This window comes from Streptomyces sp. NBC_01298, assembly GCF_035978755.1.
Lineage (GTDB): Bacteria > Actinomycetota > Actinomycetes > Streptomycetales > Streptomycetaceae > Streptomyces.
Map to the genome: position 1 here is coordinate 1760401 of NZ_CP108414.1, position 56899 is coordinate 1817299.

The window sequence follows — 56899 nt, forward strand, 5'->3', positions numbered from 1 at the left end:
GACGACGTGGTGTTCCCAGCGGTGACCGTCCGGGGTTTCGATGTCGGTGAGCCACAGGTTCACCCACTTGTTTTCGTAGATCGGACGTTCCCCGTGGATCTTCCACTGCATCGCTGCGGCCCCTCTCGATCGACCTCCAGCATCGCAGAGCCAGGATGAACTATGGTCGGGTACAGGCAAATTCACGTCATAATGACGAATAAGGGCGCGGCCCTTCGGAGCTGCCGGCATTGGCACGGCTCGTCGTCAGCGCGGCGATGCCCTCCAGAACCCGTGCCACGTCTGCGAGGGAGTCGAATACAAGGTCGGCGCCGGCCTCGGTAAGTTCGGCCTTGCCCGATGCGATACCAATGATGGGGGCACCGCCCTCAAGGCCCGTTCAAAGATCCTCCAACGAGTCCCCGACGATCACAGCATCCGAGCATGTGAAGACCATGCCGTACTTGGCCTGGGCGCGGTTCTGAGCGGACGAACGCTAGCCGGTGGTGGTCGCCGGAGGCGAATCCGCCGATCTCGAAGTCGAGGAGGCCGTCGAGCTAGAAGGCGGGCTTGAGTAAGACGGTCGTCACGGACGTCGGGCCGGTCGAGATCGAGGTGCCGCGAGGGAGCGTTCGAGCCGCAGATCGTCAAGAAGCGTCAGCGCCCGCTGACCGGCGTGGACGAGATGGTCCTGTCGCTGTCGGCGAAGGGTCTGACCCACGGCGAGATCTCCGCTCATCTGGCCGAGGTCTACGGAGCCGAGGCCGCCAAGCAGGCCATCTCCACGATCACCGATTCGGTGATGGAGGGCATGGCCGAATGGCAGGCCCGCCCGCTCGACCACGTCTATCCGGTCGTGTTCATCGACTGCATCAACGTGAAGATCCGCGACGGCCAGGTTGGCTGCATAGGTGAGAGGTGGGCCAAGGCGCTGGGCCGGGTCCCGATCGCCGGCGCCTCGGCGGTGGTGGACCTGCCCGACGGGCGGCCGCTGCGGCCCGGCGGGACGGCGGAACAAGATCGTGACCGTGCTGGTGGAGCCGGTGGCTCCCGCGGAGGACTCGGACGGGGAGACGGAATTTGGGGGTAGTTGGGCAACTATCCGATGTGATGAACGGGGTTCAGGTCGCGGATCTTCTACTGCCGGGTGTCGCGGTGGAGGTCGACCAGTTGGTACTGACAGATGCAGAGGTCCGGGTCGCCGTGCGGTCAGGGTCCGTGGCGGCGGCCTGTCCTGGATGCAGGCGGAGATCTTCGAGAGTGCACTGCTACTACCAGCGGACTCTGGCAGATCGTCCGGTCGCTGGCCGGCGTGTGCGGATCGAGCTACGGGCGCGTCGCCTCGTGTGCGGGAACGGGCAGTGTGACCGTCGGACGTTCGCCGAACAGATACCTGGCCTGACGCATCGCCACGCACGCCGCACCGACGCACCCACCGCCCAGCTCACCGACGTGGCCCTGTTCCTGGGCGGCCGACCAGGCGCTCGGGAAATCCAGCGCCTGGGCTACCGCGGCGACGTCAACACCGTCCGCCAGCACCTGAAGCCCTATCGCAACGGCGCGATCCCGGTCTCCGCTCCCTTGCCACACCTGACCGTCCGCGGGGCACCGACTGGATCATGCGCCGACCCGAGCGCCTCACCGATGTTGAGCAAAAGGAACTCGCCGAGTTGTGCGAGCGGAACCCCGCGCTGGCCACGACCGTCGAGTGCGCACGCCGCCTGGCACTCATGATCCGCGACCGCCGCAGTGAACACCTCGCTCTCGACGTCTGGATGGCCGACGTCCGCCTCGACGGACAACGCGAACTGCGCACCCTGGCCAATGGCATGCGACGCGACCACGCGGCCATCCAGGCCGCCCTCACCACGACCTACACGTCCGGGGCAGTCGAGGGCAACGTCACCAGGATCAAGCTCCTGAAGAGACAAATGTGCGGTCGCGCAAACTTCGATCTCCTACGACGCCGCATCCTGCTCTCACCATGATCAAGAGACCCCTACCCCCAAATCAGCGACAGAGCCCAAGTTCTGTGCCAGAACCCACAAACCATGAACAAAGCCACTGAGCCTACAAACCAGCCCAGTTACACCGAAAACTTGGCTCTTACAGCATTTTCGTAGGCGTTGATCGCTGTAGATGCTGGGGTCAGCTGAGCAGGAGGCGTTGGCGTAGAAGGGGGTGTCCGGCGCGGCCTGAGGTCTGACGTTTAATCAGTTTGATCTTGTTGTTGACGCCTTCGGTGCGGCCGTTGTGCCAGGGAAAGGTCAGGGTGGCGTCGACGGCCGCGCGGTCGCGTTCGAGTCTGGTGGTGTAGGGATGGAGGAAGGGCAGGTTCTCTGCCCGGACTCGGGCGATCCAGCCGGTCAGCGCCGCGGCGCTGTCGGGCGCCGGGGTGAGCATCGTGGCGAAGTCGATCGCGATGCCGTTCTCCGAGTGCATCATGATCAGCCCGCCGTTACCCGACGCCCGCTGCATCACCAGCAGGATCTGGCCGTCGTCGCCGTAGAAGATCCCCGGGTAGACCATGAACAGCTTCACTCGACGAAGAATCCTCTTGAATCAATCAAGGACCCTCAACTGCCAAGTCGAGCAGTCAGCGGCACCCGAAACCGGCGCAGCTGCCTGGCCGCGCACCTGGGGCTTCAGGAGTCCAGTCGGCGTGCGGATTGTAGAGGACGATGTCGACATCGGAACCTGGCGCGATCATGCCCTTCTGCGGATCGAGACCGAGCATCTGGGCCTTGCTCGCGCAGGCATTGCAGGCCCACCAGCGCTGGCCGATGCGCCCGTCCACGACGGCCTGATACAAGAGATCGATGCGGTTCTCCACCCCTGGCAACTCGTTCACGAATGGCCAGGTCACGCGAGGCACGAAGAGGGCGCCCATTTGCCTGGCTCCCGAGGTGAGGATGGTCGACTGTGGCCGGGGGCCGCGGAGGGAACCTCCCCACGACCGACCGGCCACGGCTGTCACACCCCGGGCAGGATGTTCCGGTCGGGAGAGCCCAGCGCACGGATGCGCTCCTTGGCCACCTCAATGACATCACCGGACAGGTCGTTGCACGACCACCGGCGCCCCGACAACTCCGCGGCCACTGCCGTGGAGCCGATGCCGACAAACGGGTCGACGACGTGCTCCCCCTCCCTGGTGAGCAGTTCCATGAAGTAGGTAGGGAGCGCGACGGGGTAGCGATCGATGTGGGGTTCGGTGCCCTCGGCGGCACAGTGGTCCAGATACTGGAGATCAGTGTACGAATCACCCATCGTCAGAAGGTTCCCGAAGGGATGGGTCAGGCTGCTCTGGAACATGCGCACCTTTGTGGTGTCCACAGGGACGTCCTTGGCCCGAGAGAACCAGTACCAAGTGCTCACGGAGTCGTGCATTCGGATGCGCTGCTCATCCACCCACTCCTCGCGCGCGTACAGGAGCTGCGGGTTGTACCAGTAGAACTCCTGCAGCAGGTGCCACTCTCCCTCTTCCAGAAGATCGGCCAGCGCGGCGTAGTTCTGGATGGTCCTGACAGGACCGTCGCTCGCCCAGGTGCACCCCATCTCCAGGACGACGCTCCCGTCGGGCAGTAGCACGCGCTCGAACTCCTTCATGAAGCGGCGGAACCACTCGCTGAAGGGCCGACAGGTCGGGTCGTCGGACGTGATGTCGTACGGTCCTGTGAACCACACGGACGAGACGATAAGGCGGACGCTGGCGTCAGGCAGGGTCCGCAGGAAGTCGACGGCGTCTCCCCTCGTCAGTCGTCCGTGGTCGGTGCTGATGACGCAAGTCACGTCCGATTCCTTCGTCTCCTGGCTCATATGCGTTCCTTTCCTGCCGGGGAATCAAGGGTGGGGAGGGTGGTCGCGGCGTCCAGCAAGGTATCGATCACGGCAGCGAGGTCCCCCAGACGGCTGTTGACCAAGACGTCGTCCAGCAGGACGTTGGCGCCGAGGTCTCTCTCGATGCCGCGCTGTACCCGGAAGGCCAACAAGGAGTGCCCGCCGAGTTCGAAGAAGTCGTCGTCGGCCCCAATTCGGTCCATCAACAGCAGTTCCTCCCACAGCCGGGCCAGGTACTTCTCGGCGTCCCCCGCCGGCTCGACGTACCGGTCGCGGCGTTGCGTGTCCCGCTCGACCAGGCGGTTCACGGCTGCGAGATCCCGCTTGCCGTTGTGGTTCTCCGGTATCCGCTCGCTGACGAGGATCTCGCTGGGCACCATGTAGTCGGGCAGCCGGAGCCGCAGATGGGTGCGGAGTTCCCTCGGGGCTATCGGTTCGCGCACCACCACGACGGCGACGAGCCGACGGTCCTCGCCGGGACCGGACGGGACCACGACGGCATCACGGACGAGAGGATGCTCAACGAGCAAACCCTCCACCTCGCCGGGCTCGACGCGGTATCCGCGGATCTTGACCTGGCGGTCCACCCGTCCGACGAAGTCCACCAGCCCGTCGGCGCGACGGCGCACCAAATCACCCGTGGCGTACATACGTCCGGTTCCCGTGAACGGATCCGGCAGGAAGCGCTCCCGGGTCAGCTCAGGAAGCCCCAGGTAGCCGCGAGCCACTCCCGCGCCGCTCACGTTCAGCTCGCCCACGGTCCCGTCGGGCACGGGCGCACCGCTGCCGTCGAGGATGTACGCGGTCACACCAGACAGCGGTCGGCCGATGGGCACATGACCTGCGCCCAGGCTGGTCTCAGTGACCTGATATCCGAAGCACATGGCGGTGGTTTCCGTGGGCCCGTACCCGTTCACCAGGTGGCCCTGGAAACCACTGCTCAGCACATCGGCGCAGGCAGCCGGTGAGAGCACGTCCCCACCGACGAGCAGCACCCGGATCGTGTTGAACGCTTCTGCATCCTCCCGAACAACTTGGTTGAAGGCCATGGTCGGGAAGAACATCACCGTGATGCGGTGACGGCGCAGTTCTTGGGCGAGGTCCAAACCCAGCAGTTCCCGGACGGAGGGCAGGACGACTAGTTCGGCGCCGGCGTCGAAGCAGCACCAGACCTCGAAGATGAAGGCGTCGAAGGCGATGCTCGACGACTGGGACACACGGTCGTCGGTCTCAATGTCGGGCAACCCAGTGTTGCGCACGAAGGCGAGCACGTTCCTGTGCTCGATCAGGATGGGCTTGGGGCGGCCCGTGGAGCCGGAGGTGAAGTACACGCATGCGGCGTCGCCAGACGCAGGGAAGGCCGTGGGACTCCCGTCGAAATCCGGGAGCCCGATGATGCCACCCCAGACCGTGACCCCGCATCCTTCGGGCGGATCGAAATCCTCTGCCCGTTCCGCGTCCGTGACCAAGAGCTGGGCTCCGGTGCTACGAATCATCAGGTCAGCCCGGTCGGCTGGATGGCGGGTGTCGATAGGGATATAGGCCGCACCCGCCTTCAGGATCCCAAGGAGTACGGCGAGCAGTTCTGCCGTGCGCGGCAACCGAACCGCGATCAGGTCCTCCGGCCCGATGCCGCGTGCCGTCAGCTGCCCCGCAAAGGCGTCGGAGTAGCGGTCCAGTTCGTCGTACGTGATCCGCGCACGACCGTCACTGACCGCGGGCCGCGACCCGTGCCGGCGAGCAGTCTGGGTGAACAACTCCACGAGAGAAATCGTGTGCGGGCGGGTCGACGCATGTTCCATAAATTCCTCCAGGCGCGACGTGCCATAACAGGGCGACCCTACGCGGCCGCCGACGCGAACCGAAACACCAAACCGTGAACTTGAACACTTCTCCAGAGCACTGGACAGGCAGCCCACCGTCGGGTAAACCGTTTTCGCGCGCCACTAAACGATGGCGCATGCCGGATTCGGCATTAATATTTCAACGTGAGGTGTGATTGATGCCCACACGAGGGCTCGCTGTGGTGATCGGCCAAGGATCAGCCACTCCCCTGGAGGTGCTCTCCAGCCTTTATCCGAGCATTCCGGTGACATTTATCGCCGATGCGGCCATCCCCCGCGGAGGCGTCGTCCCCGAACTCTCCGGGATGGCATCGCTGCTGGTGAACAGCACTGGGTACCAAGCTCTACTGAGAGAAGTGAGATCGACCCGGCCCGCAGGTATCACGACGTTCAGCGACGCCATGCTGCCCGTCACCGCACGCCTTGCCCATGACCTCGGGCTGCCCTACCACAGCAGGAAATCCGCCGAGTTGCTAACCGACAAGCACGCCCAGCGGCGACGCCTGGCGTCCGCCGGGCTCGACTCCGTCCGGTGCTGTACATTCTCCAATTTCAATCAGTGGCGGCAGGCCGCCACCGAGGTCGGATTCCCGATGGTGGTCAAACCCGTCCGGGGAATGGGCAGCAAGCACACGCATCCGGTGGCCGACGAGCGGAGCGGTGAGCGTCTCGTCTCGCTTCTTTTCGCGGACACGAGCCACCCGACGAACGAACTCACCTTCATCGCCGAGGAGTTCCTGCAGGGCCGTAATACGCACCCGTTCGGGGATTACGTGTCGGTCGAGAGCCTGGTACAGGACGGCCGGGTGACGCACATAGCGGTGACCGGAAAGTTTCCACAGCGCCCCCCTTTCAGAGAAGTGGGAGACTTCTGGCCGGCGTACGGCACGGAGACCGAGCTCGCCGCAATTCGCGAACTTGCCGAAAGCGCGATCCGGGCGCTGGGGGTCTCCGTCGGGATCTGCCACACAGAGATCAAGCTGACGACCGCCGGCCCCCGCATCATCGAGGTGAATGGGCGGCTGGGCGGCTACATCTCGATCATGGCGCGTCAGGCACTCGGCGTCGACATGGTGGACCTGGCCGCCACGCTGGCCTTGGGGGGGCCCGTTCCAGACACGTTCCCCGAACCATCGTCAGTGCACTTCCAGTACTCGAACGTGGCCCCAGTCCATGCCTTCCGACTCGAGGCCGTCAACAGCACCAGGTCGGTACGCGAGCACCCGAACGTACGGGCCTACCGTCAGTACATCCGGGTCGGCTCCTCGCTACCGGACGGTGTCGAGACACGGCGCTTCGACCTCGTCAGCGGTGTAGCGGACGACCACACGGACATGATCCGCGTACTACGGGGCGCGCTCGCGGAGCTGAGTTTCAGCCTCGACACCGCCCAAGGGCTTACCGAGCTTGAGGCGCTGTCCCTCCTCGACGGCTGAGCTGTGCCCGCATCGCGGGAGGAGCCGCGGTCCGGCTGTCCGGGCCGCGGCCTTCCACGTCTTCCGACCACGTCACCTGGCCCAGCGAACCTTCGCCGGCATACTCACGATCGTCCGCTCGCTCGGCGTGACCCGGCGTTCCACCGGTCCAGTGATCTCGTACTCCACCATGCGTTCCGCCAAGGCCCGGAACAGGGCCTGAAGTTCCATCCGTGCCACACCGGCGCCGAGGCAGTGATGGATGCCAATGTTGAAGGAGAGATGACGCTGCACCGGGCGGTCCAGAACCAGTCGGTCGGCGTTTTCCCACCTCCGCTCGTCGCGGTTCGCCGACGCCCAGATGAGGATCACCCGTTCACCAGCGGGAATCCGCGTCCCGTGCAGTTCCACTTCGCGCGTGGTCACCCGCTTGAACCAGTGGAACGGTGCATCGAAACGCAGGAACTCCTCCACAGCCGAGGGGGCGACGTCAGGGTTCCGCCGAAGCAGTCGCCACTGGTCCGGTGCGTCGCGCAGGTGAAACAGCGCGCTCGCGATGATCGCGTTGGTGCTGACGATTCCGGCGTCGAAGAGAAACAGGACATTGGCCAGCGCCTCGTCCTGGGTGAGCTCGCCGGCGAGCTGTGCCCGTGCCATCACGGACAACAGGTCGTCGCGCGGACGGGCGCGGCGATCGGCCAGCTCCCTGTCCAGGAACTCCCACATCTCGTCTCGGGCGGCCGTGGCCCGCTCCGGGAGCTCCATCATCCCGGGGCTGCGTTCCAGCATGACCGAGTGCCAGCGTCTGAGCTGGTCGTGATCATCCTCAGGGAAGCCCAGCCAGTCGCAGATCAGTCCGGCCGGCAGCGGGTAGGCCAACTCGTCCGCGAAGTCCACGACCTCCTGCCCGGCCAGCCGGTCCACTGCCGCTTGGACCTTTCGCTGGATGACCGGGCCGAGCCGGGCACGTATCACCGCAGGACTGAACTCCTTGCGCAACGCGCCTCTCATCCGAGTGTGCCGCGGCGGGTCGGCGCAGTCCATCGCCGGGGCTGGGCCGAACAGCAGACCGGTGTCGTCCAAGTCGTTGCCCTCAGCGGAGGAGTACGTCTCCCAGTCGAGAGCAGCCGCCTCAACGTCGTCGTATCGCGACAGAGCCCAGAACGTCACGCCTTCTGCGGTCTGCCCATGATAGACGGGGGCCTCGGCCCGCAGGTTTCGGTACACCGGATAGGGATCGTCGGCCAACTGCAAAGGGTCATAAGAAAGGTTCAAGAAGAACTCCTTGGCGCGTCAACTGGGGAAGATCTCTGGTTGCACATCATTCGGACGGGGCCATCGAACCCTTCGGTTCCAGTTCCATGTCGTTGACATGGCGCCGAACCCAAGAGGGGGCTGTACCTTCTCCGTTCACTCCCTTATCGATGAAGACGATGTTGTGGTAGAGGTGAATCCCGATGACTGACCTGTCGATTTCTGATGCAGCACGGGCCTCCACATCGACTTGGTCCTGATGATGCAGTCCGTCGATGAGTCGCTTCACGAACCCGATCCAGGTGGCCTGGTCCGTGAAGTCCTGCCGGTTCCCGTTCCAACCGGGCCAGTACGAGGTCTGCACATCCTCGACCACATAGACACCGCCGGGCTTGAGCAGCGGGAAAAGTGTCCTGAACGACGTGATGGTGTCCTCGCTGACGTGGCTGCCGTCGTCGATAATCACATCGAGTTCGCCAATTCCCCTCGCCACCTCGGTGAGCGATGCATGGTCGGACTGGTCGCACTGTACGGTCCGCATCCGCGGGCGTGTGAGTGGGGACTTGTCGAATATGTCCATCCCGAAGATCAACCCCCTGCGGAAATACGACTTCCACAGCCGCAGGGATTCACCGCCCGCATCCGGCGCCTCGAATCCGCCGACACCGATCTCGAGGACCTTTACGCGCCGGTCGCGGTACTTCTCGAAGTGCTTCTCGTAGTGCGCGGCGAACCAGTTCTCCCCCCACTTGTCGGACGTTGCCCGCATGGCGAGTTCGCGCACCCTGGGCCGGTACGGGGAGCACGCACCCGCCGCCTGGCCGGCCGCCCGCGTGGCCGCCTGCCACCGTACGAGCCATGGGTCGTCAGGGGCGTCGGACGCCGGGCCGGGCTCACCGTTGACGGAGATGATCCGGGTGGCGTCGTAGTCCGGACCGGGCGGGCCGTACAGAGCCCGCACCAGCTCGTCGAGGTCCTGGCGGATCGTCACCTGTGGCTCCAGAACCCGTCCCGGGCGCGCGACACCTTCACCGGAAGTGACCTCGACCACGAACTCCAGCACGATGCCGTCGGCGGACAGCTCGAATTGCACGTCCACGGGCAGGGCGGGGCCGTCGAAGAGACCCAGCCGAAAGGCGACTTCCTCCAGGGCGACCGCCGCCACCTGGTGCGGGTTCTCCTTTCTCAAAAGTTCACGGCTCTCGCCGCCGGTGCCGTCTACTATCGCCAGGAGGCGTTCTGGCAGGTCTAGTTCAAGGTTACGCATACCTCTGTAGCCTTTCTTGACGTGAGCGAGCCGGATTCTCAATCATCTGACATGACGAACGGAAGGAGCAGGAGATGGTTTTCCCCACGACAGCCGAACTGGTGAAGGAAATATGGCAAGAAGTCCTGGGCATCGAGGTAGATAGGGAAACGGACTTCTTCGAGACGAGTGGCGATTCCCTGTCTGCTATGCGCATCTACGCAAAGCTTGCCGAAACCCTCGAAGTTTCCCTTCCGCTGGCGGCCCTCTTCGATAACCCCCGCTTCGGGGATTTCACAGCGGTGGTCAGGAACGAAATTTCGACTATGAACCGCAACGCCGAGTGATCTTACCTGCCTGTGTATGATCTGGGCAGTCATTGACGTCAACTCGCACGCCGACGCCTTGCACTGTGCAAGTGCGGGGATTCCCCGGTTGCACAGTCGGCACCTCAGGATAGGCGACAGACAGGTGAAATCGTTGTTTTTCTTATCGAACAAGGTCGTCCTCCTGCGGGTTCTCCGCGGGGTCGGCGGGCCCACAGTCGGCCTTCTCCTCGTGGCCCTGGTCATAGAGAGTCTGACTCCCGCGGCCACGGCTCTCGTACTCGCTGAACTCGTCGACGCGCTCACCGCCGGCACAGCCCAGCCCGACTTCTTCCGCGCCGCGATACCTGGCTTACTAGCCTTCGCCGGCATCCTCCTGGCGAACAGCCTCGCCGAGGCCTCCGATGGCCCTCTGGTGTTCCGGGTCACAGCACGTGTCGACGGCGCGCATCGTGCGGAGGTCGCCCGGCTGGCCGCTGGTAGCCGCAGTCTCGCGGTTCTGGAGAGCCCGGCGGTCCAGCAGCTGCTCAGGGAGGTGACGCTGGATCCGGCCCGGGGCTACGACACCACTCCCGCCGAGGGCGCCCTCGCTCAACTCCGCTGGGCCGCCGGGCTCCTAGGCATCGCAGCCTCATGTGCCGTGCTCACTTGGTACACCTGGTGGCTGGTCCCTCTGGTGCTCCTGCCTGCCCTGCTCAACTGGCGTATCAGCAACCGGCAGAGCGCGCGGCTCGCCGGCCTGTGGCGCGGCGCAATCAAAGGGGAGTTGCACGCGGACGTGTGGCGGCAGGCAGCCGTCTCCCCCGGCGAGGGCAAGGACATCCGGATCTTCGGATTCGCCCCGTGGATGATCCGCCGGATGCAGCACCACGTGGAAACGGCCAACGAGGCTTTCTGGGCGTACGTTGCGCACATCGTACGCAGTCAGTGGGGCCAGTTCTCGCTGGCGGCAGTGGGGCTGGTCCCCGCCTACGTCAGCGTCGCGGTCAGCGCGGCTGACGGCCGGACCAGGGTGGCCGTCGAAGCCGCGGTGCTGGCGGCGGGCTGGTCGGTCTTCCAGGCTCTAGGGCGCAGCATGGAGCAGTACAAGATGGTCTCGGCGCTCCGCGTAATCGAAGCGACGCGGAACCTCCGCGCAGCCCTAGATCCGGTGGATGGGCCCGTCGCTCCGCCTGCCTGGGCCGCCACGGCACACTCCGTCAAGCATGACTCCACGTCAGGCCAGGTGTCGGCAACCGCGGGACTCCCGGCGACCGTCCGGTTCGAGGGTGTCACCTTCACCTACCCGGGCGGCTCCCGTCCCGTACTCCACGGCCTCGACCTGGAGATCCGGCCCGGGGAGCTACTGGCGATCGTCGGGCTCAACGGAGCGGGGAAGTCGACCCTGATCAAGTTGCTCGCGGGTCTCTACACGCCGTCCGGCGGCCGGATCACCGCCGACGGACGGAACATCGAGGAGCTGGGCATCGACGACTGGCGCTCGCGCTTGTCGATCGTCTTCCAGGACTTCGTCCGATACCACCTCAGCGCCGCCGACAACGTATCCCTCGGGCAGGCCCGTAAGGCGCCGGACCCCGTGGCCCTGGAGGGGGCGGCACGGGAGGCCGGGCTTGACGCCGTGCTGAGCAGATTGCCGAACGGCTGGGATACACCGCTCGCGCGGGTGCGCACTGGAGGCGTCGACCTCTCGGGCGGCCAGTGGCAACAGGTCGTCCTCGCCCGCGCGCTGTACGCGGTATGGAGCGGCGCCCGGCTGCTGGTGCTCGACGAGCCGACCGCCCACCTCGACGTACGGACAGAGTTTGACGTCTTCAACCGGCTCGCCGAACGCAGAGGCAGCACGAGCGTCGTACTGATCTCCCACCGGTTGTCCACGGTGCGCATGGCGGACCGCATCGTCCTGCTCGACGGCGGGCGGATAACCGAGTCCGGCACCCATGACGACCTCATGGCGCTGGACGGCAAGTACGCCGAGATGTTCGCCATCCAGGCCGAGCGCTTCAACCGCGGCTACCAGGATCGCGTCGAGGAAGGGGAACTACAATGAGGCGCTATCTCACCCTATGGCTTGAACTGTTCGGCGTCTCCTGGCGGGGGGCGCGTTCTCTGACGGCCGCCTCACTGGCCGCCGTCGTGGGTACGACCGTGGTGTCAGCGGGCGCAGCGCTGGCGCTGCGCGCCGCAGTGGATGCCTCAGCCTCGGGAACCGTGCGGACCGCCGCCCTGGGCGCAGCAGGGGCAGCGCTGGCCTACGCCCTCACGATGGTCCTCCAGGACGTGACGAGCACGCTGACGAACACCGCGGCAGACCAAGTGGGCCGGCTGCACCTGAACCCCCGCATCCATGAGGACATCGCGGAGCTGGAGGGACTTGAACACCTGGAGCGCTCCGACTTCCTGGACCGCGTCACCGTGGTCCAAGGTGCGGCGGGCAAACTGCTGTCCGTCTTCTGGAAAGCCGTCGTGGCTACCGGAAGCATTCTTCGGATCCTCATTGCCATGCTCATCCTGGGCGCGCTGAGTCCGTGGCTGCTGCTGCTCATCGCTTTCGCGGTGGTACCGGTCTGGTGCAACAGCCGCGGCCAGCGCCGCCTCAAGGAGGCCGAACTGGCAACTGCCGAGGCATTCCGACTGCAGCAGCACCTGTTCGACCTGGCGGTGGACCCGGCCGGCGCCAAGGAACTCCAAATTTCGGGTGCCTCCGCGACCGTGGCGCGCCGACAGGCCGAGGTGTGGGACGAGTTGATGGCACACCGTGGCCACGCTCAGCTCCTCGCAGCCGCCTGGCGGCTGGCCGGGTGGGCGACCTTCGCCGTGGCCTTCGTGGGCGGTCTCGCGCTGCTGGTACAGAGCAGCGCACCAGGCCACGGCACGGCCGGCGACCTCGTGCTGCTGGTGACCACCGCGGCAGGACTGCGCCAGAGCGTCCAGACGGCCGTGACGAGTACCTCCGACACTGCCGGGGCAGCCCGGATCGTGGAGCCCTACCTTTGGCTGAGGGAATACGCCGCCGCTCACCGGAAGGCCGACGCAGGCTCGCTGGAGACACCGAAGCGGCTGCGTGAGGGCCTCATCCTGCAGGACGTGAGCTATCTCTACCCCGGCACGGAGCAGCCCGCGCTCGACCGGTTGAGCCTGAGTGTTCCGGCCGGTTCGGTGGTGGCGGTGGTCGGCGAGTACGGCTCCGGGAAGACGACACTGGTCAAGCTGCTCTGCAAGTTCTACCGTCCCGACGCAGGGCGGATCCTCGTCGACGGGAAAGACCTCAACGATCTGGAGACATCCGGCTGGCGGGCGCGTTCCAGTGCGGCGTTCCAGGACTTCGGCCGGTTCCGTACGACGTTCTCGGAGACGGTCGGGCTAGGCGACCTCACCCACATCAGTGACCGCGAGCGCATTGAGGAGGCGCTGCACGCGGCCGACGCCATGGATCTCGTGTCCCGGCTCCCCCATGGGCTCGACACACAGTTGGGCGTCGAGCTCGGCGGGGTCAACCTCTCGGAGGGCCAGTGGCAGCGCACGGCTCTGGCCCGGGCCTCGATGCGCAGGGACCCCCTGCTGTTCGTGCTGGACGAGCCGACTGCGTCGCTTGACGCACCCAGCGAGCAGTCGATCTTCGAACGCTACATGACGCGGGCTCGCGCTCTGGCCTCGACGACTGGTGCCATCACGATCATCGTGTCCCACCGTTTCTCGACGGTCACCGACGCCGACCTCATCCTGGTCCTCGACAAGGGGCGCCTCGTGGAAAGCGGCACACATGACGAGCTCATGCGGGTCGGCGGCCGCTACGCGGATCTCTACGGCATCCAGTCCACCGCGTACTCCACTGCGGGTAAGCGCCCGGCATGAGAAAGGGAACGTCATGACAGACACAGGGCCGGAACCCGCCCCGGACGTCTCCTATCACGCGTACGACGAGGGCCAGTTGAAGAAGGGAGGGGCGCACCCAGGCCCCGCCGACCCAGTCGCCCTCCTGGTGCACAGCCAGTTCCGGGCGATGATGCTCAGCGAGGCATACACCTGCATAGGCGGGGCCTCGGCCGTCCGGCGAGGCACGTACCGGTTCGGGGTGTTCCCCGAGCTGGCCACGCCGGCGGCGGTGGAACAGTCCCGAGCGGCGCTCGGCGAGTTCCTCCACGAGTTCCCGGAGGAGGAGAACGCCGTAGCGGTGTTCGTGGCCTCCTTCGAGGGGCCCGTGATCGACAGCGAGGCCAGCTTCGAGCAACTGCTATGGCAGCAGTTGCAGGGTCTGCACGATCTCGACACCCAGCCCGTGTGGTGGGATCCCACCGGTCTCGAGGAGTGGAACGACGAGCTCGGCTTCGTCTTCGGCGGCCGGAACTTCTTCGTCGTGGGTCTGCACCCCGCCGCTTCGCGGTGGTCACGCCGGTTCGGCTGGCCCACTCTGGTCTTCAACGCCCTTTCCCATGTACGGCCCCTGGAGCGGGCTGACCAGTTCGCGCGGATGCAGAGCAAAATCAGGGCACGAGACCACCGGCTGCAGGGCTCGAACAATCCGAGCCTGGACCAGTCCCAGGTGGCACAGTTCTCAGGGCGTGACGTGGAAGCCGACTGGGAGTTTCCGCTGCGGCCCCGGGGGCACGAGACCGGCTGCCCTCGTTCACGACCCTGAGAGCGGGAGCGTGCAGCAGCCCGTTCGACGTCAGGACCGCCTCTCCGGCGCGGTTCGGGTGGCCGTCCATCGAGGTCAGGCGGCCACCCGCCTCCGTGACGATCAGTTCCAGCGCCATGACGTCCCACGGTTCGCCACCGTCGCCGGACGAAGCAAGCTCGTAGGTACCCTCCGCAACCAGCATGTGCGGCAGGAAGTTCCCGAAGCCGCGGGCCCTGCGACAGGCTCGGATCAGCCGGACGAAGCCCTCGGTCCGCAGCCCGTAGTCCCGAAGCCCTCCGTAGCCGATCCGTGCCTCCGCCAACCGCGACACGTCCGAGACGCTGAGCCGCCGGCCGCCTTCGAAGGCCCCCTGCCCGGCCGCCGCCCACCATCGTCGGCCGAGCAAGGGCGCGCTGACCGCCGCGAAGAGCGGCCGGCCGCTCCGCACATAACAAATCATGTGGGCATATATAGGCACACCCTCGATGAAGTTTGCAGTCCCGTCGACCGGATCGACAACCCAGAGGGAATCGGCTTCCGCACTCCCGCCCAGCTCCTCTCCGAGCATGCCGTCGCTGGGGAACGCCGCCCGGATCCGGCGACCCATCTCCCGCTCGATGGCGACTTCCATGTCGACCATGGGTGAGCCGTCCGCCTTGTACGAGACCGTGTATGCCCGGTTCCGGAAGGCCTGCGCCGAGAGGGCGTCCGCGACGTCCAAGCACTCCCACGCCACCCGGAACCGGGTGGGTTCCGTGCCCGAGTCAGGTGCGGCGCCGCCCACGGGCCCCGTCATCGGTACTCACCGGCCAGGACCGCCGCGAGCCGGTGGGCGAGGGCCAAGGTGGTCAGCGACGGGTTGGCAGCCCCCATGCGTGGGAAAGTAGCCGGCCCGGCTGCATAGAGCCTGGCCACGTCACGGAACTCGTGCCGTTCCGTGAGGACGCGGCCGAGGGGCAGGGTGCCGCCCTCGTGGTCCTCGGTGCCAATGAACCCGGACCACGTCATCGGGATTCCCGCCGGGACGTCGTTCATGGACTCCGGCAGGACGAAGCTGTTGGTACGAGCCGGACTGTCGAAGTCACCGAACGTGAGAGCGCTCGGCATAAGCCCGGCGTCACGGGCAAACCCGTCCCAGAGGGCCTTGAGACGCGCCTGCTGTGCGCGGAGAACCTCTTGATCCGCGTCCGTGACGCGGCTGTGCACGACGAGAGCCCAGCGGCCTGCGGCGTCCCGTGTGCACTCGACCCGGTTGCCGTCCGAGGGCAGCTGCTCCCCCGTCAGCTGGACGTCGACGAGGACGGAACCGTCCAGCAGGTGCTGCACGTGGACGAACACGTTGGACCGACAGGAGGGCTCATACGAGGCGTAATACGAGCCCGGCGGAAACGCCTCCAGCGTCCGGGCGGCCACAGCACCCTCGAGCCGGACGAAGAAGCCCTGCACCATGTGGTCGTACAGCCCACCCAGTTGGTTCACCGGCTGTGGGCCAGCCTCTGACATGGCCTCGATCGCCAGTGCCGTGCCGGCTATCGTCCCGGCGGCCAGCACGACCGCTTCGGCCCCAACCTCCCGCTCGACGCCGTTCGCCGTATCTCGGACAACAACCCCGCTGGCCCGGCCCGCACGCACCGCCACGCGGACGACCTCCGCACTGGTACGGATCCGCACGCCCACCGGGGTGCGCAGCGCTGTTCCGGTTCGTGGGTCACGCCAGTCGTCCAGAGGCGTGTATGCCGACCAGCGGCCGCGGCCGCCAGCACCGGGTCGAACAGCGAGCGGAACCGGGGCCAAGGTCACGCCGCCCATCGGCCGGGACGGCGCTCGGCCCACCAAGCCTGTGCCGGTCCATGCCTCCAGTCGGGCTAGCGTCCGTTCGTACAAGGAGGCTCCGCCACACCAGGTCTCCCGCAGGTCCTTGATGACCGAGGCCGGCCACCACGGCTCGGCCAATGCCCACGGCTCCATCGGGAGTACCACCCCGTACCAGTACAAGGACCGACCCCCGAGCCGCCGCCGGATTCCCGAACCACCAGTGAAATGAGGAGGGTTCGCAGAGCTCCAAGGTCGGCGGAAGTACGGATCGGTGTCGGGCAGGAGCCACTGACGCAGGGCGAGGTCAGGGCCGTAGGCCTGGTTCACGTGCCGCAAGTCGTCCGCCGGACCGGCCTCCAGGACGAGTACATCGTCGACACCCAGCGCCTCCAGCCCCCGGGCCGTCTCGAGACCTGCGAGCCCACCGCCCACCACGATCACAGTGCTATGCCGCGGCAGGGGTCCTTCGTCAGTGATCACAGCTGTCATGTGTCCGCCTCATATCCGGTCGAGCAGATCGCCCAGCTCTCGCGTCCAAGACGTGATGGCGTTCGGGTCGATGCGGGAACGCTGGTAGGTGATGTGCAGCCGGTACTCACCGGGCGCCAGCCGCCATTCGGTGTACACCGGCCGCCAATAGAGGGACGACATAGGCAGGTCCACGGGGGTGGCGTCGACGCCGGGCAGGTCCAGGGTGGTCGTGTCGAGGGCCTCGGACAGCATGTTGATCTTCAGGACCTCGGGGCGCCCCAGTTCACGCAGAATCTGGTCAACGTAGGCTTCCTGGAACTGGTCCGCCTCCAGCCAGCTCGTTCGGACCGACCGGACGAGTTCCGCGAAGGGACGCCGGGCCGGCCACGCAAGCGGGATCAGCCGGGTGTTCAGGCAGAATCCGGCCAGATTGTGCACTGCGGGATCGACGCGGTTGGCCGTGTCGACACCCAGCAGCAGGTGGTCCTGCTCCGTGACTGCGGCCAGGGTGGCGGCCGTGGCCGGCAGGAGCACCATGAAGGGGGACACCTGGGCGGACCGTGACATCTCGCGGATCCGGGCGACCTGCTTCCTGGACGCGTCGTAGGTCACGGTGGTCGTGGTGAACGGCGCTGCTGCGGCGTCGCCGGGGCCGGGCCAGGCCACGTCGCTCGGACACGAGGCGGTTGCCTCGCGCCAGTAGCGCATCACATCGTCCCGGTTCCGGTCCCAGAACTCCCTTTGTCTACAGGTGTACTCGACATAGTCGATCGCCTGCTCAGGCAACTCGGGGCGCCGCTTCTCGCACCTTGCCGTGTAGATCTCGGACAGGTCGCGCCACAGCACGGAGATCGCCCAGCCGTCGTACAGGACATGATGCAGCGTCAGGACTAGCAGTACGGAGTCGTCCGTGAGGAGGTGAATCTCCGGCCGAAACAGCGGTTCACCGTCACAGAGTTCCTCGATACCGTAACGTCTGCGCACCAGTCCTGCGGCAATGTCCACCACAGTCTCGTCCGGCGCCGCCCGCCTGATATCCACGAACTCGGGCCCGGCGGAACCCGCTACGTGCTGCCAGTCCGCACCGTCGCGCACCGCCAGGGTCGTGCCCAGGACCCGGTGGTGCGCGACGAGGTCGCCGATGGAGTGAGCAAGCCGGTCAACGTCCACGTCGCCGGTCAGCCGGAAGAGGAACGAGTTGTGGTATCGCTGCGCGCAGTCGGGGAAGGCCCTGATGTTGTGGAGCATCTCCTCCTGCTGGAACGAGACCGCGGTCAATTCGTCGGTGCGGGGCATCGTGCTCTCTGCCTCCTGGTACGGGCTCACGGACTCGCCATGTACTGGCACAGCCGGCGCCATCGGCCCTGCTGGTCAGGCGTGTCCTCGTGCTCCGCGGTGAATGTGATCGTGTACTCGGCAATCTCGGCCAGCCGCCACTGCAGGTCGTAAAAGCGGTGCACCAGTGGATCGCCGCCCACGGCAGCCCCCAGTTCACGGGTGAGGAAGTATCCGTCCCGCTCGGCAGGGCCGGTCATAGCGCACTGCCAGTCGACGAAGACGAATTCGTCGGCGACACGCAGCACGTTCTCGTCGTTGAGGTCACCGTGAGAGGTCCCGAAGGTGTGCCTGGCGGCCGCGCATTCCTTGCCGACTGCGGCGATCTCCTGCAGAAGTGCGTCGACGAAGTGGCTACGGATCGTGATCATGTCCCGTAGGCGCTCGCTGTACGGACCTACGTCCCGCGCGGGCTCGACCGCCAAGGAGAGTGCCCGTATCAGGCGTTCCTCGAAGGGCAGACGAAAGTCCTCCACAGGCAGGCCGCTCGGCACCTCGCAGGCGTGCACCCGTTCGGCCAGCTCCACGATGCGGGCTACTTCGCGGCGGGTTAGAGGTGGGCCCGCGGCGACCTGCTCTCCCTCCAGATAGGGGAACACGGCTACCGGTCGTCCCTGGACCGTGCGCAGGATCCGACCGTCCCGGCCGGCCAGCGGCGCGAGGACGAAGTCGAGTCCTGCCCGGTTCAGTGCGTGCGCGGTCGCGTACGCCTCGGGGACGTGCCCCAGCAGGTCGCGACGGACGCTGATCCAGAGGCTTCCACAGCGGTAGGACCAACTGTCCTCGCCCACCGGCTGGAAGACGAGGTCTGGTCCGGCACCCTCGTACTGCTCTCGCACGATGCGCTCCAGTACACGCTCGTCCAGGTCGCTTTTGCGTTCCAGCACGCGGGCTCAGTCCGGGATCCGGGAAGCGAGGGTGCGGACCTTGGCGACCGCGTGCGCCACGTCCGCCACCACTTCCTCGTCCGCGAGGAGGAATGGATGGTGCAGCGTGAGGACTTCTTCGTGCGCACGCTGCGCCTCGGGCAGCTTGTACGAGCCGGGGTCGATACGCTTCATGTGCTCGTCGCTCAGGTGGTAGCGGCGCTTGGTGTGCGGTCGGTAGAGAGGGTTGTGGTTGAGCGGGGCATAGCTCGGCTGAACCGGGTAGCCGAGCTCGGCACGCAGGGCCCGGCACACCGCAAGGAGCGGCTTACCCGCGAACTCCTCCAGGTCGAGGCGGATTGCGTAGTGGTAGTACGTGGGCTGGGTTACCGCCGCTGCCGGGCGGATCGGCCTGACCCCGGGGATCTCTTCCAGATTGCGGGTCAGCAGGGCGGCGTTGCCCGCCCGCCGCTCGTGTTCGGCATCCAATGTCCCGAGTTGATCGATCAGGAGTGCGGCGCCGAACTCGGAGAGGCAGTAGTTGTTGCCCATCACACTGGAGTTGTCCACGAGTTCCATGTCACGCGGTGCCAGCGGTCCGGTGGCCAGGCGTCGGCCGTCGGCCCTGAGCTGGAACAGTCGGTCGGCCAGCTCGGGGTCGTCGGTGATCGCGGCACCGCCTTCGCCGGCCGTCAGCAGTTTGGTCTGTTGCATGCTGAAAGTGCCGATGCTGCCGAGGGTGCCCGCGCGCCTGCCGTTCCAGCGGGCACCGTGCGCCTGTGCGCAGTCCTCCAGGATCGGCAGGCCGTGCCGGCGGCCGATGGCGGTGATGCGGTCCATGTCCGCCATAGAGCAGTACAGGTGCACGACCGAGATGGCACGCGTGCGGGGCGTGATGGCCGCCTCGATCGCCGTGGGGTCGATGCAGAGCGTTTCGGGATCGATGTCGACGAGCACGGGAACCGCGTTCACGTTGAGCACCGCGGAGGCCGAGGCGACCCAGGTCAGTCCGGGTATTAGCACCTCGTCGCCGGCCCCGACGCCCAATGCCTCCAGGGCGATGACGAGGGCGCTGGTGCCGTTGGCCGTGGGGACGCAGTGCCGAGCGTCGTTGTACTGGGCGAACTGCTCGGCAAAATCCTGCTCATTGGAACGTGCACCCTTCCACTCGCCGGACAGGGCCCAGCGACCCGATGCGAGGGTGCGGGCGAGCCGCTCGTCCGCCTCCTGCTGCGGGCGCGGCCATTGGGGCCACGCGCGGTGGGTGACCGGATGCCCGCCCGTGAGTGCGAGTGTCTCCGTCATCGTGCTTCCTCCTCAGTTTTCGGTCGCGGCCGCTTTCAGGCCATGCGGAATACGGAACGGACGTTGCCCTCGGTACGGTTCAGGGCCACGTCCAGCGCGTGCTCGAACTCCGTGAGCGCGAATTCATGGGTCAGGAGGAACTCCACGTCGACCTCCTTGCCGTCCAGCAGGTCGATGGCCTCTTGAAAGCGGCCACCCGGGCCGAGGATTCCACGCAGGGTCAGCGCCTTGACGGTGGCGACGTTCGGCGACATCGGGCCGGTCTCCTCTACTCGGTAGCCGACCAGGCAGACCCGGCCTCCGGGGCGCACGATCTCCATCGCCTCCTGGACAGCCGAGGGGTACCCGGATGCCTCGAACACCACATCGGGGCGCAGACGTTCGTTCTGCTCCACGAGCCGGACGAGTTCGCCCACGCCCGCCGCGGCCACCGTGCGCGCACCGCGCTCCGCGGCCACTATGCGCCGCTCTGCCACCGGCTCCGAGACGACCGTCACCTCGGCGCCCCGGTGCCGAGCAGCAGTCATGAGCATCAGACCGATGCCGCCCGCGCCGAGGACGGCCGCGCGTTCACCGGGTTGGAGGCCGATCGCATGGATCGCGTGCAGCGCCACCGCCAGTGGTTCCACCTGGCTGGCCAGGCGCAGAGGCAGTGTCTGGGGCAGCCGGAAGAGGTTGCCCACGGGGATGGTCATGTAGTCGGAGCACGCGCCGTCGCGGGTGAAGCCGAGCTCCTGAAGGTTCTCGCACAGCACCGGCGTTCCCCGCTCGCAGGGCGGGCACGTGCCACAGCTACAGGTCAGGTCCCCGGTGACGTTCGCCCCCACGAGGGCCGAATCCTCCGAGCGGCCGACGCCGACCACGGTCCCCGCCCACTCGTGGCCGGGGACCACGGGGTACTGGAATCCGTGCCATACGCCGCGGAACAGTGACAGGTCACTGCCGCAGACGGAGTTGTAAGAAATCCGAACGAGAGCTTCTCCGGACTGTGGGTCGGGGATGTCCCTCTGCTCCACATGCGCTTTCCCCGGGGAAGAGAATACCAATGCCTGCATTTCAAGAGCCCCTTGTCGCCTGCACTCCGGGAAGTGCACCAAATGATGCGCGTGACGATAGTCAGAGCTACGCAACAACGTCAAGAAATGTTCATTGACCACCCCGACTCAGAAAATCATCACTTGACGACAGCCAATAGGGAGTACTTACATACGCAGCATGACCTCCATTCAACTCATAGTTCTGGATGCCACCGGAAGCCGTCGACTGGAGTTTTCCAGCGGGCTTCCGATCGTCGAGGTGAAGGATGGTGTCAGCGCGGCACCCGAGGTTCTCGCAGAGGCGATGGGGCAGGAGCTGGGCATTACCGGCACGATCCTGCGAGTTCTGGGACGGAATCTTCTGGAAGTCCAGCTGACCGGCTCGGATCGTGTCGACAAGGCCACCCTCGACTGGCGGCCGGTGGCAGACGATCCTGGTCACCGCCTGTGGTGGCAGCGGCCGGGGTGGATGGAGCTGCTGTCCGGCCCCCTCGACTCCGCACTCGCGGACCGCGGGATCCGGCGCACCGGCCCGCCGGTCCAGGTGCGGTACACCAGTGTGACGGGTCTGTTCCAGCTCCCAACAAACCAGGGGACGCTGTGGCTCAAGACCGGGCCGCTTCTCTTCGCGCATGAGCCGGCGGTCATCTCCTGGGTGGCGGACACCGGGGTCGCGGCCGTTCCGGAGGTCGTTGTCCAGGGGCCGGGCTGGTGGGTGGCGCGGACCTTTCTCGAACCCCTGTCAACACCCGTAGGTGATCCCCTGCGGAGCATGGCCAAGGTCCAGCTCGCCTCGGTCGACCGCACCGCCGAACTTATCCAGCGCGGCTGTCCCGACCTCCCCCTGGAGCGCCTCCCGGACGACGTGGCCGACCTGGCCGCGCGGCGAAACCTGCTGACGGCCGACGAGAGCGCACGGCTCCGGGCCGTACTGCCGGCCTTGCGGAGCCTGTGCGCGCAGGTCGGTGCACTCGGCTTTCCACCGGCCCTGGTGCACGCGGACCTTCACCCTCAGAACGTGCAGTGGACGCGGGACGGCTGGCTGCTGTTCGACTGGACGGACTCGTGTGTGACCCACCCGTTCGTCGAACTGGCGATGCCGCTGAGCTACGACACCCCGGCCGTCCGCCGCACCCGGGCCGCAGCCTACGCCGCGGACTGGCGCCGCATCATGCCGGCCGACGCCGTGGCAAGCGCGCTGCGGGCCGCACCCGTCATCGGGGCCGCCCATCTGGCGGTCAGCTATCGTCGCATTCTGGAGAGCATTCAGCACCGCCCCGGCGACCTGCCGAGCAGCGACGACATGGTTCCTTGGTTCAAGGACTGGGTCCACACACTCGCCCGGTCGCTGTGACCGGGGGGGCTCCGAACGCTCAGTCAATGCGCGGGACGCTGACCAGCTCCTCGCTCGTCTCCCACAGCCATGCCGCGAGCCCCTGGTCACGCGCCGCGTCCGACGTCCCGGCCGGCCTGCGATCGGCGTAGTACGGGGCGACGGGTGCCCCGCCTTCGGCGTCGGTGGCCAGCCACACCAGGGTGTCGGCGCCCTTCTCCGGCGTCGTCAGCAGAAACCGTTCGAACGGCTTTGTCCAGCGCACGAACGGCGAGTCCCGGTTCAGGTCCGTCCGGACAGAACCCGGGTGGACAGCCGTGGCGGGCAGTCCGGTGCGCCGCGTCAGCTCGGTGGTGAAGAGGATGTTCGCCAGCTTCGAGTTGCCGTAGGCGAGCCGCCCGCTCCACCGGCGGGCCATCTGGAGGTCCTCCCGGTCGATCCGTCCGGCCGTGTGGGTGGACGACGAGGTGGTTACGACCCGGCCACCGCTCTCGCGCAGTCGCTCTACGAGCAGTTTCGTCAGCAGGAACGGAGCCAGGTGATTCACGGCGAGGGTCAGCTCGTGCCCGTCGTCCGAGACCCTCCGCCGGCTCGGCTGCACTCCGGCGTTGTTGATGAGGACATCCACATGCGAATGCCGGTCTAGCACGATCTCCGCAAGCAGTTCCACTTCCTTCATCCTCGACAGGTCAGCCGGTATCGGCGCGGGTACGGAAACACTCTCCGGAGCCACCGCCAGCATCTTCTGGCGCACCCCCTGGAGTTTTGCCTCCGAGTGACCCGTCGCCAGTACCTGATGCCCCAGCCTCGTGAGTTCCACCGCCGCAGCGGCACCGATTCCCGAACTGGCCCCTGTCAGGATCACAAAACTCATCGCATTGCCTCTCTCATTGCGGGCCCCCATAATCAACAGGGCACCAAAAACATCGGAAGGGACTCCATGACATACCGACAGAGCTTTGCCTGGTGGTCTTTCACCACGGATGCGGAGAATCCGGCACTTCTGGATTCTGCTGCCGAAATCGGCTACCAGGGAGTTGATTTCCTGCCCCAGGACCATTGGAACCGGGCGCGGGACGTGGGCCTCGAACTGACGATCATCGACGGCCACATCTCCTTGGAGGTCGGCTTTAACGACCGCGCCAATCACACCGACCTCGCCGACGAAGTTCGGCGAAATCTCGAACTGGCCGTGAAGGCGGGTGTTCCCGGGCTCGCGGTCAACGCCGGCAATCGGGGAGCCGCCTCGGACGCTGATGCTGTGGGCATCTGCGCCGAGGGGCTCGCACCGCTGGCGGCCGAGGCAGCTGCGGCTGGCGTGACGCTGCTGTTGGAACCACTGAACAGCAAGGTCGACCACGTGGGGAACCAGTGCGATCACACCGCCTGGGCGGCCTCGGTGGTCGACGCGGTAGCTTCCCCCGGCCTCCGGCTCTTGTTTGACGCGTACCACATGCAACTCATGGAGGGTGACCTCCTGCGCACCATGGAGACCCATCTGGACCGCATCGCTCACGTCCACACGGCGGGCGTGCCGGGCCGGCACGACCTCGACGATAGGCAGGAGGTCAACTGGCGGTCCATCGCCCACCTGTTGCACGATCGCGGCTACGGAGGTTACGTCGCCCACGAATTCATTCCGCGCGCCGACCCGGTGGCGGCGTTGCGCACCGCGTACGCGATCTTCGACGAGCCGATGTCGGCTCAGCTGTAGGTTTCCAGCGTTCCCGTCCTGCGGACGTCGAGTGTCACACAGTGGAAGCCACCACCAAGGGTTCTGGCGTGCGTCAGCCGAAGCGGCACCACGTCCACGCCGTGACGCTCCAGCATGCGGATGAGCTCGGGCTGGCGGTCGTCGACGACCGCCAGCCCGGGACGGACCACCAGCAGGTTCATACCGATCCATACCGAGGCCCTCGGGTGAGAACCCACGTACCCGACATCGGCCAGTTCGGGGCTGCGCAGCCGTTCCCAGCCCTTGAGGAACTCCGGCATGTTGGAGTCGTTGACCCGCGCAGGGTTGACCAGGACGAGCCCCGGGCGCAGCGGCACGATGGTCGAGTCGACATGCGTGGAGGCGTACAGGCCCCGGCAGGGGTGCACCTTGTAAGTGTCCCCCAGCGTGGACTGCAGCCACTGCCAGCCCAGTTCGTTGCCGCTATCCGAGACCAGATACAGGATGTCGGTCCCGAATCTCAGGATGTTCGCCGCATCGAATGCCGGTTCGAGGTTGCCCAGGCGCTGCCCCGTGGGTGCCGACACGTCGTACATGTCGTCCAGCAGCCTCGGGCGGGGTGCCGCGATCCAACGAGCCCCGCTGGTGAAGTACTCCGTGAACATCTTCTTGTAGGCGAGCGATTCGAGGAGCCGGGCGCGCAGCACCATCGGCGTCTCGATAATGGTGTTGCCGACCGTCAGCAGGCCATCGCGCGGGCAGTAATCGTAGAACCCCTCGGTCTCCCAGTCAGGTGTGCTGATCCGCGCCGAGAGGTCCCGGGGCTCGGGGCGCCTCACGGCCACCCCAAGTTTACCCAACTCTTGTGCAAGCAGGTCGAGTTCGATTTCGGTCTCCTCGACCACCTGCTGCGAGTAGGGGCCGGAGGGGATGTCCGCAGCGGAAGCCAGCGTGGAGAACTCCACCCCGTACAGGCTGGTGTCCGGAGCGGGGACTCGCGCGCCGCGCATCGTGCCGACGACGACTTCCTCCAGCGGGTCCCACTCGTTGTGTACATCGACCAAGCTCATGGTGAACCTTTCTGTGGTCGTTCTGGTGACGGACTGGCCAGTTCGGGTCAGGAGGCGACGAGAGTGTCGATGGCCCGATTCACCGTCTGCCGGGGCACAGCTATCAGAGGCCGGCCGTGGGCCTGGGCAGGGCGCCCAAGAGACTCCAACAGCACCATTGCCGCTTCGTCCTGTTCTAGCGGCAGGTAGCCCCTCTTGTTATCCGTGGTCAGGAGGTTCTTGACCGTCGCCACTGCCACAGTGCGCAAGTGGGTCTTGGTGAGCGACAACGCATCGACGAGCCGGTGGTGGGTCTCGACCTCCGCGGCGGAGAGTCCGCAGACCTCGCGCGCCACGTCGGCAGCGGCGAGCATGCCCCAAGCCACAGCCTCACCATGGGAGATACGTCCGGCGGAGGCGAACTCGATGGCGTGCCCGACCGTGTGGCCGTACTCGAAGAGAACGGCTTCCTTCCTCTCCCTGGGGTCCACGGCGAGGAAGGGCGCCTTGGCCCTGACGCCGATGCGCAGCAGGTTGGTCAGGGCCTGATCCGGCGATGCGCGCCGCTGGTCGACGGCGGCGAGAAAGCCCTCGATGTCGTCGGGCATGACGGCCAGCACGTTCTTCGCCATCTCGGCGAGCCCGGTGAGCATCTCCCGGTCTTCCACCGTCTCCAGCCAGGCGAGGTCGCAGGCGATGAGCGACGGCGTGAGGTAGGCCCCGAAGAGATTCTTGCCGCTCTTCAGATTGACCGCCTGCTTCTCCGATATGACGGCGTCGAAGGCGGCGACAGGCGTTGTGGGCAGGTGTACCAGGGGGAGTCCCCGGAAGAGCATCGCGGCCACGAGCCCGGCCATGTTACCGAGCACTCCGCCCCCCATCGCGACCACGACGGAGTCCCGGCCCACCCTCCGCTCGATGAGTTGATCGACAATGCTCTCGACGTTGACGAGGGACTTGCCGGGCTCGCTGGTCACCACCCGCACCGGAATGATCCTCAGGTCGTTGCCAAGGTTCGCGATCAACTTCTCCGCGTGCTCGTAGACTTCGTCGTCGATCAGGACGGCGACCGACCCGAAGTCGGCCAGTTCCTGCGACAGGAGACCAGCGATCTGCGCATTGCAGTCGAATCCAAAATAATAGGGTACGACTTTCTGACCGAATTCTATTCGGTGCGAATCCATGGAGATCTCCTGTATTGCGGGTCAGGCTCCAGAAATCCCGGTCGGCCTCAACAACCACTCACGCTCAGCAGTCTGGCGAGCTCAGCACCAATGACTTCGACCCGACCCGCTTCGGCCTCGGGGAACAGAACGATTTCTACCATGCCGCGGGTGGCCCCTGTCCATGCCCGCATATTTTCTTGCTCCGTCGCATCGGCATCCTTGTCGACAAAAACGACGACCGGAAATCCTGGGGCCGGCTCCGGTTTCCATTCGTACAACTCGACGACCCTCAGGTCGGCCCGCAGCACCGGTGTGAAGAACGCGAACCTGTCGGGGCTGGCCGCGATGTCCGCCGAGACGATCTCGGCTTCCAATAGCGCCGTCCGGAAGCGATCACCCGGCAAGTCGGCCATGGGTGAGGACGTGTCCCAGGCGCCAGGGGCGACCTGCCCGAGCACACCAAGCCCAGCCGAGGCGGGCCCGTCACGTTCCAATCTCCGCGCCACCTCATAGGCGATGAACGCCCCAGAACAGTCCCCCAACAGAAGAAAGGGCTTGCTGTGGTCGCGAGCGTGCCGTCCGATGTTCTCCACGCATTCGGCAACGACCGCCTCCATGTCGAGGAGCAGCGGTTCGGAGAACCTGCTCTCGCGGCCGGGCAGTCGTACGGTGATGAGACTCAGGTCAGCCGGGGCGCCTTGGGCGAGGTCGCGATGGGAAGCGGCGCCGGACCCCGGCGAGGGAATGGTGTAGACGTAGGCCGTCGACACCCCGTCGGGCGCGGAATGTTGCAGCATCCAGCGCTCACGCACGAGATCGCCTCCTTGTGTGGTGGGCTTGAGCAAGTGGCGCACTGCATCAAGCTGTCGGGGTTCTAAGGACGCCTGCGAGTCTCCGAGAGCGCCGTGGCGAGTACACCCTCGTCGCCGGTCGCTTCCCCGCGCGTCTCCAGCTGTCTGGCGAACTGGTACCAGTCCCGCGAACAGGAGTAGGCGACCGCCACGACGGCGTGTTGCCAACGACTGGGAATCCACTTGACGAGCTGCTGCCGGCTCCGGGTGTCGGCGACGTGCGCACCGAAGAGCCGTAGCAGGAGCCGGCCTTCCGGGGACATGCGAAGCTGTGGATCCCTCATGAGCGCCCGTATGGCCGCGTCCCGACCCGGCGCGCCGTCGGCGCCTGCGATCACCGCCGCCTGCTTCCTCTGCACCGCACTCGCCTCGACCCGCCGCTGCCGGGGCGGAACTGGATCCTCGTTGCGCTGGAGGCGCTGGCGCACGTCACGCACGGTACCCGGCGACACCCCGGCAGCCTTGGCTATCTCCCGGAGAGAGGCGTCGGGTTTCTCCACGATCAGCTCGCTCGCCAGCCTACGTCCCTCGGCGCTATTGAGGGGACGCGCTTTCCCGTCTCGCCCGACCCGCATGTGCAACTGGGGATCTTCCCCAGTTGCCGACCGCCGACGGATCGCGGCGACGGTCTTCGCCGCCAACCCGGCCACTCCGGCAATCGCACGATCAGACCATTCCGGATGGGACATGACGATGCGCCCTGCCGCAGCTGTGCGGTCCGACAGAGACAGCGGTAGGCCGTGCTGCACATTGGACTCCACCGCGAGGATGAATGCGTCGATTTCACTGCCGTCGAAGAACTTGACATCAATCTCATCCCCTCCCCGAAAAATTGCCGCATGCAGCCGATGCATCCCGTCGATGACTTTCATCGACGCGCGATGCACGATGATCGGTGGCAATTCGGCTTCAGACTGGGCAAGCATGCGGGCGTGCTCCATATTCTCACCCGCCAGGCGGGGAGAGTCTGCCGTAACGAGCGCTGCGATGGCGACCTTCTCGACCTCCAACTCCGCTACGCCACTGTTACGAACAGGCCACGCGGGTATGCCTTCCTTCACCACACATCCTCCTGCCGGATCGTTCACGCAAATGCCTGCGTACAGATGATTCAACCCATGAAGTCCGGTTTGGGTCACACTTGGACCCGCGAGCTTTCCCAACCTCGCTCCGAGCCAGCCAGATACACGCAGGACTGACTGAACGAGGCCAGGTATGCGGGTGGTCGGGCAGAGTCAGCGGAGAGGCACCTGACTCTGAGCCCACAGCGGCGCTTCCCCCAACGGGATGGGCACCGCCACCGGGTCCACTCCTCACCGCCAGTTCGTCGACGGCCACCAGCACCGTCACGGCGTGAAGCGCCTCGGCAACGCCCTTGACCTCTCCCGCTCGAGCCTCCACCACTGGCGCCACGCGGCGGCTGCACGATCGGCCCGGCAGATCCCCGAGGCCGGACTCGCGGCCCGGATACCTAAGGTCCACCAGAAAATCCGACGCCATCTACAGGTTCCCCAGGAGCACCACCGAGCTCCGGAACGAGGGCTGGCCGGTGGTCAACCACAAACGCGTCGCGAGGTCTCGGTTTAGCAAGCGGCCGGCTGGCCCAGGAGGCTCACCGGGCCTCCCGTAAGTTGCTGTTGAGCCGCTCCGTCCGCTGGAGCGTGTCGGCGAGCCGCTCCCACTCCCTGGCGTAGTGCCGTGCCACCTCGGCGGCGGCCTGCATGCAGTGCGGCGGCACAGACGCCAGCAGACCCTGCCCCACGGCCAGTTCGCCACTGCGACCGTCGATCCAGCGCAACAGCGCACGCCCCCTGTCAGTGAAGCGAATCGAGGGGTCGCGGTAGAGCGAGACGGCGGCGCGAGGCCGGGTGCGTACGGTCTCCGTCTCCCCCGGGGGCTCGGCCCGCTCGGAGACGCTCCGCATGGGGCCTTCCTGCCAGGGGTTCGCAACAGCGTCGATCGAAGTCCCCTTCCCCAGAGCAGGCCCCGAGGAGGAGGCCGGCAGGACCTTTCGACCCTGACCGCTACCCGTGGGTTGAACCGGTGCCGCGTGGCGCATCCGGTGCACCGTGCTGATGGAGACCCCCGCCTCCTCTGCGACGTCCCGGAGCCTTGCCTGCGGGCGTTCCGCTAGCAGGATGCGGGCCTTCTCGCGGCGCCGCGACATGTCGACGGGGCGGACCCTGCCGTCCCTGCCGACGCGAGCGGTCGCTCCGTTAGGGTCGTCGCCGTCTTTCGAGTGAGGAGTTTCCTCGCTCGAACATCTCCTTCGGGCGGCTCCCACGGTCTTGGGAGAGACTCCGCTGACCGCCGCAATGGCCCGGTCGGACCAGTGCGGATGAGAGTCGAGGATGCGGATGACGGCCGCTCTGCGATCCTTGAGAGTCAGGGGCAGTCCGTGGCGGGTGTTGGCCGCTACGGAGCGGACAAACAGGTCGGCGGACGGCCCCTCGACATAGCGGACGGGCAGGTCGCGCGCGCCGCGCATTATCGAGGCGCGCAGCCGGTGCATGCCGTCGACTACGCGGCCAGTGGCCCCGTGCACGAGGATCGGTTCGAGCGCCCTGCCGCTCTCGGCGAGCACCTGCGCATGGTCATGGCACAGGCCCCCCAGACGCGGTGAATCCGACGGCAACAGGGACGCCACAGGCACCATGTGGACCTCTAAGTCCGGTTCGTCGAACAACTTCCTCACCCCTCTATAGCTGCGCCGACACGCAATCGCGCCCAGCGGCGGCCTGGAGCGTGTCCACATCCCCGCCATGCGCAAGGACTGTTTGCCTTCCCTAGGCTCTGTCCGCCGATAGGTTGTCGACCAGCAAGACGCTTCACCCGATCGCACAATGCAAATTATATGCATCTAGCGATCCGATCAAGGGTCTAAACTGGCCATTCCCCGCACTATGGAGTCCCGATGCCCGAACGCCGCTTTGACGCCTCTGGGTTCCGTAGCGCGCGTGTCGCGAGGGGCATGACCCAGGCGCAGGTGGCTGCCGCACTCGGAATCAAGGACCCGTCCGTCGTCTCCCGCTACGAGAGCGGGGACGCGTCCCCGCCGCCGGAGAAGCTGCCTCGACTTGCGGCGCTGGTGGGTGAGCGGGTGGATGACCTGTTCCCGCGGCCCGGCCTTCCGACCCTTGCGGATCTCCGATGCGACGCCGGCATGGCACAGAAGGACACTGCGGCCGTCACACAGACCAGTTCATGCTCACCCGTGCGGGCGGCCGAAGGAGGACGGCGAAAACTAGCCCCTCAGTACACCGCCCCCCTGGCGGAAGCGTACGGCGTTAGCGTTGAGGAGCTCCTGGCCGCCGAGAAACGCTCCTTCGACGAGGACGCGCCGGCGGTGCCCCGGCCACCCAAGGTCGAGCAACCTAGCGGGCCGCACACCATCGCGAAAAAGATCGCCGTCCTACTCGAAGGCGCCGCCAGGCAGGAGCGCCCCACGGACGCTGAACTCGCCGACCTCGGAAACGCGCGGTTGGGGCGAAAGATCCTAAACGGCCCCCTCGTGACAAGCCTCCGTCTCGGCCGGGCAGCGCACACCACCCCCGAGGTTCTGGAGGCACTGGCGGCCGCGCTTGACGTCCCCGCCATGTTCTTCGAAACCGGCGACGCAGAAGTCGCGGCCGTCGTCGCGAGCCTGAGATCTGCACGCATAGGCCTTACTGCCATGGCCGCTCGGGGAGCTGAAGGTGAGCCCCAGAATGCTGAGCTCATGCGCTGGGTCGCCGACATGTTCGGGGGGAGACCTCAGAGTGGTAGCACCTCTCCTCCCCAGACCAGGAGCTGACTCCACCGGCCCCGAGACCTTGCCGCCGGGACAATCCGCGTACGACGGGCATCCGTCACACTGGCCCCTCCGCAAGGTTCTGCCGAGTCGCCAGCCGCCGAAGAAATTAGAGATTGCGCGCGCGGATCATCATCTGTCCACGAAGTCCCGCTCCACCTGGGAGCGTTATCGGGCATTAAGGCGCAATCGGACCCGCCCGCGCGGGGTAGCCACGCGACCCCAAAACGACGCCTGCTAACCTGCCTCGTGAAACGATCATTTCATTGCGGATCTGACCGTTCCGTGATCTAGTAACGGCGGGGGCTGCGGGCCCATTTCAACCACAAGTCCGCCTTCCAGCCTACCGGGAGGGTCCGTGAGCGACGGGTACGAGCACCTCGCCAGGACTGTGAGAGAGGTCGAGGAGCTCCAGTCGGAGGCGGGACTCGACCGAGCATCGGTCTTCAACCTACGAGACCTCTCCTTCCACAGCTCCCTTCCAGAGACCGACATCCGGCGGCTGCTCGACGGCGAACTCGTCGAAGCGCCGAAGAGCACCGCGGCAGAGCTGGCCCGCCGCATCGTGTTCCTCAGGGAAACCCGGCTGATCGTGGACAAGCACACAGGTAGCCGACGTCAGTACACAACCGCCGAGATCGCCGCTGGCAGTGGGATGACCCCGCAGTGGCACGGCAAGTTGCTGAACCACAGCACGCCCAACATCTGGCATGGCGCCGGCCTCGCTAGGTTCTTCGACGTCCCCATGGAGTACTTCACCCAGACGGCACCGGAGGCAGTGAAGCGGGTTCTGGACAGCAAGGTCATCCCGCACCTCACGTCGTTCATCAGGAACCCCTCCGAGGCTGTGAGGAATCGTCACGCCATGCAGGTCCAGCTCCGTCTCGGCAACAAGGAGCTGTCCCCGAGCCTGGAAACGGCTTTGCTCTCCTTCATGGACGCGCTCACTCGAGAAGACTCCGGGCCCGAAGCCCGGTCCGGACGCAGCGACTGACCTGATCTTCAGCTACCAGTAGCAGCAGGGCGGGACACGTCTACACCGCCCATTCGGAGGGGAACTCAAAGTGGGGGCATTCGGATGAACGAGGGGAAGATGGCAGGCTTTCACAAGGGGGTACTCGCGGGTCTCGACAGGCTGCCCTCCTATCAGGGCTTGCTCGCCGCACCAAGAGCCCACCTGGCCCGGCGTTCCACCACGCGGAGGGTCGCGAAGTTCTGCGACGCTGTACTCGCGGGTCTCGACAGGCCGATTCCCTCGGATCCGGACAGCCTGTTCGCGGTGATGAGGGCTGACGTTGAGCGGCGCTTCAACGAGGACCGTGCAGCGCTCCCATTCCACCCGGTCGTCCTTTACTTCCGCGAGTTTCCCGAGGGGACCGCCAGTGGCCTCACGGCGCGGTTCGAGGACCGGATCGTCATCATCGTCGAAAGTCAGACGACCACGCTTCACCAGTTCGTGATCTTCGCACACGAGATGTGGCATGCGTTGATGGGCGATTGCCTGTCCCACGGGGCCCACGACGACGTTGCCGCGGCCGCTGCCAGGTCTCTCGGTGGCGAACTCGTAGGCGACGACCTCGTCGCCCTGGCCGCTAGGAGCCACGCCGACAATCAAGAGGAAAGCGATGCGGAGGAGTTCGGGCTGCAGATGGGAGCACGGCTGCGAGACCTGCAAGGGGCCGACGCCGTCCCAACATCCGGTTTGCAAGGCCGGATTCAGTCCAGCATGGGTAGAGGCTACTGAGCATGACCGGATCTGACTACTACATTCCCGCCGTCGTCCTGGCGATTGCTTTGGCGGTGAAGGCTCCTTCGTTTTGGCGCAGTTGGCACTCGCCGATGTCGAATGCGATTTTTGTGATTCTCGCGGCCTCGGCGGCAGGTTTCGTGTTCGGCGCTCCGCCTACGATCGAGCGGGTCAACCGGTTCACCGGCGTGCCAAACGTCTCGGCGCTCATCGTCTACTGCATCCTGTCGTGCCTGTCGTGCGGCTCGATTGTGCTCCTCATCCACTGGCGAGGGGGGCCCGAGGAGATCCTCCGGAAGCACACTAGGACATGGATCGCGGCCACCGCCGTAGTAATCGCGACGTTCTGTGTTCTCTTCTCGCTCAGCAGCGTACCCATCGAGCAGCAGCGCGACTTCGACACTTTCTACGCGAACACCCCGTACGTGCGGGAGATGATCGTGCTCTATCTGACCGCGCACTTCGCCATGAGCCTCGTGGTGGCGACGAAATGCTGGCGGTGGGCCCGTGAGCTTCGAGATCTCCAGGCAGCGTGGACCCACTGGGGCCTGCTCATACTCGTAGCCGCGTTCGGCATCGGCTTGTCGTTCGCCCTGCTCAAATTCCTGGCCGTCGGTGCTCGCTGGGCCGGTACGGACAGGTGGGACTCCCTCAGCACCGACATAGCCCCTCCCCTGGCAGGGCTGGGAGCCGGCCTGACGACAATCGGCTTCCTGGTGCCGGTTGTCGGGCCACGGCTCGGGTCGATGTGGGAGGCCTGGCGGGCCTATCGGGCGATGGAACCCCTCTGGCGTGCGCTCGAACCCTTCGCGGGACCCGGAAAGCCCACCTGGATTCGCCTTACCTCGTCACCGGAGATCCGGGCAATGGCCAGGTCCACCGACATTTCCGATCGACTGCTCAACCTGGCGCCCTACCTGGACAGCAGCCGCCGCGAGGCAGCCGAGCGCTACGCCTCATCACAAGGCTGCGAACCGGAGGCAGCTCTCATCTTCGCCGAAGCGACAACGATCCATGCCGCCTTGGCCACTGTGGAGGTCGCCGGGAAGCTGCCACCCGGGCCGGTTGCCATCGCTGCCGAAATGGGCGCCACCATCGACACTCGTGTGTCAGGGACAAATGGCCTTGCCCGACTGAGTATTCAGTTCGCCAAGATCCGCCACTCCGGCTCGTCCATTGGCGACGCTGCCCACTCAGAGGGCAAATGATCATGCCTACTCTCCCCCACGAGGCTCGCGGGAGTCGTCGGTGAACGCGGGAACGGTGTACCTGTCCGTAGCCGTCGGCTTCTTCGTCGCCACCGCCGTCAAACTCTGGGCGCTGCGGAAGAACCCCCGAAACCCCCTCCTGTGGGCCGTCACCGCGACTCTTTTCGTGGCTGCATTTCTGTTCGTCACAGCCGCTCCACCGAGTCTCGCGGTCATCAACGAATTGCTCGGCATACCGAACATTGCAGCGCCCATCGTGTATTCGATCCTGACGGCGTTCGATGGCATCAGCATCGTGTTGCTGATCCACTGGCGAGGCAACGAGGATTCGCGCGTCACCCTCCGGCAGACCCGGCTGTGTCTGACTGCCTACGGCATGGTGATGATCGCCATATACGCCCTGTTCGTGCTAGGCGACGCACCAGTCGAGCGCCTCCGGGACCTGGATACCTACTACTCCAGGACGCCCTGGATCCGCGAAATGATCCTTCTCTACCTGGCGGCGCACACGGTAGCGGCCGTCACCATGATTTTCCTCTGCCTGCGGTGGTCGAGGCAGGTCCCGGGCATCTTGAGAGCCGGCCTGCTGCTGATCACCACCGGGGCGGTGTGTATGTTCGGCTATGACCTCTTGAAGTTCACCGCGATCGTCGCCCGCTGGCTAGGCCACAATTGGGACTCGCTGAGCAGCCCCGTCGCCTTCTACCTAGCCGGTTTCAGTGCCTTTCTCTTTTCCGCCGGCTTCATGCTCCCGCCCATCGGGCAAGGCGTGGGCTCCCGGTGGCGGGCACTTCGCCGCTTTCGCCGACTACAGCCTCTCTGGTTGGAGATCCGCCGGGAGATCCCTCCTACGAGTCCGCCGCCGATGCCGTGGTGGCAGCCAGTGGAGCGTCGGCTCATGCAGCGTGAGAGGGACATTTTCGACGCGGTACTTCGACTGATGCCCTGGTTCGACCGGTCGATCGGCACGCAGGTCTACGCACTCGCCTTGGCTGAGCACTCCGAGATCCGCCGTGCCCGCGGTGAGGCCGATGCCTGTGTCATAGCCCGCGCGGTCATCCAGAAGGGGTACGCCGTACCCGCCCTCCCTTCGGAGCAACGGTGGACGGTCAGCTCCATCGAGGATCCCGAAGATCTCATCGACATGTCTACCGCCATGCTGCAGTCCACACGGGTTGAAGTGACACGGCAGTCCAACGCGTCGGCCGAACACAGTGCACGACCGTAGCGAGCAGTCCGAAAGGCTCCCTGCCCGTACGCCGCACACCGAGAACCATCACGGAGAGATGACCATGGCCACCACACACCCGAAGCACGTCGAAGCCCTCATAATCGGCGGGGGGTACGCCGGCCTGCTCGCCGCATCCGTGGTTGCCCTGGCCGGCTACGACGTACTCGTACTCGCAGGCGGCCAACCCGCCCCCCAGCCGCAGGAGGCGGGTATCGAACCCGCCCAGCACGGCGAAGTCCTCCACGTCGGTGGGATGTGGGATATCAACGATCTGGCCTACGGCTCGGGTGCGATGCTGCAGCGCCGCGGGGCTCTGGCCTTCCCCTTCCCGGCTGGGGACCACCTGTCCCGGACACGTCCACGAGCCTGGGGGACCCGTGAGCTGGTGACGTGCAGCCGCGACCTCTTGACCAGCGTGCTGCGAGAGGTCGTAGTCGCCAATCCCGCACGCGAGCGGGACACCATCATCCTGGATGGTGCACAGGCCGTTGGGCTCATTGGCGACGAGTCCGCTGTGCTCGGCGCGCGCGTGCGGTTCGGTGACGGGACGGAACAGGATGTCACCGCAGAGCTCGTCGTCGACGCGAGCGGCGCCGATGCGAGTACGGCAAACTGGCTGAGGGATCTCGGCGTCGCCGCCGTACCGGTCATCTCACGTGGCGCAGCCGGGTTCTCCGCCAGCCGTCTCTACCAGGTACCAGACGGGCAGGCGGACACTCCCGTCACCGCTGTGGCGGACGGCGCCCGCAGTGCGGTACTCGTCCCGATCGAGGATGGGCTGTGGGCTGTCACCCAGACCGCCCCGGATCGTGCACTGATCGCCGACGCGGAAACCTTCGCAGACGCCGCACTGGCTCTATCGGACCCCGCAGTCGGCCGGTTCATCGCCGGGGCGAAACCCGCGGGCGACGTGGTCGTCACACCCACTTCGGCCCTGCGCTGGTACCGGTACGAGCAAATCCGCGGTCCCCGCGGCATCGTCGTCATCGGGGACGCCCTGGCTACCTTCAACCCCCTGGACGCACGAGGGCCGCTGGCGACCGAGGCCGCCGCCAGAGCCCTGCGTGAGGCACTCCAGCGTGGCATCGGTCACCCGACAGCATCCCGCAGGGCTCAGCAGGCAATCGCCGAAGAGATCGCTCACCTGTGGGCCGATCCCCAGACGGGCCTGATGGGTGGGGGCCGTCACCAGCCCGTCAGCCCTGGCCTCTCCACACGCCTCTCGCGCGTACGGGCAGCAGCAGGTCGGGTTCTGAAGTCGCGAGCCCGCTGAAGCGGAAGCCACGCTGGCCCAGGCTGGGCACAGACCGAGAATGGCACCGTACGCGGGCCACAGCCGGACGTCACTCAACGACATCCAGAGGGGAATCTTCTATGCACCTGTCCACACCTCTCGTACTGCAGAGCGGCACCCGCATTGCCAACCGGATAGCCAAGGCCGCCATGGAGGAGAGCCTGGCCCGCCAACCCGGTCAGTTGCCCGGGCCGGAGATCGAGGAGCTCTACCGCAGCTGGGCTCGCGGTGGAAGCGGGCTGATCATCACCGGGAACGTGATGATCGATCGGCGTGCCCTCACTTCCCCGGGAACGATCGTGCTCGACGCCGAAACCGACCTCGGCCCCTTCCGCCGCTGGGCTGCAGCGGCCGGCTCGGAGGGCGGCCAGGTATGGATGCAGATCAACCACCCAGGCCGGCAGATTCGGTCGGACCTGCCCGGTGTCGCATGGGCGCCGTCCGACATAGGCGTCAGCATGGGCAAGCACACGAGCACCTTCGCCCGCCCGATAGCGATGACTGAGGCGGACATCCAGGCCACGATCGGCCGGTTCGCCACAACGGCACGCCTCGCGCAGGAGAGCGGGTTCCACGGCGTCCAGATCCATGCGGCCCACGGCTACCTCCTCAGCCAGTTCCTCTCGCCTCTGGTCAACCGCCGCACCGACCAATGGGGCGGCAGCCTGGAGAACAGGGCAAGGATGCTTGTGGAGGTGGTACGAGCCGTTCGCGCGGCAGTGTCCTCAGGCTTCGCTGTAAGCATCAAGATCAACACCGCCGATTTCCAGCGCGGCGGCTTCGACGTCGACGAAGTGGAACAGGTACTCGCGTCCCTCGGAGACCTCGGCGTAGACCTGGTGGAGCTCTCCGGCGGCAGCATGGAGAGCGCAGCGACCATGGGCCGCACAGCTGATGACAGGAAGCTCGACCGGGAGGCCTACTTCCTGGCGATTGCCGAGCGGCTCGTCGCGTCCGCGCCCATGCCGCTGATGCTGACGGGGGGCATTGGTCGTCGCGCCTCCGCAGAGCGAGTCCTGACGAGCGGATTCGCAATGGTCGGGCTGGCCACCGCTCTCGCTCTCCACCCCGACCTGCCCACGCGCTGGCAGGAGGGCGAGGACATCGAGGTTACCGCGCTACGCCTCAACTGGCGGGACAAGGACATCGCCAGCGCGGGTGTACTTGCCGTCGTACGGGCGCACATGGGTCGCATCTCCCGCGGCCTCCCGCCTCGCGCCCGGACCTCTGCGTACCTCGCCCTCATCCGCGACACCCTGCGGAATCGAGGAATGACCCGGGCTTACGGGCGGTGGCTTGCCCAGAATCCCGCGCCAGAGGCCACCATGCCGCTCAGCGGCTGACGAGCCGGGGAACACCACAGGATCCTTGGCACAGATGGGGTGGACAGGTCACCTGGAACTGGGGGCCCTCGCCTGCTGGGGTTTTCTCCGAAACCTCGGCAGCGACGCGGCTCACCCTCAGTTTAATCTTGGACGACGGCCGAGTCCGAAGTGAGCGCAGGTCCACTCTGGACCCACTGAGGGATTCGGATCACCGCCGGAGGGCATGAAGTGCGCGGGTGAGGAGTCAGGGGATGAGGATCGTGCGGAATCGGCGGCTGGAGCAGGAGATGGTCCGGCTGTGTGATGAGTTGTACGTCGGCCTGGGCGAGCCAGCCCCCCGCGACATCACCGAACTGATCGACCGAATAGCCGCGCATCTCACCGTCTACCGTGGCGATCCCAGACGGCCCGTGCGCGTCGTGCGCCGTGACTTCCCGCAGGGCCTTGGCATCGTTTCCGGGCTCTGGCTCGACCGGGAAACCGAAGACGTCATCGTCGTCGCGAAGAGCACCAGTCCCTTCCATGCGCTGGTCATCCTGGGGCACGAGATCTGGCACATGATCAAAGGCCACTGCGGTACTTACGTCCTGGGTACGCAGGTCGCCACGCGTCTGATCGGTGATGACGTCCTGACGCCGGCGGACCTCGACGAAGCAGTACGCCTCGTCGCCGCGCGGACACACGCCGCAGGAGGTGACGAGGCCGAGGCCGAGCAGTACGGCCGTATGCTTGGCCGGCGGTTTCGCCACTTGGTCGACGTCGACTCCACGCAGCGGGTCCTCCAAGGTCCGGCTGCCCGTATCCAAGCCTCTCTCGGCAACGGTAGATGAACGGCTCGGACTACTACATCCCGGCGGCTGCCCTTGGCATCGCGTTCCTCTCCAAGCTCCCCGGACTCATCCGGCAGTGGGGCAACCCCATGGTCCGGTCCGTCGCGGGACTGCTCCTCATGTCCAGCGCAGGATTCGCATTCGCCGCGCCCCCCACCATCACGGTGATCAACCGAGCAGTGGGGCTGCCGAACGTCTCCGCGCCGCTGGTCTACGCCATCCTCAGCGTGTTCAACACGTGTTCCATCGTGCTCCTCGCGTACTGGCGTGAGGGGTTCGGCATCGAGGTGCAACGCCGCGTTCGGCGGTGGTTCGCCGTATGCGGCGTGGTAGTCGCCTCGCTCGCCCTGTGCTTCGTCCTAGGTGATGCCCCGGAGGAGCGACTCCGGGACCTGGACACCCACTACGCGTCCACGCCCTGGATCCGCGAAATGATCGTCATCTATCTCTCCTGGCACATCATTGTCGGCACGGTCGTACCGGTTATGTGCTGGCGGTGGTCTCGCGTAGTCGACGGGTGGCTCCGGGCGGGCCTGTTGACCCTCGTGGCCGGCTTCGTATTCAGCACCGGCTTCGGCCTGGCCAAGGCCGCGGCCGTCGTCGCGCGCTGGACGGGCGGAGACTGGGACTTCCTCAGCACGGACGTCGCTCCGCCGCTGGCCAGTGCCGGAGCCGTCCTGACCACCTCCGGCTTCCTGCTGCCGCAGGGTCGCCGCCTGGCCGGGGCATGGGAGACATGGCAGACCTACCGGTGGATGGGGCCACTGTGGCGCAGGCTCCGCACCCTCATGGGCCAGCCGGTGTCGACCAGTTGGTGGACACCTCTCGAATCTCGGCTCTTCAATCGCGAAACGGACATCTACGACGATCTGCTGGCCTTGGCCCCGTACTGCGACCTACAGGTCATGACGGCATATCACGACCCGGGGCCCGACGACGGAGTCGGGCCCGATGAAACATGGGCCGCGGCCGCGGCCATAATGATCGCGTTTGCCATCGAGGCCAAGGAATCCGCCACGGAGAGCGACGAGGAGTGCCCGGAACAACGCACTGACGCACTCAGCGCCGTGTTCGGCACCGGCACCAAGGGCATCGCCCGCATCTCTCGCCAATACGGAGCTCTTCGCAGCCACACTGCGGCTGTCCCTCTAGAAGGACACTCCCTATGAACAGCCCCCGTCTCTCCGTACCGCGCTCAATCCTGCCTTCCATGCCGTCGATCTTGTAATCCTTTCCAGCCTCTGTCGATACTCCTCATCGTCCGAGCCATCCGCGAAGCGGCAGTCCTAGAGAGCAACACACGATGACCCAGCAGCCCAACGGCACTACCGGCACCACCCGCGCCGTCATCCTCGGTGGCAGCCTGGCCGGTACACTCGCGGCCGCCGCACTCGCACCCCACTTCGTGGAAATACTCGTCCTCGAGCGCGACAAGAAGCTGCCCGATACCGCAGCACCCCGACCCAGACTTCCCCAGGCCGCCCACGCCCACATGCTGTGGTCGGGTGGTGCGGACGCAATCGAGTCCCTGCTTCCCGGCACAACCGACCGGTGGCTGACGGCCGGAGCTCACCGCGTACCGATCCCCAACGGCATGGTCTCCTACTCGGCCGCCGGCTGGTTCCGGCGGTGGACCGAGACCCACTACCTCATCGGCGCCAGCCGCGACCTCATTGACTGGGGCATACGCACCGCGGTCCTAGCGATACCCAACGTCAGCGTGCGTACAGGCATGACCGTCACATCGTTGGTGGGCAGCGCATCAAACGTGTGCGGTGTACACGTGCTGAACGAGGGCGGCGAGGAGAGCGTGATCGACGCCGACCTTGTGATCGACGCCACGGGGCGCGGCTCCAAGGTCCTGGAATGGCTCAAGCAGCTCGGCGCCCCCACGGTGGGGGAAACCGTCGTGGACGCCGGGGTACGGTACGCCAGCCGCCGCTACCGCGCCCCTCAAGGCACCGAATCCGACTGGCCCGTCATCCACATCCAGGCCGACCCGCGGGAAGGCAAACCTGGACAGGTTGTTTCGATCATCCCCATTGAAGACGGCCAATGGCACGTCAGCATCTCCGGCACACGCGGCGCCGAACCGAGCGCTGATGAGAACCTCTTCGAGGAGTTCGCCAGAGGAGTCCGCCACCCGCTGGCCGCCGAATTCCTCGCCCGCGCGGAGCCGATCAGCGACGTCGTCGTCTACGGCCGGACCGCCAACCGGCAGCGGCGCTTCGACAAGGCCGCGATGCCCGCCGGCTTCGTCGTCCTCGGTGACGCCGCCACCAGCCTCAACCCCGTCTACGGCCACGGAATGTCCTCCGCTGCCCTCGGCGCGCTCGCCCTACGCGAGACTGCGGAGAAGCTGCCAGTGACCGCGCCCAAATTCGCCGCGCGGGCCCAGAAGGCGATGGCCCGACCCGCTGCCGCTGCCTGGCTGCTCGCCGTCGGCCAGGACCGCTTCTATCCAGGTGCTGTCGGCGAGACGCCCAACCTGACTGACAGGCTCGCAGCACGCTACGTCCACCGTCTCAGCCACACCGCCATCGGCAATTTCCTCGTCGTCAAGGCGCTCACGGACGTAATGACAATGCAGAAGCCGGCCTCTGTCCTCGGCGCCCCCGGCGTCCTGATCGCTGCGGCACGCGGCCTGCGCAAGCCCCTGCTCAACGGCCCCGCCCTCACCGCGAGGGAGCAGAGCATCCTGGACCGCGAGCCTCTTCATCGAGCAGAAAAGATCAAGGCCTCCGACCATTGAGTCTCCTCCTCGGTCACGGTCGGACGGGGCGGCCCGCCGACGGCCTTCATCTCCGAGCGGGTCGGATGCTGGAACTGGACTAAGACTCCGTACACGGACCGATGGCCCATTCAGCCACAGAGCGCGCTCGGTGGCGCATCACGTTCCACAAGGCCGAGTCGGACAGGTTGAATCTGCCGGCATTGAAGGGCTATGGCTGTGGCCCCCCCCAAGCGCCGTGTCTCACACGGACGCCGGTCGACGGGCACCTAGTGACCTGAGTCAGAGATTCGGTGGCAGTAGGCGGCGACTTTGTCGAGGATCTCGTCGGCTGTCTTCGTCCAGAGGAAGGGCTTGGGCTGGTCGTTCCAGTCGGCCAGCCATGAACGGATGTCGCGCTCGAGAGCCTGGACGGAGCGGTGGACTCCACGCTTGAGCTTCTTCTGGGTGAGCTCGGCGAACCACCGCTCCACCAGGTTCAGCCACGACGCACTCGTCGGTGTGAAGTGCAGGTGGAACCGCGGGTGTGCCAGCAGCCATTTCTTGATGTCCGGCGTCTTGTGGGTCGCATAGTTGTCGAGGATCAGATGGATCTGAAGATCCGCCGGCACTTCTTTGTCGATCTTGGCCAGGAACTTCTTGAACTCGGCGGCCCGGTGGCGGCGGTGGAGAGACCCGATGACCTTGCCGGTGGCGACCTCCAGGGCCGCGAAGAGGGTGGTTGTGCCGGCGCGGATGTAGTCGTGACTGCGGCGCTCTGGAACGCCAGGCATCATCGGCAGGACCGGCTGGGACCGGTCCAGGGCCTGGATCTGCGACTTCTCGTCCACGCAGAGGACCAGAGCCTTCTCCGGCGGGTCCAGGTAGAGGCCGACCACGTCGCGGACCTTGTCGATGAACAGCGGGTCCGTCGACAGCTTGAACGTCTGCGAACGATGCGGAGCCAGCGCGAACGCCCGCCAGATCCTTGAGACGGTCGACTGCGACATTCCCGTGGCCGCGGCCATCGACCTCGTCGACCAGTGCGTCGCGTTCTTCGGCGTCTCTTCCAGTGTTTTGACGATCACCCGCTCGACATCAGCGTCGGTGATCTTCCGCGGGACACCCGGCCGCGGCTCGTCGCCCAGCCCGTCCAGGCCGTGCTCCAGAAACCGCCGCCGCCAGGTGCGGACCGTGTCCGGCGCGATCCCAAGCCGCCGCGAAACTTCCATCACCGAATGCCCGCCCGCGCACTCCAGCACGATCCGCGACCGCTGAGCCAGAGCCTGAGCTGTCGAACGACGACGTAACCAGCCCTCCAGCACAGCACGCTGGGCATCAGTCACCGACAACGGCGGAATCTTCGGACCGGGACGACTCATGCCGAACTAACGACAAACCTCAGACTCAGGTCACTAGCAAGAGTGCTGCGGTCGCCGGGGGCAAGGGCGGCCCAGGCAGGCTTCGCATTTGGGGGCCACACAGAGCCGCGAGGAGTACACGAGGGTTGGCGAGAGCCAAGGGGCCCTTCTTTAGCGTCATGAGGTCGGTAAGGGCGGTAGTGACCGTGATATCTCCCGTGGCGGTGTAAATCAGTCGGTTCACATACCAGTTCGCCACGTTGTCCGCGACGGTTACCCTCTTCCCTTCGGCCCCGGGGAAGCGCGCGTCCTGTGCCGTCGCCAGCATCCATGCACCAGCTGCTGGCCGTGCCATGGCACGGCGCGCAAGCTTGGTGAAGCCTCGCTCCGCAATTCCTCGCCGCTCAGCGACGCGTTGGAGTGCGAGGGCACTCAGGGCCGCAACTGAAAGCCCGTGGCCGTACACGGGGTTCAGGGCCGTAGCCGCGTCGCCGATCGCGAGGAAGCCATCGGGGAGACGGCGGGCCTTCTCGTAGCGGTATCGCCGGTTCGCTGTGGTGCGTGTGACCACGACGCTATCGATGGGTCCGGCCGCCGCGAGTAGGTCCGCTACCAGGGGACTCCTCGTGTTCCGGGCATACGTCTCAAAGTCCTCAGCCCTGTTGGTAGGTGATGCACCTCGGGTGCCCGAGAGGCTGACAATCCACTCGTCGTGCTCGATGGGGAGGATGGTGGCCACCTTGCCGGGGCGGCCGAGGCGGGGGTCGGCCTGGATGTTGATCACGGGCCAGTGTGCAGTCGGTGTCGGCGCCTTGATGCGGGCAGTCGCATAGGTTACGCCGGCGTCCACGGTCTCTACGGGGATGTGCTGGACTCCCAACGCAGAAAGCCAGTGAGGTCCGCGGGAGGTCCGGCCGGTTGCATCGATGACGAGCTTGGCCTTGACCTCACGCTCGGCTCCGTCGCGGCCACGGACTCGGGCTCCACGGATTCGGGAGGCGTCGCCGAGCAATGCGATGGGTTCCGTTCCCCACATGATCTGCACGTTGGGAAGGGTTCCCAGCCGGCCGCGAACTCCCCAGTCGATGAGGTCGCGGCTGGCTGCTATGAGGTAGTGGGATTCGGGCCAGAGCCGGTACCAGCCGCCGGGGCTGAGCGAGACCATGCCTGTGGGTATCGGGACACGGTTTGCGCCGGCGTCCATCCATGCGTTCTGGGTTCCAGGGAGGAGGGCTTCGATGGCGTCAGCTCCGCCGGACCAGAACATGTGAGCATGGGCGGCCTGTGGCAGGCCTCGTCGGGCTTCCGGGCCTGCGGGGAGTTCATCCCGCTCGATGATTGTGATCGTGCGAGCGTGCGGGGCAAGGGCTGCTGCGGCGGCCATTCCAGCGAAACCACCGCCCAGGACCAGGACGTCGTCCATCTTGCTCATGATGTTGCACTTTCTGATTGGGTTGCTGACCACCGGATCGTCCTGACGACCGGGGATTTGTCCATGACCTTGGACAGTCGGATCAGGTCTCCGTCTTCGATGGATCGGATGGTCCACTGGCTGTGTCCATCTGGCACGTGGAGACCGACGGGTACGTCCTTTGCGGCGGCGGACGCGAGTACGGCGGCGTCGGCTTCAAGCTGGGCTGCTCGCACATCCGTGCGCCAGGCCATGGCCTGCTCGAAGACAGCCCGGCCGGTCGAATCGTCCAGATAGGGCCCGAGGCGCAGGATGCAGTCGGCTATCTCCCCCTCGACCTGCACCAGCTTCTGGTCAAGGGGGACGAACCTGCTCACGGTGTGGGCACTGGATGCGGGAGCCGCTCGGCGGAGGGTGTGCCACAACGGTCGCAGTTGCCGGTAGCGCCGCCACTTCGTCCACGTGCCTCGGGTCGTGTGGGCGATCGGGGGAATCAGGAAACCGACTCCGATCAGAATTGCCGAGAAGGACGCAACGGAGAAAGCAACGTTGGTACTCAGCCAGTCCAGGTCGTTGCCCGTCCAGCGGGCAACGATCGCCGTGTACTTCAAGCCGTCGTAAAGAAGGTTGAGCAGGTAACCGACCACCATCGTGGCCAGGCCCATGCGGAGAGTGCCGGAGACCTCCCGGGACCAGCGCCAGCACAAGATGGTCATGGTGACCGCGGCGACGGTATGGGCGAGGAGGTACAGCAGGATCATCTCCCGCATGTACGGGGTAGATGCGTAGTAGGTGTCCAGGTCCCTGAGGCGCTCTACCGGGGCGTCCGCCAAAGCGAACAGCACGAGCAGCCCTGCGCACACCGAGCTATAGGCGATGACGGTGGCCTTCGCCGCTCGGCGGGTTCGGTTCTCGTCCGGGCCGCCCCTCCAGTGGATTAGCAGGACGAGGCAGCTTCCGCTGAAGCCCGTGAGGATGCAGTAGACCAGCGGCGCGGCTGCGTTTGAGACACCCGTAAGGTCATTAATGATCTTGAGGACGGGCGGTGCCGCAGTAGCGAATACGGCGGTCGCAACGAGCAGCAGAGCAGTAACGGCCCGCAGGAGCACATCAGTCGGATCGCGCCGGAGCGCCATCACCTTCACAGCGGAGGCGATGGCCAGGAGTCCCGCTGGGACGAAGAAGACCAGCCCTGCGGAAGCGGACGAGTTCACCGGCCGAACCCCATGCTCTTGTCTGCGGCCCGCCGGCTGGAGCTCCTTCGTACGTCAGGAACGGGGCATCGGGGTGGGGTGCCGCTAGATGTGCGCATGGTGCCGACTTTCTGGTGCATTTTCGATCTTGGTGAAGGCGGTGCTCAGTTCGGCGATCCGCTGGAAGTCGCCTGGCGCGAAGCGTCTTGCGAGATCGGTGCGGTCGTGGGACTCGGAGGTACTGGGCGAGTCCAGGCCCAGCAGTGCCACGCGGATCATGGTCGCCTCACCGACGAGCTGGGCCTCGGCTTGGGTCATACCTGCCTCTTCGGCGCGCTCCTGCGCACAGGAGGACGTCCGGGGGTCGAGATGCGGCCGGAGCTCCAGCAGCCGGTCCGCGATCCCGACGGCGCGGGCGAGTGTTCGGTCGGAAACTGCCCAGAAGGGCACCTGGAGCGTCGAGGCAAAGCGGGAGGACTGATGAAGTGCCCGCCATAGCGGGTACATCCGCCGGTATGTGCGCCAGTCTCCCCAAAGGGATTCTCCCCAGGGGCCGACGAGGGGAAGAAGGAATCCAACGGCGATCAGCGAGGCTCCGACGCTGGCGAGTTGGGGCGCGGCATCGGTACTCAGACCGTCCCAATTCCCCCCGGCCCATCGGGCTGCGACGGCCACGAGCTTGCCAGAGGCGAAGGCCAGGTTTGCCACGAATCCGGCGGCGATCGTGGCCAGCCCGCGCTTCAGCCAGACTTGGGGTACCTGACGGGCCCAGCGGAAGCAGGTGACGGTGACGACCATTCCGACGACCGCGTGGGCAAGGAGATATACGACGACCATCTCCCGTATGTACGGCGCGGTGGCGTAGTAGGTGTCCATGTCGCGTTGTCGCTCGATCGGAGCGTCGCCCAGGGCGAAGAGCGCCATCAGCACGGCAATGATGCCGACCGTGGCAGCTATCCACACTCTGGCCTGGGCACGGATCGAAGCGGCGTCTCCGCCCCTCCAGTGGATCAGCAGCACCAGGCAGGCGCAGTTGAAGGCTGCCAGGAGCGAGTAGACGAACGGTGCGGACACATTGGCAATGCCGGTCCATGAGTTGACCTGTGCCACCGTGGGTGGGGCGCTGAAGAAGAATGCGCAGGCCCCGAGGGCGATCAGCGTGCACGCGGCCCGGAGCATGCCGTCACGCCAGCCATGCCGGAGTGACGGCACCTTGGACAGTAGCGCCACTGCCAGGATTCCAGCCGGCAAGTAGTACGCCGAGTCGGTCATCGGTCCAGTCCCCGACCACGGGGTCCCAGACTCGACTGTAGGCGGCCGGCAAGCCCGTACGCCGGAGAACTGGGCCCCTGCTCGACGTGCTGCTGCAGGGCCGCTGTAAGCATGACCGCGAACCTCTCAGCATCGTGTTCTTCGCGTCGCCCGAAGTTGGTCCGGGCCGCGAGGACCGCGACGACCTCGGAGGGATCGAAGTCATCGCCGAGCGCGCGGGCCGCCGCTCGCAGGGCGGGCGTGTCGGCGTCCTTGTGGTCGTGGCAGTGCCCCATGAGGAGGTGACCGAGCTCGTGGGTGAAGATCAGCAGCTGATGCGTCGGGTTGGTGCTTTCCTCGACCGCAATGATCACTCGATCATCGGTCTCCACCAACAGGCCGCTGACCGTACTCGGCGGGAACCGTCGATAGACGACCTCGACGGAGCGGCCGTCGGCTCGCTGGCACGCGAAGTCGCGGAGCGCGCCGATGATGGCTGCGAAATCACGCGGGACGGGCCGTGGGATCCCCGCCAGGACGTCGTCCCGGAGAGACGACAGGTGCTTCTTGCTGGTCTTGCGCATTGTGCCTCGTGCTTGTTCGTCACCGCCGGTTCCGGTAGCGCGTACAGCCGGTGATCCGACGAAACGACTGCAGCGCGGGAAGTCACTGGGTGGGCTCGGTCTTCTTGGTCACCAGCAGGCCCGCGACCATGCGGCGCAGGGCATCCTGGTCGGTTGGCGGTAGCTGCGAGAAACCCTCCAGCCGGTCCTCGTCTTCGAATCCGCGGTAACTCATGCGTGCGCCGGAGGCGCGGATCACCTCGTCGCTCAGTTGCCTGAGCAGGGGCTGCAACGCCCTGTCCAGCGCAGGGAGGCTGGGCGAGAGCAGGTAGCCGGGATCCACCCCGAAGAAGGCCTCCAGGCCTGCTTGGGCGTGTGCTGCCGGCAGTCCGGTGCCGACCAGGAGCTTGCGAAGGGACTCCTTGCTCTGCCCGTACGACGCGGCAATCACGGCAAGGGAGTACGTGGCACCGGTATCCGGCGAGAGTCGAAGCTCCAATGCGGCTTCGAAGCGCCGGACAAATCGCTGCCGAAGGTCGCCTTCGTTCACTTCCTCCCGATTCAGCATGGCCTGAATCATCTCTTCAGAATCGCCGGTGACCCGGCGGAGCGCGGGCAGATCGAACAGATCCTGCGGCTGGCGATTCAGGTTCTCCGCGTACTGAGCCAAAGCATCCAGCGTCACGTTGAGTGCAGATCGTGCGTCATGCACGGATGTGTCTCCTACATAGTCGACTCAGGTCCAGCTTCGAAGCATGGGCGTGCCGGGAGCGTAACCCCTGATGGCATCGACACAACAGAGGGTTGGGCAACTTTTGTTGCCACACCGAAAAGAGTTGTTGACATGCGACACCAAGGAATGAAGAATCACCCTGCGTGCACAGGGGGCGAGTTCACCGTGCCCTAACCGGCTGGAGGCTCAGCGGGATCGAACCCCTCCGAACAGGCCAATCGGAGGCAATCAATATTTACTTTTGGCCAAAACACCGACCATCCCGCAAAGTGGTTTTAGTGCACGGGTGGGCACGAAATGGACATAGGCGTCCGTGTCGCCCGAATATTGCGCCCATCGCAGCCCTGAGCCCCTACGCGCTTACTCGTCGGCATTTCTGGAGCCACGCCCAGACCTTCACTACAGACTCGGCCGTCGCCCTGCGCATCTACGGCAGGACCGGCCAGCAGCCGGGGACCCCACCCCTCGCACCCAAGTCGTGATGGTCGGATTCTCCGCAGGTCAGGCGGGTGCTGCGTGGAGTGCGTCGGTTCTAGAGCTATGTCTAGATCTTGCGCGGGGGTCTGCGTAGCTTGTTGGCAACCGCCGGACACGGCGGGCAAGGGACACACCAGGGGGAGGGTCCGGTGAGGACACAGCGCCAGTCACGCACCAGTGGCGGCTAGGCAAACAGAAACGGCGCCGGGGAGGAACTCCCAGACGCCGACTGCGCAGCCTCGGAGAGCGTCAACTCTCCTGCGCTGCCCAGCAGATCACCTTGGGCCCCGGCAAGGGCCCGGCAGATCACCTACCTCACTCCGCGCCGGCCCCTTTCCATGGACAGCGGTGCGGAATCATCACGGGAGAGTGTCGCATGTCCACACCCCTGCGCGAAAGACCGCAGACTCCGGCTCACGCCGAGATACCGACTCTGAGGGCCCGCGCGCTTGCCCAGCAGCTCGCCACGATGCTGCCGCAGGTCACCGACCTGCATATCCGACTGCAGGACGGCCGCACAACCTGGCCCCACCTCGACGTGAGGGCCACCGGCTCCGACGGCCAAGCGGTGCGGATCAGCCGGACCCAGGCGCACGTCGCCGCCCGCTGGATCATCCGCACCTACCCTGCAGCCAACTGGGCGGCGCGCCGCACCTTCGACCTTCGGTCCGGCGCACTCTATGGTGGTGCCGCCTGATGGCACGCATCCGCACGATCAAGCCCGAGGCCTTCGAGTCGGAAGACCTGGCCTCGGTCGACGTCACCGCCATGGTCACCTTCTTCGGACTGCTCACCCAGGCCGACGACCACGGCCGCTTCCGCGACCACCCGGCGATCATCGCCGGACGGCTCTGGGCTCTCCGCGCCGACCACACCCCGGCAGACGTGGCCAGGGACCTCGACCAGCTCGCCGGCGCAGGTCTCATCTGCCGCTACACCGGATGCGACGGCGGCCAGTACCTGCACTTCGTGACCTGGGAGAAGCACCAGAAGATCGACCGCGCCTCGGCGTCGCGGCGACCGCGGTGCCCCGCGCACCAGGGCCACAGCAAGTGCAGCGAGTGCGACGGGGCCTCGTGCCCTGCCTCCTCCGCTCCGGCCACGACGGTGACACCGACCACTCCCGCAGAGCTCTGCGGTGACCGCTCGCAGGACTCGATGAATACTCGACGAGCCCTCGATCGCACCATTCCGCCGGATTCAGCGCCCTCGGCTGCCCCGGGGGACCCCGGCGCCGGCAGCAACACCGGTCTGAAGTCGGCTCCGGCGGCGCCCCACCAGGGCCTCCCCGGGGGTCCTGAGGAATCCGCAGGTCAGACGGTTCTCGATGAGGCCTCGATACAACTGCGCGAGGGCTCGGCGCCTGGATCTAGGATCCTGGATCTTGGATCTTTCCCTAAGGGGGGCGATGCCCCCGCGCCGGAGTCCGCACGCGCATCGGTCTCGGCAAAGGACCTGCTGGCCGAGTACGTGTCGGCTTGCTCGCAACCGGTGCCGCAGACAGTGCGCGGACTGATCGGCCGCCACACCAAGGGGCTGCTGGAAGAAGGCTTCGACCCGGCGGTCATCCGGGCCGCCCTGGAGCGCCTCCGCGTCAAGGGCCTGCACGCCAGCGTCCTCCCGAGCCTGGTCAATGAGGCACTGAACGCCTCCCCCTCGGCGTCCGCCTCCGGCGCGGGGCTCTGGGCCAGCGCCCGGCCCGCCCATCAGCCCTGGCAGAACCCCACTGACAGCTCGGTCTACGAGGAGTCGCTGTGACCCGACGTACCCACACTCCCGAGCCGCTGGCGCTGGGCGAGACCAACTCGGTGAGCCGCATTCGGGCGAAGTTCGCGGCGATGGGGATCGACCCGGGCCGATCGGTGGCCGACACGCCGGCAGCGATCCCCGCGCTGGAGGCGGCGCACGCGCGGATCCCCTCGCGCTACCAGCAGGCGACGATCTCAGACCCGCGGGTCAGCCAGTGGGTGGACGAGGTCGTCGAGCGCTCCTCGGCTCCACAGACCGCTGGGCGCCGGGAGGTCGCGACGGGTCCCTCGCTGCTGCTGCTTGGAGCGACCGGGGTCGGCAAGACGCACGAGGCCTTCGCCGCGATCCGAGCCCTAATCGCCACCGGGATCGTCGTCCGGTGGGAGTCCGTCACGGCCGCCGACCTGTATGCCGAAATGCGCCCTCGGCAGGGCGTCGACCCCGAATGGATGCTGCGGCGCCTTGTCCGGATCCCGGTCCTGCACCTGGACGACCTGGGCGCGGCAACGACCACCCGGTGGACCGAGGAGCTGACGTACCGGCTGATCAACCACCGGTACAACCGCGAGCTCCCGACGCTGATCACCAGCAACCTCGCCCCGGCGCGCACCCCCTCGATGCCTGCCGAGCAGCCCGTGCTACGCGAGCAGATCGGCGACCGAGTCGCCTCTCGCCTCGTCGGAATGTGCCAGCAGATCGCCATGACCGGACCGGATCGCCGCCGGACACGAACCTCCGCTTGACCAGCCTCCGCTCCCCCTGCCAACCCTCACCGCCTGGACCCGCCACGCCGCGCTGCCCTGCTGCGGCGCCGTGGTGATCGCGTGCCGGCCGTGAAGCACAACGGAGAACACCTTGCGATACATCACCACCCACGAGAACCCCCTTGTCGGCATGCTCGGGATCACCGACCGGACCTGGGCCGAGCGGGGCTCCTGCTACGGCATGGACGCAGCCGCAGCCGACGAGATCTTCTTCCCGACGGTCACCAAAACGAAGAGCACCGAGGAAGCGAAGGCGATCTGCGCAAGCTGCCCGGTCGTGCAGCAGTGCTTCGACGGCGCCATGGACGGCGACGCCCGGAGGGGATTCCGAGCCGGACTCACCGAGGCAGAACGGCGGCCCTTCCACAACAAGGTCGCCAAGCGCCTGGACTACAGCCGGGTGCACGCCATCTTCCGGGGACGCGACGTCGCCCTGTCGATTCCCGAGCGCAACGCTGTGGTCCGCCAGGCCTACCTGCGGGGGTGGAGCGTCGAACGCCTGGTGATGCTGCTGCAGAGCGAGTTCGACTACACCCGCCGGTTGATGCGCGAGCAGGCCGAGCTGGTGACGGACCGCGACCGCGAGTGGCTCCGACAGATGTCCCGCGCGCGCGAAGCCGGCGATCCGGCGAGGGCCTCGACCGCACCCACCACCGACGCCGCTGCCGCCTGCGGCCCGGAGCTCCGAACGGCCTTTGGGGAGGCCGCGTGAAGGACTCCCCCGCGCACACCGTCGCCCCCATCGGGTTCTGGGACCGCCTCGCGATCATCACCCTCGGCACGGCTGGCTGCGCCCTGTCGTACGACGCACTCCAGCAGATGGCCGTGGCCATCCACGTCCGGGGATTCCTGACCTACCTGTTCCCGCTGGTGGTCGACGGATTCATCGCCTACGGCGTGCGGGCCCTGCTGGTACTCGCCGAAGCTCCCCTGCGTGCCCGGCTGTACGTGTGGACGCTCTTCGGCACGGCCACCGCCTCCAGCATCTGGGCGAACGCACTTCACGCGGTGCGTCTCAACCAGCAGGCCCTCAGCCCGAACGGCTTGCAGCTGGGCGACACCGTGGTGGCGATCCTGTCCACCCTTGCTCCCCTTGCGCTCGCCGGTGCGGTCCACCTCTACATCCTCATCACCCGGCACCACCCTGCGGACCAGACGCGGACCAAACCGACGGACCAACCTACTGCCTCTCTGGTCCGGTCCGGCACATCCCTCATCCGGCCCGGCCCGTCGGAGGCGGACGTCAGCGGACCAGACCGCCCGGACACGGTCATCGGTCAGGCGGACCGAGGGGACGCGGACCACACCGCTGGCCTCGATCCGCGAAGTGGGGAAGGCGACCAGGCGGCGGTCTCCCCGGCGGACCATCTCCGGCGCGGCGGGGTGGTTAGGGGCGCACCGGCAGCGGCCCGCCTACCCCACCAGGGGAGCGATCTCGCCACACGCAAGCCTGAACCCGATCACGGCCGTTCCGGCAAAGCCGCAGGTGACATCGCGGACCAAGCCCTCCCGCACCCCGTCGAGCAAGGTGGACCAGCCCCTGCGGCGGACCACGCTCCCGACGAAGATCCTGCACCGGAGCCTCCAGGGGCCGGACCAGACCTGCCCCCAGACCAGCGTAGCGGCGGGACCGGAACTGGCGCGGCGGACCAGACCAACACCCCCTTTCCTGACCCAGTCCCCCTGGAAATACTCGTCCCGATCGCCCGTGACGCGGCTCTGGCCGGCGGCCGAATGACCCGCCGAGTCATCGGACCGTACCTACGCGAACAGCACCTCACGATCAGCAACGAGCGGTTCCGAGAGCTCCAAGAGGTCCTGTACGAGGACCCCGAGCTCGCCCACCTGCCTCGGCCAAAGCGTCGAACCCGTTGATGCACGGACACCCAGCACATCCCTGACCGGTCGCTCACCCATCGTGACGCGGGGCGGCCCGGAGACATCTCCGGACGCCCCGCTCCTCTTCCTCAAGGAGTCTTCGTGTCCTCATCCACCAGCAACCGGCTCCCGAAACCGTCGAACAACGCTGCTGTTGCCGCCGCTTGGGCTGAAGTCCTCGTGCGCCGAGGTCACTTGCACGCAGCCCTGCCTGCACCGACCGGCCAATGGCTGGTCCAGGAGGGGCCGGAATCGCCCGTGCTGGTGCTGCCCGGCCCCGAAGAGCTGCTGGACCTCGCGGCCCGGGCCCAGTGCCTCGACCACGGAAGCCGGGGCGTCAACCGATGACGGATCCACTCTCGGGCCCACCCAAAGAGACCCACTCGACACCCACTAACTCGACCTCAGGGCGAGCAAGTTATCGGCCAAGACACTCTTCCCCGTTGGGGAAGGTGTCTTGGCCAGAGCCCGCCCCGGGGGTGGCGGGTCCGGACCAGCGCCGGGGGGCACTGGTCCGGGAGGCGGCGACCGAGGGCGGATCGCAGCCGGAGGAGAAGCAACCGCCCCGACGCCGACAGCGCGTCGCACCGAACAGTTCGCGTAAGCGCTCCCCAAAGCCGCCATCCGACAAGCGAAGTCACGTCTGCAGCGTCCGCCTGAACGACGACGAGAGGACCTTGCTGTCGAGCGCCGCAGCAGCAGTCCACACGACCCTGCCCGCCTTCCTCGCCCGCAGCGGCATGGCCGCTGCGCACGACCTCGATAACAGCGCCGCCGCCATCGCCGGCCACCGCGAGATGGTCTCGGAGCTGTTCGCCGCCCGCCGGCACCTCGGCCGCGTCGGCACCAATCTCAACCAGATCACCCGCGCCATCAACTCCGGCGGCCAGCCCGAAGAACTGGACGCGGTCCTCGCCGCCGTCCGCCGGGCCGTGGACCGCGTCCAGGCCGCCACCGACCACCTGCTGAACCAGACCTAGTGACCTGGTTTGGAGATCCTGTCGCAGTAGCGGCAGATGCGGTCGAGGATCTGGTCGGCGGTCTTGGTCCACTTGAACGGCCTGGCCTGGTCGTTCCAGACCTCGATCCAGCCTTCGAGTGCGGCCTTGAGGTCGTCGAGTGAGCAGAACACTCCGCGTTCGAGGCAGCGTCGTTCCAGCTCGGCAAACCACCGCTCGACCTGGTTGATCCACGACGAGTACGTGGGAGTGAAGTGGAGCTGGAACCGGGGATGCGCAAGGAGCCACTTGCGCACGACCGGCGCCTTGTGGGCAGAGAGGTTGTCGCAGATGACGTGGACCGCCAGGCCCGGATCGGTCTGGCGGTCGATGTCGTCGAGGAAGTCCCGGAAGTCCACAGCCCGGTGCTGCGCGGACAGTTTCGTGATCACCCTGCCAGTCGCGGTGTTCAGGGCGGCGAACAGGTCGACGGTGCCATGCCGGACGTAGTCGAAGCTCCGCCGTTCGGGGACTCCGGGCAGCATCGGCAGGACCGGTGCGGTCCGCTCCAGGGCCTGGATCTGCGGTTTCTCGTCCACGGCGAACACGGCCGCGTTCGCCGGCGGGGCGAGGTAGAGGCCGACGACATCGCGGATCTTGTCGATCAGGAACGGGTCCGGGGAGATCTTGAAGGTCTCGGTCCGCCAGGGCTGCAGGCCGAAGGCATGCCAGATCCTCAGCACGCTCGCCGGGGAGATCCCCACCACCTTGGCCAGCTCCCGCTTCGACCAGTGTGTCCCGCCCGCAGGTGTCTGTTCGAGGGTGCGGACCACCACCTCTTCGACCTGGGCGTCGGTAATGGTCCGCGGCACCCCGGGCCGCGGCTCGTCCGACAGGCCGTTCAGGCGGTCCCGCAGGAACCGGGACCGCCATCTGGCTACCGTCTTGCGCTCAGTGTCCAACCGCGCGGCGACCACGGTGTTGTTCCACCCTCGTGCGCACGCGAGCACGATCCGCGCTCGCTGGGCCAGGCCCTGCGCAGTTGAACGCCGCCCGGCCCAGCTCTCCAACGTCAGTCGCTCAGCTTCCGACAGCACCACTGGCGGCAGCCTGTTATCGCCCATCCCGTCAGGACACCGGACCGAAACCCGCCCCGTCAGGCAGAACCCAAGATCTGAAACAGAACACGACTCATGGGGCGAGCCCAGACCTCAAACCCAGATCACTAGAAGGACAACACCGGCATGATCCCCAGGATCCACAACCGCGGGAAACGCACCATCGGCCTGCTCGCCTACCTGTACGGGCCGGGCAAGTACGAGGAGCACACCGACCCGCACCTGGTGGCTTCCTGGGACGACAACGCCCCCGACCCCGGCCGCGACCCGCAGGCCACCCTGAAGCAGCTCCAGCGCCTCCTCGACCAGCCGGTACAGAACGTTGACGAGGGCAGCCGCCCAGCCCAGCATGTGTGGCACCTGTCGGTCCGCAACGCCCCCACCGACCGGATCCTGTCCGACGAGGAGTGGGCGGACGTCGCCCGGCGCATGGTTGCCGCAGCCGGAATCGACGACCCGGACCAAGGAGCGGGATGCCGCTGGGCTGCGGTCCGGCACGCCGACGACCACATCCACATCATCGCCACCCTCGTCCGCGAGGACGGCTACAAACCCGACCTCGACAACGACGCCCAGCGCGTCCAGGACGAAGCCCGCCGCCTGGAAGCCGAACTCGGGCTGCGCCGCCTCAACTCCGGCGACCGCACCGCAGCCCAGCGGCCCACCAGCGCTGAGCGACACAAGGCGGAGCGCACCGGCAGGACCCGTACCGCGCGCGAGGAGCTCCGCGAGACCGTCCGCCGCGCGGTGGCCGGCGCCGTGAACGACGCGGAGTTCTTCGACCGTCTCGGCGCCGCCGGCCTCCTCGTCGTACGCCGTGTCGCACCCAGCGGCGATCTCCTCGGTTACAAGGTCGCCCTGCCCTCGGACCGGAACAAGGACGGCGAACCGATCTTCTACGCCGGCGCCAAGCTGGCTCCCGATCTCTCCCTCCCCCGGATCCGCCAGCGATACGGCGGGCAGGAAGCTCCCGACGAGACCGCGGTCAGCAGCCCGCAGCCGAGGCCGTCGCAGGCCCGCCGCTCAGCGACCGGTGCGGTGTGGACTGCACTGCTGGTCATCGACCAGGACGAGGACGGCGCGGCAGCCGCCCAGATCGCCGACGTCGGAGAAGTGCTCGACGCCCTGGCCAAGACCAGCGCCGCCCACACCCGGCGTGAACTCTCCGACGCCGCCTTCGCGTTCGAGCGGGCATCACGCTCTCATATCCGTGCCGAACGGCAGCAGGACCGCGTCCTGCGTCAGGCAGCCCGGGACCTCGTCCGAGGCGGTCCCGCCTTGGGGCGCGGTGAGGACGGCGCCGGCACGGCGATGGTCATTGACATGCTGTTCTTCCTCGTCATCACCGCTGCGGCCTGGCATGCGAAGAGGGGCCACGCCCAGCAGGCCGCGGCAGCGCAACAGACAGCCGAGCACCTGCGTGAGGCGTACCGCAACGCCGCCGCGGCGCCGCTGAGCGTCCTGCGCGAACGGGGCCGCAAGCTGACCTTGCCGCTCCAGCGTAGGTACGGCTCCGCCATGCGCGAGGCGGTCCCGGATCTCGCGCAGCGGGTGCTCGACGAGGCCGGGTGGCCGGCGCTGGCGGCAACGCTCGCCGAGGCAGAGGCAGCCGGCCATGACGTGGTCCCGCTCCTGACCGAGGCCGCCTCGCGCCGCGAGTTGGACACTGCGGAGTCGGTGTCCGACGTGCTGGTGTGGCGCCTTCGCCGGTTGGCAGACCTGCCTGCCGCCGCTGGCACGGACTCTCCCGCAAAGGGCACCAGGGCAAGCACCGTCCGCTCGCGGCAGAGCTTCGTCCCAGGTCAGGGCAGCCCTCGGCAGGATCGTCCAGCCCCGGGCCGCTGATCGTTTCCTTAGTAGAAGTGCGAGCCGCTGCCGGGAGAGGATTCTCCCCTGCCACCACACA

The 56899-nt window shown here is 66.6% G+C and carries 52 protein-coding genes and 4 pseudogenes (1 of these 56 cut by a window edge); 30 read left to right on the top strand and 26 right to left on the bottom strand.

All coding sequences use genetic code 11. From position 1 onward, the window contains the following. A protein-coding gene (locus OG730_RS08085) for an NUDIX hydrolase (protein ID WP_327303568.1) crosses the window boundary here: on the bottom strand, positions 1 to 111 show its 5' end (the start). 423 nt of this gene lie to the left of the window's left edge; only the first 111 of its 534 coding nucleotides appear in the window; its start codon is at positions 109 to 111; the stop codon falls past the left edge of the window. Positions 112 to 552: 441 nt separating this feature from the next. Between OG730_RS08085 and OG730_RS08090 the strand changes: the two are divergent. The 4 genes and pseudogenes from OG730_RS08090 to OG730_RS08095 all read left to right on the top strand — a co-directional run. Next, a pseudogene (locus OG730_RS08090) lies at positions 553 to 880 on the top strand (transposase); the annotation flags it as partial. Next, positions 869 to 1052 (top strand): annotated as a pseudogene (locus tag OG730_RS44265) (hypothetical protein); the annotation flags it as partial. The pseudogenes OG730_RS08090 and OG730_RS44265, both read left to right, overlap by 12 nt. A gap of 37 nt (positions 1053 to 1089) precedes the next feature. Further along, on the top strand, positions 1090 to 1713 hold the full coding sequence (locus tag OG730_RS44270) for a transposase family protein (protein ID WP_442815183.1): 624 nt from the start codon (positions 1090 to 1092) through the stop codon (positions 1711 to 1713). Next, on the top strand, positions 1599 to 1967 hold the full coding sequence (locus OG730_RS08095) for a transposase (protein WP_327303569.1): 369 nt from the start codon (positions 1599 to 1601) through the stop codon (positions 1965 to 1967). Before OG730_RS44270 ends, OG730_RS08095 begins: the two co-directional genes overlap by 115 nt. Positions 1968 to 2127: 160 nt before the next feature. Here the strand turns inward: OG730_RS08095 and OG730_RS08100 are convergent. From OG730_RS08100 to OG730_RS08115, 4 genes and pseudogenes are all read right to left on the bottom strand, one after another. Continuing rightward, positions 2128 to 2391 (bottom strand): annotated as a pseudogene (locus OG730_RS08100) (transposase); the annotation flags it as partial. A gap of 184 nt (positions 2392 to 2575) precedes the next feature. Continuing rightward, positions 2576 to 2869: a hypothetical protein gene (locus OG730_RS08105; protein WP_442814856.1), complete on the bottom strand. Its 294-nt coding sequence runs from the start codon at positions 2867 to 2869 to the stop codon at positions 2576 to 2578. 83 nt (positions 2870 to 2952) lie between these two features. Beyond that, positions 2953 to 3795, bottom strand: a complete 843-nt coding sequence (locus tag OG730_RS08110; RefSeq protein WP_327303570.1) for a DNA-methyltransferase — start codon at positions 3793 to 3795, stop codon at positions 2953 to 2955. After that, a complete protein-coding gene (locus tag OG730_RS08115) occupies positions 3792 to 5579 on the bottom strand; it encodes a non-ribosomal peptide synthetase (protein ID WP_327303571.1) in 1788 nt (595 codons plus the stop codon). The genes OG730_RS08110 and OG730_RS08115 overlap by 4 nt, the downstream gene beginning before the upstream one ends. A gap of 239 nt (positions 5580 to 5818) precedes the next feature. Between OG730_RS08115 and OG730_RS08120 the strand changes: the two genes are divergently transcribed. Beyond that, positions 5819 to 7096: an ATP-grasp domain-containing protein gene (locus tag OG730_RS08120; protein WP_327303572.1), complete on the top strand. Its 1278-nt coding sequence runs from the start codon at positions 5819 to 5821 to the stop codon at positions 7094 to 7096. A 72-nt stretch (positions 7097 to 7168) separates the two neighbouring features. On the opposite strand, the gene OG730_RS08125 is transcribed toward OG730_RS08120, so the two are convergent. Together OG730_RS08125 and OG730_RS08130 are read right to left on the bottom strand one after the other, a co-directional pair. Further along, positions 7169 to 8350, bottom strand: a complete 1182-nt coding sequence (locus tag OG730_RS08125) for a cytochrome P450 (RefSeq protein ID WP_327303573.1) — start codon at positions 8348 to 8350, stop codon at positions 7169 to 7171. A gap of 46 nt (positions 8351 to 8396) precedes the next feature. After that, positions 8397 to 9596, bottom strand: coding sequence for a class I SAM-dependent methyltransferase (locus tag OG730_RS08130; protein ID WP_327303574.1), 1200 nt, complete (start codon positions 9594 to 9596; stop codon positions 8397 to 8399). A gap of 74 nt (positions 9597 to 9670) precedes the next feature. Between OG730_RS08130 and OG730_RS08135 the strand changes: the two genes are divergently transcribed. The 4 genes from OG730_RS08135 (at position 9671) to gntA (ending at position 14537) form a co-directional block, all read left to right on the top strand. Continuing rightward, entirely contained in the window at positions 9671 to 9922 is a 252-nt protein-coding gene (locus tag OG730_RS08135) for a phosphopantetheine-binding protein (RefSeq protein ID WP_327303575.1), read from the top strand. Between the two features lie 124 nt (positions 9923 to 10046). Further along, the gene (locus OG730_RS08140) at positions 10047 to 11948 is read left to right on the top strand and encodes an ABC transporter ATP-binding protein (protein WP_327303576.1); all 1902 of its coding nucleotides are present in this window, start codon (positions 10047 to 10049) and stop codon (positions 11946 to 11948) included. Beyond that, on the top strand, positions 11945 to 13753 hold the full coding sequence (locus OG730_RS08145; RefSeq protein ID WP_327303577.1) for an ABC transporter ATP-binding protein: 1809 nt from the start codon (positions 11945 to 11947) through the stop codon (positions 13751 to 13753). Before OG730_RS08140 ends, OG730_RS08145 begins: the two co-directional genes overlap by 4 nt. Before the next feature lie 13 nt (positions 13754 to 13766). Next, positions 13767 to 14537 carry a guanitoxin biosynthesis heme-dependent pre-guanitoxin N-hydroxylase GntA gene (gntA, locus tag OG730_RS08150; protein ID WP_327303578.1) on the top strand — a complete coding sequence of 257 codons (771 nt, stop codon included), beginning with the start codon at positions 13767 to 13769 and terminating at the stop codon, positions 14535 to 14537. A 40-nt stretch (positions 14538 to 14577) separates the two neighbouring features. Here the strand turns inward: gntA and OG730_RS44275 are convergent. From OG730_RS44275 to OG730_RS08175, 6 genes and pseudogenes are all read right to left on the bottom strand, one after another. Continuing rightward, positions 14578 to 15315: pseudogene (locus OG730_RS44275) on the bottom strand (inositol monophosphatase family protein); the annotation flags it as partial. Continuing rightward, positions 15312 to 16823 (bottom strand): FAD-binding protein, encoded by a 1512-nt coding sequence (locus OG730_RS08155; protein WP_327303579.1) that lies wholly within the window; start codon positions 16821 to 16823, stop codon positions 15312 to 15314. The gene OG730_RS08155 and the pseudogene OG730_RS44275, both read right to left, overlap by 4 nt. A gap of 9 nt (positions 16824 to 16832) precedes the next feature. Further along, positions 16833 to 18101 carry a condensation domain-containing protein gene (locus tag OG730_RS08160; protein WP_327303580.1) on the bottom strand — a complete coding sequence of 423 codons (1269 nt, stop codon included), beginning with the start codon at positions 18099 to 18101 and terminating at the stop codon, positions 16833 to 16835. 26 nt (positions 18102 to 18127) lie between these two features. Further along, positions 18128 to 19027, bottom strand: coding sequence for a phosphotransferase (locus tag OG730_RS08165; RefSeq protein WP_327303581.1), 900 nt, complete (start codon positions 19025 to 19027; stop codon positions 18128 to 18130). 6 nt (positions 19028 to 19033) lie between these two features. Continuing rightward, positions 19034 to 20311 carry a DegT/DnrJ/EryC1/StrS aminotransferase family protein gene (locus OG730_RS08170; RefSeq protein ID WP_327303582.1) on the bottom strand — a complete coding sequence of 426 codons (1278 nt, stop codon included), beginning with the start codon at positions 20309 to 20311 and terminating at the stop codon, positions 19034 to 19036. 35 nt (positions 20312 to 20346) lie between these two features. Then, on the bottom strand, positions 20347 to 21366 hold the full coding sequence (locus OG730_RS08175) for a zinc-dependent alcohol dehydrogenase (RefSeq protein WP_327303583.1): 1020 nt from the start codon (positions 21364 to 21366) through the stop codon (positions 20347 to 20349). A gap of 160 nt (positions 21367 to 21526) precedes the next feature. On the opposite strand from OG730_RS08175, the gene OG730_RS08180 reads away from it, so the two are divergent. Further along, positions 21527 to 22702, top strand: coding sequence for an aminoglycoside phosphotransferase family protein (locus OG730_RS08180; RefSeq protein WP_327303584.1), 1176 nt, complete (start codon positions 21527 to 21529; stop codon positions 22700 to 22702). Positions 22703 to 22721: 19 nt separating this feature from the next. Here the strand turns inward: OG730_RS08180 and OG730_RS08185 are convergent, their stop codons facing one another. Then, positions 22722 to 23585, bottom strand: a complete 864-nt coding sequence (locus tag OG730_RS08185) for an SDR family NAD(P)-dependent oxidoreductase (protein WP_327303585.1) — start codon at positions 23583 to 23585, stop codon at positions 22722 to 22724. A 36-nt stretch (positions 23586 to 23621) separates the two neighbouring features. On the opposite strand from OG730_RS08185, the gene OG730_RS08190 reads away from it, so the two are divergent. Next, positions 23622 to 24395 (top strand): TIM barrel protein, encoded by a 774-nt coding sequence (locus OG730_RS08190; protein WP_327303586.1) that lies wholly within the window; start codon positions 23622 to 23624, stop codon positions 24393 to 24395. On the opposite strand, the gene OG730_RS08195 is transcribed toward OG730_RS08190, so the two are convergent. The 5 genes from OG730_RS08195 to OG730_RS08215 all read right to left on the bottom strand — a co-directional run bounded on the left by OG730_RS08195 (position 24386) and on the right by OG730_RS08215 (position 29346). Then, the gene (locus tag OG730_RS08195; RefSeq protein ID WP_327303587.1) at positions 24386 to 25426 is read right to left on the bottom strand and encodes an inosamine-phosphate amidinotransferase 1; all 1041 of its coding nucleotides are present in this window, start codon (positions 25424 to 25426) and stop codon (positions 24386 to 24388) included. The two genes, OG730_RS08190 and OG730_RS08195, sit on opposite strands and share 10 nt — an antisense overlap. Positions 25427 to 25473: 47 nt before the next feature. Then, on the bottom strand, positions 25474 to 26589 hold the full coding sequence (locus tag OG730_RS08200; RefSeq protein WP_327303588.1) for a 3-dehydroquinate synthase family protein: 1116 nt from the start codon (positions 26587 to 26589) through the stop codon (positions 25474 to 25476). Between the two features lie 47 nt (positions 26590 to 26636). Then, positions 26637 to 27416 carry a thioesterase II family protein gene (locus OG730_RS08205; protein ID WP_327303589.1) on the bottom strand — a complete coding sequence of 260 codons (780 nt, stop codon included), beginning with the start codon at positions 27414 to 27416 and terminating at the stop codon, positions 26637 to 26639. Between the two features lie 29 nt (positions 27417 to 27445). Beyond that, positions 27446 to 28537: a ParB/RepB/Spo0J family partition protein gene (locus OG730_RS08210; protein WP_327303590.1), complete on the bottom strand. Its 1092-nt coding sequence runs from the start codon at positions 28535 to 28537 to the stop codon at positions 27446 to 27448. A 497-nt stretch (positions 28538 to 29034) separates the two neighbouring features. Further along, positions 29035 to 29346 carry a hypothetical protein gene (locus tag OG730_RS08215; protein WP_327303591.1) on the bottom strand — a complete coding sequence of 104 codons (312 nt, stop codon included), beginning with the start codon at positions 29344 to 29346 and terminating at the stop codon, positions 29035 to 29037. A gap of 474 nt (positions 29347 to 29820) precedes the next feature. On the opposite strand from OG730_RS08215, the gene OG730_RS08220 reads away from it, so the two are divergent. The 11 genes from OG730_RS08220 (at position 29821) to OG730_RS08270 (ending at position 41599) form a co-directional block, all read left to right on the top strand. Further along, the gene (locus OG730_RS08220) at positions 29821 to 30045 is read left to right on the top strand and encodes a hypothetical protein (RefSeq protein WP_327303592.1); all 225 of its coding nucleotides are present in this window, start codon (positions 29821 to 29823) and stop codon (positions 30043 to 30045) included. A 291-nt stretch (positions 30046 to 30336) separates the two neighbouring features. Continuing rightward, a complete protein-coding gene (locus tag OG730_RS08225; protein ID WP_327303593.1) occupies positions 30337 to 31215 on the top strand; it encodes a helix-turn-helix domain-containing protein in 879 nt (292 codons plus the stop codon). A gap of 355 nt (positions 31216 to 31570) precedes the next feature. Continuing rightward, positions 31571 to 32206: a hypothetical protein gene (locus tag OG730_RS08230; protein WP_327303594.1), complete on the top strand. Its 636-nt coding sequence runs from the start codon at positions 31571 to 31573 to the stop codon at positions 32204 to 32206. An 84-nt stretch (positions 32207 to 32290) separates the two neighbouring features. Then, complete coding sequence (locus OG730_RS08235) at positions 32291 to 32956, top strand: hypothetical protein (protein WP_327303595.1); 666 nt, start codon at positions 32291 to 32293, stop codon at positions 32954 to 32956. A gap of 2 nt (positions 32957 to 32958) precedes the next feature. Next, the gene (locus tag OG730_RS08240; RefSeq protein ID WP_327303596.1) at positions 32959 to 34167 is read left to right on the top strand and encodes an MAB_1171c family putative transporter; all 1209 of its coding nucleotides are present in this window, start codon (positions 32959 to 32961) and stop codon (positions 34165 to 34167) included. A 40-nt stretch (positions 34168 to 34207) separates the two neighbouring features. Continuing rightward, entirely contained in the window at positions 34208 to 35395 is a 1188-nt protein-coding gene (locus OG730_RS08245; RefSeq protein WP_327303597.1) for an MAB_1171c family putative transporter, read from the top strand. Between the two features lie 64 nt (positions 35396 to 35459). Then, on the top strand, positions 35460 to 36671 hold the full coding sequence (locus tag OG730_RS08250; protein ID WP_327303598.1) for an FAD-dependent oxidoreductase: 1212 nt from the start codon (positions 35460 to 35462) through the stop codon (positions 36669 to 36671). 101 nt (positions 36672 to 36772) lie between these two features. Beyond that, the gene (locus OG730_RS08255) at positions 36773 to 38035 is read left to right on the top strand and encodes an NADH:flavin oxidoreductase/NADH oxidase family protein (RefSeq protein ID WP_327303599.1); all 1263 of its coding nucleotides are present in this window, start codon (positions 36773 to 36775) and stop codon (positions 38033 to 38035) included. A gap of 233 nt (positions 38036 to 38268) precedes the next feature. After that, entirely contained in the window at positions 38269 to 38847 is a 579-nt protein-coding gene (locus OG730_RS08260; protein ID WP_327303600.1) for a toxin-antitoxin system, toxin component, read from the top strand. Then, positions 38844 to 40016 (top strand): MAB_1171c family putative transporter, encoded by a 1173-nt coding sequence (locus OG730_RS08265; protein ID WP_327303601.1) that lies wholly within the window; start codon positions 38844 to 38846, stop codon positions 40014 to 40016. Before OG730_RS08260 ends, OG730_RS08265 begins: the two co-directional genes overlap by 4 nt. A 134-nt stretch (positions 40017 to 40150) precedes the next feature. Further along, positions 40151 to 41599 carry an NAD(P)/FAD-dependent oxidoreductase gene (locus OG730_RS08270; protein WP_327303602.1) on the top strand — a complete coding sequence of 483 codons (1449 nt, stop codon included), beginning with the start codon at positions 40151 to 40153 and terminating at the stop codon, positions 41597 to 41599. Between the two features lie 248 nt (positions 41600 to 41847). Here OG730_RS08270 and OG730_RS08275 read toward each other — a convergent pair whose 3' ends face one another. The 6 genes from OG730_RS08275 to OG730_RS08300 all read right to left on the bottom strand — a co-directional run bounded on the left by OG730_RS08275 (position 41848) and on the right by OG730_RS08300 (position 48048). Next, positions 41848 to 42939 (bottom strand): IS630 family transposase, encoded by a 1092-nt coding sequence (locus OG730_RS08275; RefSeq protein WP_327302643.1) that lies wholly within the window; start codon positions 42937 to 42939, stop codon positions 41848 to 41850. 25 nt (positions 42940 to 42964) lie between these two features. Then, positions 42965 to 44350 carry an FAD-dependent oxidoreductase gene (locus OG730_RS08280; protein WP_327303603.1) on the bottom strand — a complete coding sequence of 462 codons (1386 nt, stop codon included), beginning with the start codon at positions 44348 to 44350 and terminating at the stop codon, positions 42965 to 42967. Then, positions 44347 to 45543: an MAB_1171c family putative transporter gene (locus OG730_RS08285; protein WP_327303604.1), complete on the bottom strand. Its 1197-nt coding sequence runs from the start codon at positions 45541 to 45543 to the stop codon at positions 44347 to 44349. The genes OG730_RS08280 and OG730_RS08285 overlap by 4 nt, the downstream gene beginning before the upstream one ends. An 84-nt stretch (positions 45544 to 45627) precedes the next feature. Continuing rightward, on the bottom strand, positions 45628 to 46794 hold the full coding sequence (locus tag OG730_RS08290; protein WP_327303605.1) for an MAB_1171c family putative transporter: 1167 nt from the start codon (positions 46792 to 46794) through the stop codon (positions 45628 to 45630). Beyond that, the gene (locus OG730_RS08295; protein ID WP_327303606.1) at positions 46791 to 47357 is read right to left on the bottom strand and encodes an ImmA/IrrE family metallo-endopeptidase; all 567 of its coding nucleotides are present in this window, start codon (positions 47355 to 47357) and stop codon (positions 46791 to 46793) included. The genes OG730_RS08290 and OG730_RS08295 overlap by 4 nt, the downstream gene beginning before the upstream one ends. 82 nt (positions 47358 to 47439) lie before the next feature. Next, positions 47440 to 48048: a hypothetical protein gene (locus OG730_RS08300; RefSeq protein ID WP_327303607.1), complete on the bottom strand. Its 609-nt coding sequence runs from the start codon at positions 48046 to 48048 to the stop codon at positions 47440 to 47442. Positions 48049 to 48922: 874 nt separating this feature from the next. Here OG730_RS08300 and OG730_RS08305 point away from each other — a divergent pair. From OG730_RS08305 to OG730_RS44280, 7 genes are all read left to right on the top strand, one after another. Then, positions 48923 to 49243: a transcriptional regulator gene (locus OG730_RS08305; RefSeq protein ID WP_327303608.1), complete on the top strand. Its 321-nt coding sequence runs from the start codon at positions 48923 to 48925 to the stop codon at positions 49241 to 49243. Beyond that, entirely contained in the window at positions 49243 to 50304 is a 1062-nt protein-coding gene (locus OG730_RS08310; protein WP_327303609.1) for a hypothetical protein, read from the top strand. Before OG730_RS08305 ends, OG730_RS08310 begins: the two co-directional genes overlap by 1 nt. Continuing rightward, complete coding sequence (locus OG730_RS08315; protein ID WP_327303610.1) at positions 50301 to 51038, top strand: ATP-binding protein; 738 nt, start codon at positions 50301 to 50303, stop codon at positions 51036 to 51038. Before OG730_RS08310 ends, OG730_RS08315 begins: the two co-directional genes overlap by 4 nt. A gap of 112 nt (positions 51039 to 51150) precedes the next feature. After that, positions 51151 to 51771 (top strand): WhiB family transcriptional regulator, encoded by a 621-nt coding sequence (locus tag OG730_RS08320; RefSeq protein WP_327303611.1) that lies wholly within the window; start codon positions 51151 to 51153, stop codon positions 51769 to 51771. Next, entirely contained in the window at positions 51768 to 52934 is a 1167-nt protein-coding gene (locus tag OG730_RS08325) for a DUF2637 domain-containing protein (protein WP_327303612.1), read from the top strand. Before OG730_RS08320 ends, OG730_RS08325 begins: the two co-directional genes overlap by 4 nt. Before the next feature lie 105 nt (positions 52935 to 53039). Next, the gene (locus tag OG730_RS08330) at positions 53040 to 53285 is read left to right on the top strand and encodes a hypothetical protein (RefSeq protein ID WP_327303613.1); all 246 of its coding nucleotides are present in this window, start codon (positions 53040 to 53042) and stop codon (positions 53283 to 53285) included. Then, entirely contained in the window at positions 53282 to 53917 is a 636-nt protein-coding gene (locus OG730_RS44280) for a MobC family plasmid mobilization relaxosome protein (protein ID WP_442814859.1), read from the top strand. The genes OG730_RS08330 and OG730_RS44280 overlap by 4 nt, the downstream gene beginning before the upstream one ends. Here the strand turns inward: OG730_RS44280 and OG730_RS08340 are convergent. Continuing rightward, entirely contained in the window at positions 53914 to 54999 is a 1086-nt protein-coding gene (locus tag OG730_RS08340; protein WP_327303547.1) for an IS630 family transposase, read from the bottom strand. The genes OG730_RS44280 and OG730_RS08340 overlap by 4 nt on opposite strands. 120 nt (positions 55000 to 55119) lie before the next feature. Here OG730_RS08340 and OG730_RS08345 point away from each other — a divergent pair, with 120 nt between their 5' ends. Continuing rightward, entirely contained in the window at positions 55120 to 56838 is a 1719-nt protein-coding gene (locus tag OG730_RS08345; RefSeq protein ID WP_327303615.1) for a relaxase/mobilization nuclease domain-containing protein, read from the top strand. Positions 56839 to 56899: the final 61 nt, after the last annotated feature.

Bases quoted from the DNA above. Each gene is read 5' to 3' on its own strand.
- OG730_RS08190 (WP_327303586.1), top strand. From the start codon at position 23,622: ATGACATACCGACAGAGCTTTGCCTGGTGGTCTTTCACCACGGATGCG.
- OG730_RS08235 (WP_327303595.1), top strand. From the start codon at position 32,291: ATGAACGAGGGGAAGATGGCAGGCTTTCACAAGGGGGTACTCGCGGGT.
- OG730_RS08305 (WP_327303608.1), top strand. From the start codon at position 48,923: ATGTCCACACCCCTGCGCGAAAGACCGCAGACTCCGGCTCACGCCGAG.
- OG730_RS08255 (WP_327303599.1), top strand. From the start codon at position 36,773: ATGCACCTGTCCACACCTCTCGTACTGCAGAGCGGCACCCGCATTGCC.
- OG730_RS08280 (WP_327303603.1), bottom strand. From the start codon at position 44,350: ATGAGCAAGATGGACGACGTCCTGGTCCTGGGCGGTGGTTTCGCTGGA.
- OG730_RS08120 (WP_327303572.1), top strand. From the start codon at position 5,819: ATGCCCACACGAGGGCTCGCTGTGGTGATCGGCCAAGGATCAGCCACT.
- OG730_RS08170 (WP_327303582.1), bottom strand. From the start codon at position 20,311: ATGACGGAGACACTCGCACTCACGGGCGGGCATCCGGTCACCCACCGC.
- OG730_RS08175 (WP_327303583.1), bottom strand. From the start codon at position 21,366: ATGCAGGCATTGGTATTCTCTTCCCCGGGGAAAGCGCATGTGGAGCAG.
- OG730_RS08290 (WP_327303605.1), bottom strand. From the start codon at position 46,794: ATGACCGACTCGGCGTACTACTTGCCGGCTGGAATCCTGGCAGTGGCG.
- OG730_RS08095 (WP_327303569.1), top strand. From the start codon at position 1,599: ATGCGCCGACCCGAGCGCCTCACCGATGTTGAGCAAAAGGAACTCGCC.
- OG730_RS08200 (WP_327303588.1), bottom strand. From the start codon at position 26,589: ATGGATTCGCACCGAATAGAATTCGGTCAGAAAGTCGTACCCTATTAT.
- OG730_RS08110 (WP_327303570.1), bottom strand. From the start codon at position 3,795: ATGAGCCAGGAGACGAAGGAATCGGACGTGACTTGCGTCATCAGCACC.
- OG730_RS08260 (WP_327303600.1), top strand. From the start codon at position 38,269: ATGAGGATCGTGCGGAATCGGCGGCTGGAGCAGGAGATGGTCCGGCTG.
- OG730_RS08130 (WP_327303574.1), bottom strand. From the start codon at position 9,596: ATGCGTAACCTTGAACTAGACCTGCCAGAACGCCTCCTGGCGATAGTA.
- OG730_RS08155 (WP_327303579.1), bottom strand. From the start codon at position 16,823: ATGACAGCTGTGATCACTGACGAAGGACCCCTGCCGCGGCATAGCACT.
- gntA (WP_327303578.1), top strand. From the start codon at position 13,767: ATGACAGACACAGGGCCGGAACCCGCCCCGGACGTCTCCTATCACGCG.
- OG730_RS08215 (WP_327303591.1), bottom strand. From the start codon at position 29,346: ATGCGGAGCGTCTCCGAGCGGGCCGAGCCCCCGGGGGAGACGGAGACC.
- OG730_RS08295 (WP_327303606.1), bottom strand. From the start codon at position 47,357: ATGCGCAAGACCAGCAAGAAGCACCTGTCGTCTCTCCGGGACGACGTC.
- OG730_RS08195 (WP_327303587.1), bottom strand. From the start codon at position 25,426: ATGAGCTTGGTCGATGTACACAACGAGTGGGACCCGCTGGAGGAAGTC.
- OG730_RS08240 (WP_327303596.1), top strand. From the start codon at position 32,959: ATGACCGGATCTGACTACTACATTCCCGCCGTCGTCCTGGCGATTGCT.
- OG730_RS08160 (WP_327303580.1), bottom strand. From the start codon at position 18,101: ATGCCCCGCACCGACGAATTGACCGCGGTCTCGTTCCAGCAGGAGGAG.
- OG730_RS08250 (WP_327303598.1), top strand. From the start codon at position 35,460: ATGGCCACCACACACCCGAAGCACGTCGAAGCCCTCATAATCGGCGGG.
- OG730_RS44280 (WP_442814859.1), top strand. From the start codon at position 53,282: ATGACGGATCCACTCTCGGGCCCACCCAAAGAGACCCACTCGACACCC.
- OG730_RS08145 (WP_327303577.1), top strand. From the start codon at position 11,945: ATGAGGCGCTATCTCACCCTATGGCTTGAACTGTTCGGCGTCTCCTGG.
- OG730_RS08185 (WP_327303585.1), bottom strand. From the start codon at position 23,585: ATGGGGGCCCGCAATGAGAGAGGCAATGCGATGAGTTTTGTGATCCTG.
- OG730_RS08105 (WP_442814856.1), bottom strand. From the start codon at position 2,869: ATGGGCGCCCTCTTCGTGCCTCGCGTGACCTGGCCATTCGTGAACGAG.
- OG730_RS08135 (WP_327303575.1), top strand. From the start codon at position 9,671: ATGGTTTTCCCCACGACAGCCGAACTGGTGAAGGAAATATGGCAAGAA.
- OG730_RS44270 (WP_442815183.1), top strand. From the start codon at position 1,090: ATGAACGGGGTTCAGGTCGCGGATCTTCTACTGCCGGGTGTCGCGGTG.
- OG730_RS08225 (WP_327303593.1), top strand. From the start codon at position 30,337: ATGCCCGAACGCCGCTTTGACGCCTCTGGGTTCCGTAGCGCGCGTGTC.
- OG730_RS08310 (WP_327303609.1), top strand. From the start codon at position 49,243: ATGGCACGCATCCGCACGATCAAGCCCGAGGCCTTCGAGTCGGAAGAC.
- OG730_RS08265 (WP_327303601.1), top strand. From the start codon at position 38,844: ATGAACGGCTCGGACTACTACATCCCGGCGGCTGCCCTTGGCATCGCG.
- OG730_RS08180 (WP_327303584.1), top strand. From the start codon at position 21,527: ATGACCTCCATTCAACTCATAGTTCTGGATGCCACCGGAAGCCGTCGA.
- OG730_RS08340 (WP_327303547.1), bottom strand. From the start codon at position 54,999: ATGGGCGATAACAGGCTGCCGCCAGTGGTGCTGTCGGAAGCTGAGCGA.
- OG730_RS08275 (WP_327302643.1), bottom strand. From the start codon at position 42,939: ATGAGTCGTCCCGGTCCGAAGATTCCGCCGTTGTCGGTGACTGATGCC.
- OG730_RS08270 (WP_327303602.1), top strand. From the start codon at position 40,151: ATGACCCAGCAGCCCAACGGCACTACCGGCACCACCCGCGCCGTCATC.
- OG730_RS08345 (WP_327303615.1), top strand. From the start codon at position 55,120: ATGATCCCCAGGATCCACAACCGCGGGAAACGCACCATCGGCCTGCTC.